Source organism: Vagococcus salmoninarum, assembly GCF_003987495.1.
Lineage (GTDB): Bacteria > Bacillota > Bacilli > Lactobacillales > Vagococcaceae > Vagococcus_D > Vagococcus_D salmoninarum.
Genome location: NZ_NGJU01000023.1, coordinates 1 through 46,689 on the forward strand (window position 1 = coordinate 1; position 46,689 = coordinate 46,689).

The 46,689-nt window shown below is 37.6% G+C and carries 45 protein-coding genes and 2 other annotated features; of the genes, 9 read left to right on the forward strand and 36 right to left on the reverse strand.

All coding sequences use genetic code 11. The annotated features are described in order from the left end of the window. Nucleotides 1–307 precede the first annotated feature (307 nt). From CBF35_RS12825 to CBF35_RS12920, 20 genes are all read right to left on the reverse strand, one after another. The gene (locus tag CBF35_RS12825; RefSeq protein WP_126781846.1) at nucleotides 308–1,807 is read right to left on the reverse strand and encodes a HAMP domain-containing sensor histidine kinase; all 1,500 of its coding nucleotides are present in this window, start codon (nucleotides 1,805–1,807) and stop codon (nucleotides 308–310) included. 2 nt (nucleotides 1,808–1,809) lie between these two features. Continuing rightward, nucleotides 1,810–2,496 carry a response regulator transcription factor gene (locus CBF35_RS12830; protein ID WP_126781849.1) on the reverse strand — a complete coding sequence of 229 codons (687 nt, stop codon included), beginning with the start codon at nucleotides 2,494–2,496 and terminating at the stop codon, nucleotides 1,810–1,812. Between the two features lie 154 nt (nucleotides 2,497–2,650). Beyond that, nucleotides 2,651–4,069, reverse strand: a complete 1,419-nt coding sequence (gene gndA, locus CBF35_RS12835) for an NADP-dependent phosphogluconate dehydrogenase (protein WP_126781851.1) — start codon at nucleotides 4,067–4,069, stop codon at nucleotides 2,651–2,653. Between the two features lie 133 nt (nucleotides 4,070–4,202). Continuing rightward, nucleotides 4,203–4,667 carry a GyrI-like domain-containing protein gene (locus CBF35_RS12840; RefSeq protein WP_126781853.1) on the reverse strand — a complete coding sequence of 155 codons (465 nt, stop codon included), beginning with the start codon at nucleotides 4,665–4,667 and terminating at the stop codon, nucleotides 4,203–4,205. A 130-nt stretch (nucleotides 4,668–4,797) separates the two neighbouring features. After that, the gene (gene rpmF, locus CBF35_RS12845; RefSeq protein WP_126781855.1) at nucleotides 4,798–4,980 is read right to left on the reverse strand and encodes a 50S ribosomal protein L32; all 183 of its coding nucleotides are present in this window, start codon (nucleotides 4,978–4,980) and stop codon (nucleotides 4,798–4,800) included. A 67-nt stretch (nucleotides 4,981–5,047) separates the two neighbouring features. Continuing rightward, nucleotides 5,048–5,617 (reverse strand): YceD family protein, encoded by a 570-nt coding sequence (locus tag CBF35_RS12850; protein ID WP_126781857.1) that lies wholly within the window; start codon nucleotides 5,615–5,617, stop codon nucleotides 5,048–5,050. 152 nt (nucleotides 5,618–5,769) lie between these two features. Next, nucleotides 5,770–6,546: an ABC transporter permease gene (locus tag CBF35_RS12855; RefSeq protein ID WP_126781859.1), complete on the reverse strand. Its 777-nt coding sequence runs from the start codon at nucleotides 6,544–6,546 to the stop codon at nucleotides 5,770–5,772. A 2-nt stretch (nucleotides 6,547–6,548) separates the two neighbouring features. After that, nucleotides 6,549–7,352: an ABC transporter permease gene (locus CBF35_RS12860; RefSeq protein ID WP_126781862.1), complete on the reverse strand. Its 804-nt coding sequence runs from the start codon at nucleotides 7,350–7,352 to the stop codon at nucleotides 6,549–6,551. Next, complete coding sequence (locus CBF35_RS12865) at nucleotides 7,349–8,149, reverse strand: ABC transporter ATP-binding protein (RefSeq protein ID WP_126781864.1); 801 nt, start codon at nucleotides 8,147–8,149, stop codon at nucleotides 7,349–7,351. The genes CBF35_RS12860 and CBF35_RS12865 overlap by 4 nt, the downstream gene beginning before the upstream one ends. 117 nt (nucleotides 8,150–8,266) lie before the next feature. Further along, on the reverse strand, nucleotides 8,267–8,533 hold the full coding sequence (locus tag CBF35_RS12870; RefSeq protein ID WP_126781866.1) for a hypothetical protein: 267 nt from the start codon (nucleotides 8,531–8,533) through the stop codon (nucleotides 8,267–8,269). A gap of 115 nt (nucleotides 8,534–8,648) precedes the next feature. After that, a complete protein-coding gene (gene dnaI, locus CBF35_RS12875; RefSeq protein ID WP_126781868.1) occupies nucleotides 8,649–9,578 on the reverse strand; it encodes a primosomal protein DnaI in 930 nt (309 codons plus the stop codon). Next, the gene (locus tag CBF35_RS12880) at nucleotides 9,578–10,990 is read right to left on the reverse strand and encodes a replication initiation and membrane attachment family protein (protein WP_126781870.1); all 1,413 of its coding nucleotides are present in this window, start codon (nucleotides 10,988–10,990) and stop codon (nucleotides 9,578–9,580) included. Before CBF35_RS12880 ends, dnaI begins: the two co-directional genes overlap by 1 nt. 23 nt (nucleotides 10,991–11,013) lie before the next feature. Then, nucleotides 11,014–11,478, reverse strand: coding sequence for a transcriptional regulator NrdR (nrdR, locus tag CBF35_RS12885; protein WP_126781872.1), 465 nt, complete (start codon nucleotides 11,476–11,478; stop codon nucleotides 11,014–11,016). A gap of 133 nt (nucleotides 11,479–11,611) precedes the next feature. Further along, nucleotides 11,612–12,223, reverse strand: coding sequence for a dephospho-CoA kinase (coaE, locus tag CBF35_RS12890; protein WP_126781874.1), 612 nt, complete (start codon nucleotides 12,221–12,223; stop codon nucleotides 11,612–11,614). An 11-nt stretch (nucleotides 12,224–12,234) separates the two neighbouring features. Continuing rightward, entirely contained in the window at nucleotides 12,235–13,074 is an 840-nt protein-coding gene (gene mutM / locus CBF35_RS12895; protein WP_126781876.1) for a DNA-formamidopyrimidine glycosylase, read from the reverse strand. 73 nt (nucleotides 13,075–13,147) lie between these two features. Next, the gene (polA, locus tag CBF35_RS12900; protein WP_126781878.1) at nucleotides 13,148–15,796 is read right to left on the reverse strand and encodes a DNA polymerase I; all 2,649 of its coding nucleotides are present in this window, start codon (nucleotides 15,794–15,796) and stop codon (nucleotides 13,148–13,150) included. Nucleotides 15,797–15,917: 121 nt separating this feature from the next. After that, nucleotides 15,918–16,619, reverse strand: coding sequence for a Bax inhibitor-1/YccA family protein (locus CBF35_RS12905; RefSeq protein ID WP_126781880.1), 702 nt, complete (start codon nucleotides 16,617–16,619; stop codon nucleotides 15,918–15,920). Beyond that, on the reverse strand, nucleotides 16,600–17,088 hold the full coding sequence (locus CBF35_RS12910; protein WP_126781882.1) for a MaoC/PaaZ C-terminal domain-containing protein: 489 nt from the start codon (nucleotides 17,086–17,088) through the stop codon (nucleotides 16,600–16,602). Before CBF35_RS12910 ends, CBF35_RS12905 begins: the two co-directional genes overlap by 20 nt. A 113-nt stretch (nucleotides 17,089–17,201) precedes the next feature. Beyond that, nucleotides 17,202–18,539 carry a UDP-N-acetylmuramate--L-alanine ligase gene (gene murC, locus CBF35_RS12915; RefSeq protein WP_126781884.1) on the reverse strand — a complete coding sequence of 446 codons (1,338 nt, stop codon included), beginning with the start codon at nucleotides 18,537–18,539 and terminating at the stop codon, nucleotides 17,202–17,204. Nucleotides 18,540–18,707: 168 nt separating this feature from the next. Continuing rightward, entirely contained in the window at nucleotides 18,708–19,520 is an 813-nt protein-coding gene (locus CBF35_RS12920) for a hypothetical protein (protein WP_126781886.1), read from the reverse strand. 145 nt (nucleotides 19,521–19,665) lie between these two features. Here CBF35_RS12920 and CBF35_RS12925 point away from each other — a divergent pair, with 145 nt between their 5' ends. Continuing rightward, on the forward strand, nucleotides 19,666–20,490 hold the full coding sequence (locus CBF35_RS12925; RefSeq protein WP_126781888.1) for a Cof-type HAD-IIB family hydrolase: 825 nt from the start codon (nucleotides 19,666–19,668) through the stop codon (nucleotides 20,488–20,490). 46 nt (nucleotides 20,491–20,536) lie between these two features. On the opposite strand, the gene CBF35_RS12930 is transcribed toward CBF35_RS12925, so the two are convergent. From CBF35_RS12930 to CBF35_RS12945, 4 genes are all read right to left on the reverse strand, one after another. Beyond that, nucleotides 20,537–21,046: a GNAT family N-acetyltransferase gene (locus CBF35_RS12930; protein ID WP_126781890.1), complete on the reverse strand. Its 510-nt coding sequence runs from the start codon at nucleotides 21,044–21,046 to the stop codon at nucleotides 20,537–20,539. A gap of 105 nt (nucleotides 21,047–21,151) precedes the next feature. Beyond that, nucleotides 21,152–23,791, reverse strand: coding sequence for an alanine--tRNA ligase (gene alaS, locus CBF35_RS12935; RefSeq protein ID WP_126781892.1), 2,640 nt, complete (start codon nucleotides 23,789–23,791; stop codon nucleotides 21,152–21,154). Nucleotides 23,792–24,096: 305 nt separating this feature from the next. Next, entirely contained in the window at nucleotides 24,097–25,218 is a 1,122-nt protein-coding gene (locus tag CBF35_RS12940) for a DUF7278 family profilin-like fold-containing protein (protein WP_126781895.1), read from the reverse strand. A gap of 12 nt (nucleotides 25,219–25,230) precedes the next feature. Next, nucleotides 25,231–26,163, reverse strand: coding sequence for an alpha/beta hydrolase (locus CBF35_RS12945; RefSeq protein ID WP_126781897.1), 933 nt, complete (start codon nucleotides 26,161–26,163; stop codon nucleotides 25,231–25,233). Nucleotides 26,164–26,227: 64 nt separating this feature from the next. On the opposite strand from CBF35_RS12945, the gene CBF35_RS12950 reads away from it, so the two are divergent. Continuing rightward, on the forward strand, nucleotides 26,228–26,674 hold the full coding sequence (locus CBF35_RS12950) for a GNAT family N-acetyltransferase (protein WP_126781899.1): 447 nt from the start codon (nucleotides 26,228–26,230) through the stop codon (nucleotides 26,672–26,674). A 14-nt stretch (nucleotides 26,675–26,688) separates the two neighbouring features. On the opposite strand, the gene CBF35_RS12955 is transcribed toward CBF35_RS12950, so the two are convergent. Then, nucleotides 26,689–28,035, reverse strand: a complete 1,347-nt coding sequence (locus CBF35_RS12955) for a DEAD/DEAH box helicase (protein ID WP_126781934.1) — start codon at nucleotides 28,033–28,035, stop codon at nucleotides 26,689–26,691. Nucleotides 28,036–28,110: 75 nt separating this feature from the next. After that, entirely contained in the window at nucleotides 28,111–29,052 is a 942-nt protein-coding gene (locus CBF35_RS12960; RefSeq protein ID WP_126781901.1) for an AEC family transporter, read from the reverse strand. A gap of 143 nt (nucleotides 29,053–29,195) precedes the next feature. On the opposite strand from CBF35_RS12960, the gene CBF35_RS12965 reads away from it, so the two are divergent. The 4 genes from CBF35_RS12965 (at nucleotide 29,196) to CBF35_RS12980 (ending at nucleotide 31,995) form a co-directional block, all read left to right on the forward strand. After that, nucleotides 29,196–29,711 carry a hypothetical protein gene (locus CBF35_RS12965; RefSeq protein WP_126781903.1) on the forward strand — a complete coding sequence of 172 codons (516 nt, stop codon included), beginning with the start codon at nucleotides 29,196–29,198 and terminating at the stop codon, nucleotides 29,709–29,711. Nucleotides 29,712–29,724: 13 nt separating this feature from the next. After that, nucleotides 29,725–30,480, forward strand: coding sequence for a nucleotidyltransferase domain-containing protein (locus CBF35_RS12970; RefSeq protein ID WP_126781905.1), 756 nt, complete (start codon nucleotides 29,725–29,727; stop codon nucleotides 30,478–30,480). A gap of 141 nt (nucleotides 30,481–30,621) precedes the next feature. Then, nucleotides 30,622–31,299: a hypothetical protein gene (locus CBF35_RS12975; RefSeq protein ID WP_126781907.1), complete on the forward strand. Its 678-nt coding sequence runs from the start codon at nucleotides 30,622–30,624 to the stop codon at nucleotides 31,297–31,299. A 36-nt stretch (nucleotides 31,300–31,335) separates the two neighbouring features. Then, the gene (locus CBF35_RS12980; protein ID WP_126781909.1) at nucleotides 31,336–31,995 is read left to right on the forward strand and encodes a hypothetical protein; all 660 of its coding nucleotides are present in this window, start codon (nucleotides 31,336–31,338) and stop codon (nucleotides 31,993–31,995) included. Nucleotides 31,996–32,045: 50 nt separating this feature from the next. On the opposite strand, the gene CBF35_RS12985 is transcribed toward CBF35_RS12980, so the two are convergent. Together CBF35_RS12985 and CBF35_RS12990 are read right to left on the reverse strand one after the other, a co-directional pair. Continuing rightward, the gene (locus CBF35_RS12985) at nucleotides 32,046–33,203 is read right to left on the reverse strand and encodes an NAD(P)-dependent malic enzyme (protein WP_126781911.1); all 1,158 of its coding nucleotides are present in this window, start codon (nucleotides 33,201–33,203) and stop codon (nucleotides 32,046–32,048) included. Between the two features lie 14 nt (nucleotides 33,204–33,217). Continuing rightward, complete coding sequence (locus tag CBF35_RS12990; protein WP_126781913.1) at nucleotides 33,218–34,528, reverse strand: 2-hydroxycarboxylate transporter family protein; 1,311 nt, start codon at nucleotides 34,526–34,528, stop codon at nucleotides 33,218–33,220. Nucleotides 34,529–34,724: 196 nt separating this feature from the next. Between CBF35_RS12990 and CBF35_RS12995 the strand changes: the two genes are divergently transcribed. Both CBF35_RS12995 and CBF35_RS13000 read left to right on the forward strand, forming a co-directional pair. Beyond that, entirely contained in the window at nucleotides 34,725–36,293 is a 1,569-nt protein-coding gene (locus tag CBF35_RS12995) for a Spo0B domain-containing protein (protein WP_126781915.1), read from the forward strand. Further along, nucleotides 36,268–36,948: a response regulator gene (locus CBF35_RS13000; RefSeq protein WP_126781917.1), complete on the forward strand. Its 681-nt coding sequence runs from the start codon at nucleotides 36,268–36,270 to the stop codon at nucleotides 36,946–36,948. The genes CBF35_RS12995 and CBF35_RS13000 overlap by 26 nt, the downstream gene beginning before the upstream one ends. Before the next feature lie 114 nt (nucleotides 36,949–37,062). Here the strand turns inward: CBF35_RS13000 and CBF35_RS13005 are convergent, their stop codons facing one another. From CBF35_RS13005 to CBF35_RS13030, 6 genes are all read right to left on the reverse strand, one after another. After that, nucleotides 37,063–38,178, reverse strand: coding sequence for a hypothetical protein (locus CBF35_RS13005; protein ID WP_126781919.1), 1,116 nt, complete (start codon nucleotides 38,176–38,178; stop codon nucleotides 37,063–37,065). Further along, nucleotides 38,179–38,868 (reverse strand): ATP-binding cassette domain-containing protein, encoded by a 690-nt coding sequence (locus tag CBF35_RS13010; RefSeq protein WP_126781921.1) that lies wholly within the window; start codon nucleotides 38,866–38,868, stop codon nucleotides 38,179–38,181. 198 nt (nucleotides 38,869–39,066) lie between these two features. Further along, on the reverse strand, nucleotides 39,067–40,254 hold the full coding sequence (locus CBF35_RS13015; RefSeq protein WP_126781923.1) for an amidohydrolase: 1,188 nt from the start codon (nucleotides 40,252–40,254) through the stop codon (nucleotides 39,067–39,069). Nucleotides 40,255–40,279: 25 nt separating this feature from the next. Next, entirely contained in the window at nucleotides 40,280–41,098 is an 819-nt protein-coding gene (locus CBF35_RS13020; RefSeq protein ID WP_126781925.1) for a MetQ/NlpA family ABC transporter substrate-binding protein, read from the reverse strand. Between the two features lie 42 nt (nucleotides 41,099–41,140). Further along, on the reverse strand, nucleotides 41,141–41,824 hold the full coding sequence (locus CBF35_RS13025; RefSeq protein ID WP_126781927.1) for a methionine ABC transporter permease: 684 nt from the start codon (nucleotides 41,822–41,824) through the stop codon (nucleotides 41,141–41,143). Nucleotides 41,825–41,845: 21 nt separating this feature from the next. Further along, nucleotides 41,846–42,919, reverse strand: a complete 1,074-nt coding sequence (locus CBF35_RS13030) for a methionine ABC transporter ATP-binding protein (RefSeq protein ID WP_126781930.1) — start codon at nucleotides 42,917–42,919, stop codon at nucleotides 41,846–41,848. Nucleotides 42,920–42,978: 59 nt separating this feature from the next. Next, nucleotides 42,979–43,232: a binding site (T-box leader), on the reverse strand. 51 nt (nucleotides 43,233–43,283) lie between these two features. Then, nucleotides 43,284–43,544: a binding site (T-box leader), on the reverse strand. Nucleotides 43,545–43,769: 225 nt separating this feature from the next. On the opposite strand from CBF35_RS13030, the gene CBF35_RS13035 reads away from it, so the two are divergent. Beyond that, on the forward strand, nucleotides 43,770–44,525 hold the full coding sequence (locus tag CBF35_RS13035; RefSeq protein ID WP_126781932.1) for an alpha/beta fold hydrolase: 756 nt from the start codon (nucleotides 43,770–43,772) through the stop codon (nucleotides 44,523–44,525). Nucleotides 44,526–45,069: 544 nt separating this feature from the next. On the opposite strand, the gene CBF35_RS13040 is transcribed toward CBF35_RS13035, so the two are convergent. Further along, the gene (locus CBF35_RS13040) at nucleotides 45,070–45,174 is read right to left on the reverse strand and encodes a putative holin-like toxin (RefSeq protein ID WP_126778344.1); all 105 of its coding nucleotides are present in this window, start codon (nucleotides 45,172–45,174) and stop codon (nucleotides 45,070–45,072) included. 792 nt (nucleotides 45,175–45,966) lie between these two features. Next, on the reverse strand, nucleotides 45,967–46,029 hold the full coding sequence (locus CBF35_RS15140) for a putative holin-like toxin (RefSeq protein ID WP_425330188.1): 63 nt from the start codon (nucleotides 46,027–46,029) through the stop codon (nucleotides 45,967–45,969). Nucleotides 46,030–46,689: the final 660 nt, after the last annotated feature.

Sequence of the window (46,689 nt, forward strand, 5' to 3'; positions counted from 1 at the left end):
GGCATATAGGTTAACGAAGCTTTTATGATTAATGAATTATTACCTCGGATATTTTTTTCTATAACATTAGAAACTAAAATATTTTCATCTGTAATTCTGAGCATTTTTTTGATATGATTAGACATAATGTGTCGTCCCTCTCTGAATTTTTTTTGTGTGGTGCTTAAATCATAACAGATGGACGACATGTTTTTTATTTTAACAAACTAAAAAAGGGCTGATGAATAATTTTATTCATCAGTCCTTTAAATTATAGAGCCCAAAAAAGTGTCATTCCGTAGTAGTTCTCAGAATGACACTTTGACTATTAACTTTCTTTTTCAACGACAATTGGTAAAAAGATTCTAAAAATCGTACCTACTCCTACGGCGCTCTCAACTAAGAGCCGGCCACCGTAACTGTCAACTAGTTCTTTGGCAATTGATAAGCCTAAGCCGTTGCCACCTTTATGACGACTACGTGCTTTGTCGACTCGGTAAAAACGATTGAAAATTTGTTCTAAGTCTTCTTCAGAAATCCCTTCACCATAATCTTGAATAGCTATTTCTAATTCCCTTTGATTGGAAGAAACTGACATGTGAATTTCTTGACGATCTTGAGAGTATTTAACCCCATTATCGAGAATAATAATCAGCAACTGTTCAAAGTGATTACGATAAATCTTAACGACTAATTCTTTTGTTAGATCATCATCTAAAATAAAAGTAAAGTTAGGATAAAGAATTTGAAAATTATTAAATGTTTGATGAGTGACCTCTTTCGCTAATGAGGTATCATTTTTATGTTGAAATTCAACTTGCTCAACACGAGATAGATCAAGCATCTCTTGGACTAAACTCTTCATCCGCGTAATCTCTTGTAAGGAAGCGTCTAAAGACTCTGCAAGAATCTCTGGGTCATCTTTCCCCCAACGAGTTAGAAGCTTCAGGTGCCCCTCTATAATCGCTACAGGCGTTCGTAATTCATGAGAGACATCTTCAACAAAGAGTTGTTGTTGTTCAATGAACTTTTGCATCCGATCCATCATATCGTTAAAAACTTCTGTTAAGTCAGAAAACTCATCTTTTGTTTGGAGAGCAGGCAAACGAATATCCGATTGGGGTTCCCCTTTAATTTTGTTAATCGTACTAGTAATTTGTTTTAAAGGCCGTAAGAAATAAGATGATAAAATAAATCCTAGAACTAAGCTGACCCCAACACCGATTAAAATTAATAAAGTCATCGTCCCTAACAGTTTATTCCGAATGCTATAGACTGAACTTAAATCGTAAAATAGTTGGACATAACCAATCAAATGGCCTTGATTCGCTGAGTACACAGGCTGAGTCGCTAAAAACCCTGTTTGATCTCCGACTTTGCCTTCCCGAGTCTCAATTTTTTTTGAGCCTCGGTAAGTCATGCCTAGCTTTTTAGTTTCAAAGACAAGCTTTTCTTCCGCATTAAAAATCGAAACACTTAATGCTGGCTGAGAAAGTTCTGAAATAAAACTATTAAGTTTAATTAAATTCGATTCAATCGTTTCACTACTTGGATCACCTGGTAATTCTCGTTTCGAGCCTTTTAAATAAAAAGCAGTGTTGCGAATCGTCAAATCATTGTCTGACTGTTCTAAACGCGTCGTAATTTGGCTCAAAGTCTGTTTGAGATTTAACTTTTCTTCTCGGACCATTAAGGCCGTACTAGCTTGATACGTAATTAAAGAAAAAATAGTAAATAAAATAAAGATAAAGGTAGATGTAAGAAATGCCCACTTCACAGTGAGCACTAAGTTGGAACTAAGCCGTTCTTTTAAATCTTTAAAAATCATAATTAGGATCTCATAACATAACCAGTGCCACGAACTGTTTGAATATAACTTTCGTCACCAGCAACATCAATCTTATTTCTTAAATAACGAATATAGACATCGACCACATTTGTTTCTACTTCAGTTTCATAACCCCAAACTTTATTTAATAACACATCTCGTGCTAAAACAACATTGACATTTTCCATTAAAGTTAACAATAATTCGTATTCACGTTTCGTCAATTCAATGACTTCATTTTCACGACGAACAATCCGATTTTCTTTTTCAATTGTTAAGTTACGATAAGAAATTGTCGTTTGTTTTGTGATGTTTTTATCGCCTTCGATATCAATGCGGCGAAGTAAGGCACGTAAGCGAGCCAATAGTTCCTCGATAGCAAATGGTTTGACAATATAGTCATCCGCACCGTGATCTAAACCTGATACTCGGTCAATCACTGAATCTCTAGCTGTCATCATAATAATCGGGGTGTTTTTAGTTTGACGAATCCGACGACAAACTTCAAGACCGTTTAATTCAGGAAGCATCAGATCTAGTAGAATCGCATCCCATTCCCCACTTAAAGCAGCTTCTAACCCCGTTCGGCCGTTGTAGTGGACCTCGGCATTATATCCCTCGTGTTTTAGTTCTAGTTCAACAAAGCGAGCTAAGTTTTTCTCGTCTTCAATGATTAGTATATTACTCATTATGGCAATTTCCTTTCTTATTGGAAAAATTCCTTGTTATCATCCTATTATAACGATTTTTAGTCAAAAAAGCCATGTTATCTTTTTTAGAATTTTTTGACTAAAAATACAAGGAGAGACTGAGAACTTTTTGTCCCAGTCTCGTCTTTGCTTATTAAACTTCTGTATACCAATCGTAGTGATAAACACCTGGTTTATCTTTACGCTCATAAGTATGAGCCCCAAAGTAATCACGTTGCGCTTGAATGATATTCGCCGGTAAATCAGCACTGCGGTATGAATCGTAGTAAGCAATCGCTGATGAAAAGGTCGGTACAGGTACTCCTGCTTGAATGGCAATCGCCACAACATCACGAACAGACTGTTGATATTTTTGCGTAATTTCGTTAAAGTACTCATCTAACAATAAGTTCTTTAAGTCAGCTTGACGGTCATAAGCATCTGTTATTTTTTGTAAAAACTTCGCTCGGATGATACAGCCTTCTCGGAAAATTTTAGCAATTTCACCGTACTGTAAATCCCAATCGTGCTCTTCACTAGCAATTCGCAGTTGAGCAAATCCTTGGGCATAACTCATAATTTTACTAAAGTATAAAGCTTCGCGAACTTTTTCAACAAATTCTGTTTTGTCTTCAGTAAAAGGTTTGACTGCAGGTGCTGGAATGATTTTACTAGCAGCTACCCGTTCATCTTTCATTGCTGAAATATAACGTGCAAAGACTGACTCAGTAATTAATGGCAATGGCACACCTAAATCTAAGGCGCTTTGGCTTGTCCATTTACCAGTTCCTTTATTCCCTGCCGCATCTAAAATAACATCGACAATTGGTTTACCTGTCTCTTCATCTTTACGAGTTAAAATATCAGAAGTAATTTCGATTAAGTAACTATCTAATTCCCCTTTATTCCACTCTGTGAAGATCTCAGCACACTCTTCCACTGACAAGCCTAATAATTTCGTTAAGATATCGTAGGACTCAGCAATTAATTGCATGTCGCCATATTCAATCCCGTTGTGAGCCATCTTAACGTAATGACCTGCGCCATTAGCGCCAATGTAAGTCACACACGGTTCCCCATCTTCGGCTACAGCTGCAATTTTTTCAAAAATCGGCGCCACTAAATCATAGGCTTCTTTTTGTCCCCCTGGCATAATTGAAGGCCCTTTAAGCGCCCCTTCTTCACCACCAGAAACACCAGTCCCAATAAAGTTAATCCCTGAGTTAGCTAATTCTTCGTTACGACGAATTGTGTCTTCAAAGAAAGTATTTCCCCCATCAATTAAGACATCGCCTTGATCTAAAAATGGCAATAATCCTTGAATTGTTTTATCTGTTGCGATGCCAGCTTTAACCATTAACATAATCCGGCGAGGTTTTTCTAAAGAATTCACAAATTCTTCCATTGTATACGTTGGTACTAATTTTTTATCTGGGTGTTCAGTAATTACTTCCTCTGTTTTAGAACCAGTCCGGTTAAAAATAGAGACTGAATAGCCACGACTTTCAATATTTAGGGCTAAATTTTTCCCCATTACGGCCATTCCTACGACACCAATCTGTTGTTTAGTCATGAAATTCCTCCTAGTATCTTGTTTAATTGTTTAAGGACCTCATCTTAAAGCTCCACTTTACATTATATCTTATTTGTTTAAGGATTGACACTATTTTGAAGTATTAAATACCTAAAAAGGATTTAAGGCTTTTTTAAACTAATGGAACATAAATTTCAATGACTTTTCCTTGACTGACATGCCGTTCAAAATCATACGGATGATTCAGTTGATGGCCTTTATTAGTTAGCCATTCATTAATTCCTACGTACGTCTCGTCAATCGCCGCCGCCACACCTTCATGTTTAAAACGGAAATACCGGCTAGCCGGCAGCTGTTTAACTTCGGCATCTGCTAATTTCATTTTTAAATCACTGGCAGACACACCGATAAACGTCGAAAATTTAACTTCCTCAGTGAATTCTCCTTCTGGATACGTTTGAACTAAATAAAGATCAGAATTTTTGTGAAGCAAACTGTCTTGAATACTAGCTAACACGTGCTTTTTATGATTTTCGACAATCTGACTCACTTGATCTTCCGCTAAACTAGTAGTAATTTCATAACCAATTAACTTTTTGGCTGGCACACATATTTGAATAATTCCTTTTCCTAACATTATTGCTTCACTCCTAACTTTGGCATTAGTTTAACATACTCACTCCCTGATTAGTACCTTTTTGATACATAAAAAAAACCCCGTAGACTCCATGGTTGTCTACGGGGTTTTAAACATTTCGAAAAATGTCTTATGCTTCAGTTGTTGCTGTTACGTCTTTACCGTCGTAATGACCACATGATGGACATACATGGTGACTACGTTTCATTTCACCACAGTTTGAACAAGTGCTCATGCCGGGTACTGATAGTTTGTAATGTGTACGACGCTTAGCTTTTTTAGCTTTTGAAGTTCTTCTAGCAGGTACTGCCATATTAACTACACCTCCTTAAATCATTTAGCATTCAACGGTAAACCGTCTCATACTATCTATTCCAATCTCACTCTTCGTCAGATTCTTTACTATTATCTAATAAAGCTGACAATTTTGCAAGACGAGGATCAATATTATTTTCTTCTTGTTGCACTTTTTTCTCCATGTAAGCGTCTTCGGACATTAATTCCCACGCATTACCCTTCGTTGTCTCATGAGATTTTTTTTCATCCTCAGTTAAGACTTGAAGTGGAATCGAAAGCAATAAGTGATCTTCCACCGCTTCAGTTAAATCAATCACGTCTTTATCTAAGACCATGACCGTGTCTTCTTCAACAATAAATTCTTGTTGTGCTTCGTATTGAGTCGGTGTCATATAGACTTCCGTCACATCAAAAGCAAAAGGACATTCAACTGGAGTTAAAGATCGAGTAGATGGCAATGTTAAAACAGTTTCTAAAGTAAACTGCATGACATACTCCGTCTTATTGACACTGAGTACACCACTAACTTTGACTGGTGCCACTGCGAGAATTTCTTTATCTCTTGCAAGTAAAGAAGCTTCGACATCTAATAATTCATTAAATTGTAACGCATCGTCTTTGTATTTATTAAGTTCCAATAAAGACCATTTCATTTTCATCACCTCTAAGCAACAAAGGTTATTATACTAGGCTTAGAAACCTTTGTCAATCAATTTTTCTTTACAGCTTCCAAGTCATTTTTTTCAGTTATTAATCAATGACAAGTCCCCCTTCAAAGAAGAGTTTATCACTAGGTGGTTGCTCTTTAAGAACCCGTTGACTTGTAATGATGCAAACCGAAACGCCACAATAAGTAGCTCGGCACAGCAAAGAGACAAGCGACTACTGGTAATAAAGTTACTAGGGGATTACTAGTTTGATCAATTAAATAGAGAAAGGGATAATATTGAATCAACGCAAAGGGAACAATAAACGTCGCAATTTTCAAAACAACTTTACCATAAATATCGACTGGGTATTTACCATATTCTCTTGCCCCATCTGTTAAGACATTCATGAATTCTAACCCTTCTAAAGTAAAAAAACACAAGGCTGCGTAAATTAAATAAATACTAGCAAAGACAACGACACCGCCGATTAACATCAACCCAACAGTGAATAGTTTCAAGCTCGTCCACTGAATCGGACTCGTCTTTACAGCATAAACAAACATCGTTAAGCCTTGAAGCATCCGCCCCACTCGACTAAATTCAATCTTGCTACCTAAGACTTGTAAAATTGGACTACGAGGACGTAAAAGCACCCGGTCAAATTCACCATTGCCAATCATTGTTGAAAATTGGTCAAAGCCTCGAAAAAAACATTCCGCTAAGGCAAAAGATAACAGCAAAATACTAAAGCAGAGCAACACTTCCTGATAAGAATAGCCTTTGACTGAAGAAAAACGCACAAACATAAAATAAACACCTAAAAAGACATTAAAAGAAACGAAAAATTGGCCTAGTGTCGTTAGTATGAAAGACGTTTTATATACCATTAAACTTTGCAAATGCAACACTAAATAATGATTGTATAATTTCATTGTTACCCTCCTTGAATTACGACATGGTTGATGACTCTTTTTTCTAAGAGTTTGCCACAAAGGATTAAACTTATTACCCAAAAAACTTGTAAACTCAAGCTAGTGATGAGCTTATCCCCAGTTAAATCGCCACTGTAAATTCTAAATGGCACATTTTGAATGGCCGCAAAAGGTAGCAGGCTGGCTACTGCGCCTATCGTTGGGGGGAAAAAAGGCAAAGGAATGACAGAGCCTGATAATAAATCTCCTAGGGATTGAAAGACCATCCGCATCCCAAAGGAATTGATCGTAAAAAAAGATAAAAAATAAATAATCATATTTAAGGCAATAATGACAAATAAAGCTAATACCATAGTAATAAGAAACAACATAAAATGGCTAAAACTACTCGGTAAACTTAAATTAAAGGGCTTAGGTAAAAAAAATGCCACAACTAAAATCGGTAAGGCTCTTAAGACGGTTTTACTAATCCGAGTAGCGATACTGCGAGCAAACCACATATTATAAACACTGATTGGCCGTACTAACTCATACGCCACATTGCCTGTTTGAATGCTTTCAAAAATATCATTTTCCCAAAACCAAATCATATACAACGCTAGTAGTGCTTGCTGGAGCCAGATATAAGAAGCGAGACTCGTAAAGTCCATGGGAAAAGCAGTTGGATTGACTTCATAAAAAGCTTTAAACATTAAAATTTCTAAAAAGCCCCAAGTAAACTGGGTTAAAATTCCAGCCCAAGCTGCCGCTCGGTATTGTAAGCCACTAATAAATTTTATTTTAAACAACGACTGGTATTTGATCATAGCTGATACTCCTTATAAAGAGTTATTAGCAACTCATCTAAGGTTTCTTCAGAATTCCCCTTCAGAGCTTTAAACTCTTCTAAGGAGCCATCTAAGAGGACTTTCCCTTGGCCGATTAAGATGATTCGACTAGCCAGTTTTTCAATGTCTTGCATGTCGTGAGTCGTTAAAATAACTGTAGTTTTGAACTCTTGGTTAACTTTTTGGATAAACTCCCGAACAGCCACTTTTGAAAGGGCATCTAAACCAATCGTCGGCTCATCAAGAAACAAAATCTTCGGTTGGTGGAGTAAACTAGCGGCTATTTCACAACGCATGCGTTGCCCTAAAGATAACTGCCTCGTCGGCGTCTTCAATAACTCTTCTAAGTTCAGCATCTGGCTTAACTCCTGTAAAGTCTTTTGAAAGGGCTTATCTTCAATTTGATAAATGTCTTTCAACAAATTAAAAGAATCCATAACGGGAATGTCCCACCATAATTGCGAACGTTGACCAAAAACAACGCCAATCTCTTTGACATGAGCAATCCGCTCTTGCCAAGGGACTCTGCCATTAATCTCACACATCCCTGAATCGGGCGTCAAAATGCCACTTAGAATTTTAATCGTACTACTTTTCCCAGCGCCATTTGGTCCTAAATAACCAACAATCTCCCCTTCATTAATAGTAAACGAGACATTATCTAAGGCTTTAATCTCTTTCGTTTTACGGCTAAAAAACGAACTAAAAGCCTCCTTCAAACCAGCTTCCCGTTGATTCACCTTAAAGGTTTTTGTTAAATTTTTCACAATTATCACGGTTATTCCCTCCAATACACTTTTTTTAGACGAAAGAATATTATATAAAAAATAGAAACCGCTGTCAATCTTTATTTTGACAAGGATTTCAGAACTAGCTAATAAGCGATAATCACCTTACTTAATCTTGATCCTCGGCTTTAACAAGCAAGTTAGTAAATAGACTGTCGTTAAAATTAAGGAAACTAAACCGCCATAAAATAGAATAACTCCTAAAGGATAATTAATTGCGAACTCTTTTTGGAGTTCCAATAGGTCAGCCTGTGACATGAGATTAAAATCTTGAACTGGGAATAAAACAGTTTGTAAGAAAAAGCCAATTAGGGTAACGACTAAGCTTCCTCTAAATAACCATTTTGCTACTTTATACTTGTTTTTAATCATTTTGAACGCTCCTATCAGGGATAATTTCAAATTCAGTCAATTCCTTCTACTTTATCTTGTCTCCCATTAATGAGAAAAAAACTGACAGCTAACTAGCTATCAGTTCATTCTTATCTTAACTTAATCGACGGTTCTTACCAATCATATTGACTTCTTTTGACAAGTAACGAATCCGTTCCATAATCCGTTTCGCCTTCAAAGGTTCTTCTTCCCCACGTTGACTGACACTTAAATGCTCACGTTCTAATTGGGCCATACTGAAGTTTGAACTAAAGAAAGTTGGTAACTGTTCTTGCATGCGGTATTGTAAAATAACACCTAACACATCATCGCGAATCCAACTACTCATGGAATCTGCCCCAATGTCATCTAACATCAAGATCGGTGCTTTCTTAACAGCCTCTAGCTTCTCACCAGTAGTGTTTTGACCAATAGACTGTTTCATCTCAACAGCAAAGGTCGGGAAGTGCATTAAAGTCGTTCTAAAGCCATCTTCGGCTAATTCTTGAGCTAAGGCCCCTAGTAAATAAGTTTTCCCCACACCAAATGATCCTTGGAAATACAGACCTTGATGGAAATGCTTAGGATCCGCCTTATAATTTTTAACGAAATTAAAGGCTTCTTGTAAGGCTTCTTTCCGTTCAGCGGTGATTTGAAAACTATCCATACTAGCTTCTCGAATGTCTTTCGGCATATCCATCGCTTTAACGCGACTGCGAATTTCATCTTCTTGTTGTTTTTTAATTAAAGCTTCTGTCGGAACATAAGTCACATCGATGTAGTGAAAGTTCATAAACAACTGTGGCTCATAACCAGGAGCAATCATTGTCGGATCATTCAGTTTAAATTTTCGTTTTTCTTGGACAAATTCATATAGTTTAGAATAACTTTTATCAATGTCCTCTTGAGTTAATTCTTCCCGATGTTCTTGAATAAAGGCAATAACATCTGGGTCTTTCATGACAACTTGGACTAGTTCATTAAAACGCTCTGACCAATTTTTTTCTTTGATGACTTTTTCCATCTCTTTACCGACATCTTCCATTATGAGTCACCTTCTTTCCCTGGGTTTCTTAATTGACGTAACTGCTCTTTAAAGAATGCTTCTTCTTCAGCGGAGACCGAAGTTTCAGCTTTTTCTTGCCCTACCCACTCTGGTAAAGATTCCTTACGAGTAGAACTGTATTTACGGTTACCTTTATTGTTGCTGTAATTAGGTTTTGAACTAGCCTTTGGCGCCGCTAGTTCTTTAACTTTAGTAATCGCTTCTTCTGGCGAATAAATCTGAGACTGAGCCCAATCATTCGCAATCGGGTTAACAAATTTTTGATTTAAACTAGGGTTGCCTTTAACGACTAAGACATAATGAATCAGCACATTAATCACAGCATCAGGTAAACCTGATTGTTTGACTAAATTTTCGATGACCCACCGTTCTTCATTAGCGACAAACCCGCCTTTTTGATTTTTAATCGCACTGAAAAAAATCATCGGGCTGATAGTTTCTGCTGAATGGATGACTTGAATGTCCCCTTCAGTATACCCTTGAAGTTTTAACGTATTGTGACGACGGGTCGCTTGATCTGATAATGATAAATCTTTGGCTTCCTCGTCTTTTTTGGCTGGTTCTTGTTTTTTCTGGCTGTGGTATTTTAAGACAATGGTTTTACGAAGTTGATTAATCGCCACTTTGTTCGTCGTAAAATCGACTTCCGCCTCAACTAAGCCCTTCATTTCCAGTTCATTTAAGCCATAGAGTTGGTGTAACGTATAAATAGTTTCTTTTAGTTCACCTTCAACTTGCTCTTTATCAATGTACAAGCCTTCTAAGAGACTAGTGAAATAAGGCCAGTCAAAAGTCGGGCTGACACTTGATAAAGGACTACTTTCCGTCGGTTTAAACTGAGCCTTTGTTTGACTTAAAAGTTCTTGACGGCCAGCTAAGGATTCTTGATTAAACTGATAAACATCTAAGAATTTTTTAGTCACTGTGGTGTAATTTTCTAGATTAATTGGTGTTGGGGCAAACTGTTTAACTAAATTTCCAAAACGTCGTTCGCCAACTTTATCTAGCAACAATAAACTTAAGACATCATCTTTAAAAAAGGCTTCCGCCCCTAAAGGTGGACATAGCTCATAAATAAATTCTCGCCGTTGGTTAATTTCTCGGACATGAACTTGTAACAAGCCAATCCCTTCTAAGCGCAGACGGCCATTAAATAACCGTGGCAAATCAATACTAAGTTGGTTAAACAAATCAGAATGTAAGGTTTCCTGACTATCCATGGCCCATTTATCAACGGCCGTTAATAAAGCATGAAAAATACTAAAGGCATCTATGCCAATAATTGGTTGGTATAAGTAACTTAACAAACGCTCATCTAGTTCCGTCATCGGAGTGGCTAACTTCACACTAAAACTATCTTGCGGATGGAGTTGTTTCCAAGGACTATTCAAAAGTTAGACCCTCCTTCAGACATTTAATCAGTTTCATCACGCTTTAAGATTTCTTGCATCTCTTGTAAAAAGACACCCATATCTTTAAACTGACGATAAACACTGGCGAAACGAATGTAAGCTATTTCGTCTAAATCAACTAAAGCTTCCATCACATACTCACCAATTAACGTGGTTGAGACTTCATTTTCCCCTAAACTACGGACTTTATTTTCTACTTGATCGACAATTTGCTCCATTTGTTCCATTGAAACTGGGCGTTTTTCAGCTGAACGAATCAAGCCTCGTAAAATTTTATCGCGATTAAACTCTTCACGACCGCCATTTTTTTTAATAACTAATAAGGGTGTTGCTTCAATTCTTTCAAATGTTGTGAAGCGGAAACTACAATCTTCACACTCTCTCCGTCTGCGAATCGCACGACCATCATCAGCAGGTCGACTATCTACGACACGAGATCCGTTATAATGACATTTTGGACACTGCATTTTTTTCACCTCGTGATTAATCTATTTTAATTGACAATTATCTCTATTATATGGCTATTATAGCATGAAAACTAGGGAATGGTATAGTCCTTAACCTTGAACACTTGCGAACAAAAAAACTTCTTGAAAAAGATCAAGAAGTTGTTGGATAAAGATTGGTTTTTTCCAGCCATGCTTGAATGGCTCTTTCGGTCTCACTAATTGGTCCACTATTATCAATAACAATATCCCCTCGTTGCCGTTTTTCAGCAATTGGCATCTGACTAGCGATGCGCTTCTGAGCCTCAGCTAAGGATAAGTTATCTCGAGTCATTAAGCGTTCCTCTTGGACTCCTTCTGGGACGTAGACAACCATGACTGCTGTCATCTTAGTTTCATAGCCTGCTTCGTATAATAAAGGCACATCGACAACAACTAACGGGACATCTTTTGCGACCCACTCAGCAATTTGCTGTGAAATTGCTTGATTTAATTCCTCGAATAAAATAGTATCTAAGGCTTTACGCTGGTCTGAATCAGAAAAGACGATGCTGCCTAAGACTTGTCGATTAAGTTCGCCAGTTGCCTTTAAGACACTTTCGCCAAAATACTCACTAATTTTAGCTAAACCGATTGTCCCTGGTTCAACGACTTCCCTAGCAATGACGTCAGAATCAACGACGGGAATATTCAGTGATGAAAAATAACGACTAGCCGTTGATTTGCCAGTAGCAATGCCACCTGTTAAGCCTAGTATAAACGTCATAGTCTTGCCTCCTATTTTTTTCGAAATTTTAAAGTCTGACATTTCGGACAAAAATGTGTGCCTCGTTGTGCCACTTTCGTTTTAACAATTGGTGTGCCACAGTTATCACAAGGAATGCCTGTCTGACCGTAAACTTTTAAGGAAATTTGAAACTTACCAGCCTCTCCCAAGGCATTTTTATAAGTCCTAATAGTTGTTCCACCAGCCTCAACTGCTCGACCTAAAACCCCAATAATATCACCGTGGAGCTGTTTGACTTCTGCAGGCTTCAAACTATCCGCCGGTTGCTCTGGATGTAGTTGAGCAGCATGTAAGGCTTCATCAACATAGATATTACCTAAACCAGTTACTAATTTTTGTTCTAAGAGCAACGGTTTAATCGCTTTTGAGGATTTCTTTAACCCTGCAGCGAAAGGTTTCAACAAAAAATCCTCAGCCTTTGGTTCTGGACCAAGTTTTAAGATGCCTTTATATTCTGAAGCTAAGCCCTTCGGTAACAAAGTCATCCGGCCGAATTTCCGGACATCTAAGTAACGTAACTGGCTGCCATCAGTAAAATCAAATAAGACATGACTATGTTTCATGACCTCATCATCTTGTTGATGAAACTCATACTTCCCTTCCATTCGTAAATGGGAAACCATGTCATAATGAGTAAACTTGAAAATTAAAAATTTCCCCCGTCTTTCAAAGCCTTCAATTTTTTCGCCAACTAACTGTTGTTGGAAAGTTTCGACTTCTGGTGACTCGATAATTCGCGGCCACATCACATGGACAGCAGCTATTTCTTTTCCTAAAACTAGTTGCTCTAAGCCGGTACGAACCGCTTCAACTTCTGGTAATTCTGGCATTACATTTCCTCCTATAAAAAAGGAGAGAAAAGCTAAGTGCCTTTTCTCTCACCTAATTTCAACTAAAGTAAAACTATTTTGCATCATACCAAGAATCGCCATAACTACTATCAGCTTTTAACGGTACACTTAATTTTACAGCATTTTCCATAACTTCTCTAACAACTTGCTCTAGTTTCGGAATTTCACTCTTCGGCGCTTCAAAAACAAGCTCATCATGAACTTGTAAGAGCATCGTCGCTTCCATCTCTTCTTCTTTAAGGCGCTTCGACATGTTAATCATAGCAATCTTCAAGATGTCAGCTGCACTGCCTTGAATCGGCGTATTAATGGCTGTCCGCTCAGCAAAAGAACGAATGTTAAAGTTCCGGGCGTTAATGTCTGGTAAATAACGGCGACGGTGCCATAACGTTTCTACATAACCTTTATCTTTCGCTTCACGGACGATTTCTTCCATGTACGTTTTGATATCAGGGTACTTATCAAAATATTTATCGATAAACTCTTGGGCTTCTTTTCTAGTAATCCCTAAGTTTTGCGATAAGCCGTAGTCACTAATCCCGTAAACAATCCCAAAGTTAACAGCCTTCGCTTGGCGACGAATGTTACTAGTAACTTCCTCTTCACTAGCTACCCCAAAGACCCGCATGGCGGTACTAGCATGGATGTCTTGCCCTTCAATAAAGGCTTCTCGCATATGTTGGTCATTGGCAATATCCGCTAACACTCGTAGCTCAATTTGTGAGTAATCGGAAGCAAAGATCTGCCATTCTTTTTCTCTTGGAACAAAGGCTTGGCGAATTTTGCGACCTTCTTCTAAACGGACAGGAATATTTTGTAAGTTAGGATCAACTGAACTTAAACGACCGGTTTGGGTTAACGTTTGGACATAACGAGTATGAATTTTACCATCTGGTTGAATCACTTTTAACAAGCCTTCAACATAAGTTGATTGAATCTTAGCAATCGTCCGATACTCTAGAATATCTTCGATAATCGGCGCTTGGGATTTCAGTTGTTCTAAGACATCCACGGCAGTTGAATAACCGGTCTTCGTTTTCTTAATGACTGGCAAGCCCATTTTTTCAAATAAAATCACCCCAAGTTGTTTCGGTGAATTAATGTTAAACTCTTCGCCAGCTTGTTCATAAATCCGCTCTTCAATCCCTTGTAATTGGACAGCAAACTCTTGTTTCATCTCTTGTAACCGTTGGGCATTGACAGTAATCCCTTCGATTTCCATCTCACCTAAAACAAATGACAACGGCAATTCCATCTCATAAAATAAGTCTTTTTGTTCTTTCTCAACTAAAGCTGCATCTAATAAAGGTTGAAGACTTAATAAGGCTTTGGCTTTCCGGGCTAAATGTTTTGTAAAGACTTCTTCCTCTTCTGGTAAGCCTTTTTTAGCTCCTTTGCCGTAAATACTTTCATCTGTGTCAATTTCATAATAATCGTGATTAAAAGCCACTTCTGCTAAATCTTCACTATTGTCATTAGTATCTAAGACATAAGCCGCCAGCAAAACATCAAAACTAACATTAGTTAAAAGAATGTCGTAGCGATTTAAAGTCACTAAATTACTTTTAGCATCGTAAACAATTTTTTCTTGTTGGTCGTTCATCAGCCAGGCTTTAAACAGGGGTTGATGTAACACTTCATCACTCGCTGAAACATAGATCTTTTCTTCCGTTCCCCATGCCACTCCTTGGACATCAGCCGTGTGATAGTTTTTTTCTAGTAATTCAATATATAAACTCATTTTCGGGCCAAACATCTCTGGTGTGACTTCAGTAACAACTTCATAAGCAACTTCGGCTAAAGGTGCTCCATTGTCTTCCATCTCAGAAACATCTAATTTGTTTAACTGTTGTCTAAATTCCATTTCCCGATAAAAAGGCACTAATTTATCTAAATCTTTACCTGAGTAAGCTAATTCTTCAACCGTAATCGTAATTGGCGAGGCCACATCGATGGTTGCCAAACGTTTACTCATCAAAGCTTGCTCTTTATCGTTGATTAAGTTTTCTTTCATTTTACTTGGTTTCAGCTCATCAATATGTTCATAGACCCCTTCAACTGAGCCGTATTCTGTTAAAAGTTTAATTGCGGTTTTTTCGCCAACTCTAGTAACCCCTGGAATGTTGTCCGAATTATCTCCAGCTAAGCCTTTCATATCAATAATTTGCAAAGGTTCTAAACCATACTTTTCTTTAATGAAGGCCGGTGTGTAGGTAATTAACTCACTGACCCCTTTCGCAGTCACTTCTACCCGAATATTGTCTGTTGCTAATTGCGTTAAATCTTTATCTCCTGAAACAACGACAACTTCAAATTCTTCCGGATCAGCTAGGCGCGTCATCGTGCCGATAATATCATCTGCTTCATAGTCAGCAAGTTCATAGTGCTTAATCCCAAAAGCTTCAATTAATTCACGAATATAAGGCATTTGTTCTTTAAATTCCCCTGGTGTTTTAGAACGGCCAGCTTTGTAATCATCGAAAAAAGCATGACGAAAAGTTGTTTTACCTGCATCAAAGGCAATTAAAACATGACTTGGCTTTTCTTTTTCCATTAAATTATCTAACATATTATTAAAAAATAAAATCGCATTCGTATGTAAACCACTTTTAGTTTTAAAGGCTTCAAAGTTTTGAATTGCGTAAAAGGCTCTAAAAGCCACACTGTTTCCGTCAATTAGTAATAATTTATTTTTAGGCATACTAGGTCTCCATTCTTGAATCTCATCTCTATTTTAACAAATTTTCCTCACCTTTGCGAAGTTATCTGTTTATCAAAAAAAGGGGGCCCTTGACTAACGTCAAGGCCCCTTCGTTGTTTAATTAATCTCTGCCAAAAATTCTTAAGAAAGCTAATAATAAGTTGATAAAATCTAAGTACAATTGTAAGGCGAAGAAAATTGCTAAGCCTTTTAATTGAGGCCCGTCGCCAACTTGGGCGTAGGCGGTTTTAATTTTTTGGTGGTCATAAGCGGTTAAACCAGCAAAAACCACAACAGTTATTAAAGAAATAAAAATCTCAACTGGTGAGCTTTTTAATATAAACGTATTTAACAACATCACAATGATGATCCCGATTAAGCCACCCCGTAAGGCTTGCCCCATACCTGTTAAATCTTTTTTCGTGCGAGTTCCTACAACTGCCATGGCACCGTAAGTTACAGCGGCAGCGATAAAGGCTTTGTAGACGGAAGCTTCCGCATACATGGCTAAAGTTAAGCCGAGAGTGACCCCCATTAACATTGAATAAACGACGAAGCTAGCAAAAGCCATCGTTGGGTTTTTAACTGCTTTAGCACTTAGAAAAAGAGCTAAGCCGATTTGAAGGATCCACATTAACATAAAGCCAAAAGGGATACTAGTGATAAATGTTATAACTTGGAAAAAAAACACTTCCATTACTAAGTATGACGTCACTGCACTAATGGCAATCCCCACACCTAAGTAGGCATAAATTCTTGAAAAAAACTGAGCTAAGCCTGTGTTTGAGACTTGGCTAACTGGTCTATATTGTTGTTGTTCCATCTTCATTCTCCTTATTTTCCGTAGTTATTTCTGAAACATGTGGCGGTTTAACCATCACGACTGCGTCTAAGACTCGGGTTTTATCCATATTGTTAGCTTTGACTGAAATCGTAACAACGTCTTTCATCCTATCGACTTTAATGACTTCAAAAGCAAAGGTTAAAGTTTCGTAATGATAGACTGGTTCGATAAAGTTAATAGAAAAATTAACAATATGGGAACCTGGTCCTGGTAAATGTTTGGAAATCGTACTTGTCACAATTCCCATCAACATCACTGAAGGTACAATTGGTTTTTGGTATTCCGTTGTACTGGCATAATCATGTTGAACAAATAACGGGTTGGCATCATTCGTTATCCCTAAATATAATAAGAGTTGACTGTCTTCGATTGATTCCGTCACACTTAATGATTGACCTTCAAGGATTTCATTAATGTTTTGGCCGATTTTTCTAGGTTTTCCAATCATTTTGCTGGCACCTCCACTTATTCTCTTTATAATTGTAACAAATAACTCTTGATTCGCATACTAATAGCTATGTTAAAAACCTTTCACTAAAAAGGAAAGGTTTAAAAGGTGTCTTACATTTTATTTTTGCGAGTGATACCTAATAAGCGCTCGTATGCTTGTTGGAACTTCTGAACGTCGCCAGCACCCATAAAAATAATCACTGCATCATGGAAATTAAGTAACGGCGAAACATTCTCTTCCGTAATAACTGCCCCACCTTTAGAAATTTTATTACCTAAATCTTCAATTTTTACGTCACCTTGTTCTTCTCGAGCAGATCCGAAGATGTCACATAAATAAACGTTGTCTGCCAAGTCTAAAGCTTCAGCAAACTCATCTAACATCGCTACTGTCCGGGTGAACGTATGAGGTTGGAAAACGGCAATAATTTCTTTTTCTGGGTATTTTTGACGAGCCCCATCAATCGTTGCTTTGATTTCCGCTGGATGGTGGGCGTAATCATCGACAATCACCATATCACTGACTTGTTTCTCACTGAAACGACGCTTCACGCCGCCAAATGACAACATTTCCTTAGCAACTAGGCTTAAGTCTAATTTTTCTAAATAAGTAATCGCAATCACACCTAAAGCGTTATAAACATTATGCATGCCGTAAGCTGGCACATCAAAGACACCAATCTCTTGGCCTTTAAATAATACAGTGAACTTCGAACCAGTTGTCGTCCGTTCAATATTAATCGCTTGGAAATCATCATTTTCATTAATACCATAGTAATAAACCGGTGCTTTAACATCTAATTTCCGTAAATATTCATCATCACCAAAGGCAACAATCCCTTTCGTTACTTGACTAGCAAAGGTTTGGAATGCATCAAAAACATCATCAATGCTCGTATAGTAATCAGGATGATCAAAATCCACATTCGTAATAATCGCATATTCTGGTGAATACGCTAAGAAATGACGACGGTATTCGCAGGCTTCAAAACTAAAGAAACGGGCACCTGAAACACCATGACCGGTACCATCACCGATTAAGTAGCTGGTTGGTTCGATTCCACTTAAAACATGGGATAAAAGACCTGTCGTACTCGTTTTACCATGTGACCCTGTCACTGCAATACTTGTGAACTTATTAATAAATTCACCGATAAAACGATGGTAGCGAATTACTTGTAAGCCTTTCTTTAAAGCTTCTTGAATTTCCCGATGAGTATCAGGAAACGCATTACCAGCAATGATAATCATGTCATTTTTAATATTATTTTCATCAAAAGATAAGATTGGCACCTTAGCTTTTTCTAGTTCTCGTTGGGTAAAGCAATATTGTTCAATGTCTGACCCTTGAACACGGTAGCCTTTTTCATGAAGGATTAACGCTAAGGCGCTCATACCTGCACCTTTGATTCCTACAAAATGATACAATGGGTTGTTATGACTATCCATGAAAATCCTCTTTTCTAAATGTTTACTTTTATCTAATTATTTTTTTATGTGAGTTAATAGTTATTTTATCGGTCAAATGTTCAATATACCGAATCTTATTATCGTACAAATCTTAGAATAATTCAACCAAAAAAACTTGCACCTTTTAAAAAGGTACAAGAATCCTTATTAATCGAAGTATTTATTGGATTTTGACTGGGTCGTTTCATCGTTCATAATTCCACTTAATGATTTTTCTAAGCGAGAATTTTTATTCGCGTTTTTTTCAGTTTGTTGTTTTTTAGTAAAAGCTGGCGTGTTATTGTCTTCCTTAACACCGACTTGCTCTTTTTTAAGTTTTTTAAATTCTCTTCGAGTAAAAGGAATGTCATTTTTTTCTTCTTTCACTTCGAAAGACGAAATCTCTTTTTTCTCAATCTCGTCATATTGGAACGCTCGATCTGTTTCTTCTTCCATTACAATATAACTTGATTTTGGTTTTTTCATCCGGTCAAGTAATTCTTGACGGCTGTATGACGGCGAAACTTCTACAGGTATAATTGAAGAAGGGATATGTTTCGGCACAAAATAAGAACGGCCTTTATATTTACCAGGTTGGGCATTACTCGTTGAACGCTCGTCAACCTTTTTTTCTTCTTGTAATTTTTTTTCTAAACTCGCCCGATGATCACTATAAAAAACCGGTTTTTTAACTTCTACCACACTTTCTTTAATCGGTGGTCCTTGGTATGAAAAATCGGCTTCCTTAGTTACTACTTGAGCAACCCGTTCTGGCTCATGGGTAAAATAACGTTCCTCATAAGTCGGCTCAACTGGAACACTAGTTTTGATTGGTTCTGGATTTGAGATACTATCACTAAAAACCGTTTTAAATTCATCACCAAACAACACCCGGCCAGAAGTTTTTGGCAACTTAACGCCACCATCGTCATCAAAAGCTGGAAATCTATAATTTTTACGTTTATCTATAAAGTCAACCATTAGTCATCATTCCTTTAATTATCTGTCTAACATAGTGTATCATAATTTCCAGGGATTCTAAACAATTCTCGTATTTTTCCTGAAAGATTTATGTTAACCTTAGAGTATTGTTATAATAATTACAACTAAAAGGACGGGTTACTTAATGTATAAATTAATCGTTAGTGATTTAGATGAAACTTTAATCGATAGTAATGGTCATGTGTCTCAAGAAAATCTGGCGGCAATTAGCAAAGCCCAAGAATTAGGGATTCGTTTTGTTCCTGCCACCGGTCGCAGTTTTAACGACTTTCAACATATTTTAAAAATGACTAATGTGGCGCAACAGACTGACCAATATTCAATTTCTTATAATGGTGGAGTCATTACCGAAAACAAAGACAACCGCTTATTAACTACTACGGCGATTCCCTTTCCCTTAGCTAAAAAATTATTTGCGATTGGCCTGAACCATGATGTTTTAATCCACGTTTTCACTTTAGATAATATTCACACCTTACGAATGAACGACAATGAAAAAGCCTATTTAGACGGCCATGTTGAGTTAACTTTCTTAACGTCTGAATCCATTGATCACTTGCTAGAAACTCCTATTATTAAAATCAGTTTCCAACATTTAGACAATGACTATTTACGGCAAATTGAAACAACTTTAACTCCCGAACTTGCCGCTCGCTTTGACGTTAATTATTCATCTCATCGTTACATTGAGTTCAACCCTAAGGGCATTAATAAAGGCAATGCCTTGATCGAGTTAATGGCCATGTTAAATGTTAAGCCAGAAGAAGTGTTAGCCATTGGCGATAACATGAACGACCGAACGTTGATTCAAACTGCCGGGACTGGTATTTCCGTTGCAAATGGCGTCCCTGAACTAAAAGAGCTTGCTGATTACATCTGTACGAGTACGAACGACCAGAGCGCCGTGGCAGAAGCTCTGGAAACCTTTATTTTTAACCCTAAGAAATAATTCAAAAAAGACCTTGAGGATTTTAAACTATCCTCAAGGTCTTCTTTTAATCAATTAATTTATCATAGCCTAAACGGGGACTGCCGTCAGCTAAAGTTAACTGACCAGTGTAGCGAAAGCCTTGTTTCGTCAAAATATAACGCATGCCATCATTCGCTTCATGAGTATCGGTCCGAATGCCAGCAAACCCTTTCGCCTTCGTAAGTGCTTCGGCTTTATTTATTAACTTAACAGAGACGCCTTTACCTGGATAGTTCCGATTAACAGCTAAGCGGTGAATGACTGTATAAGAATCATCTGGACTATTCCAATGTCCGTCTGACAACTCATCGTAACTCGCTTCTTTAGCGGTACTTAAAACAATCACCCCTAGAATAAGGCGGCTGTTCCTGCCGATATAACACTGACCAGCGGCAATATCAGCTAAAACCGTACTTATATTAGGATAATCCCCTTGCCATTGATCGATGCCTTGTTCTTTAAAAAACTCTGCTGTTTGTTTAAAAATAGTCAAGATTTCTAAAACATCTCCTTGGGTAGCTAAATCTATTTTCATTACCCACACCCCCAAATTTCTTACTTTCTTTGTTATTATATCTTATTTTTCAAAAAAAGGAAAAAACTCTGCCGAAAAAGAACTTTTCAGCAGAGTCTTGTTATTTTATTGCTCTAACCACGTGCCAACTTCTGTCAGCGCATTAGGTATTCCAGCTGGATTTTTACCACCAGCTTGAGCCATGTCTGGACGACCACCACCACCGCCGCCAACTTTAGGCGCGATCGCTTTAATTAAGTCTCCTGACTTCAAGCCTTTTCCGTTAGCTTCAGGTGTCATTGCGACTAAAAGATTCGCCTTCTCTCCTTGAGCTGTTCCAAGCACTAAGACATCAGATAATTCTTGTTGTTTCCATTGATCAGCTAATTGACGTAATTGATTCATGTCTTTCACATTGACTTGAGCTGCAATATACGTCGTGCCATTTACTTCCTTAACATCTTTGAAAACATCACCAGCTTGTTCGTTAGCTAGTTTCGCATTTAAGCTATCGTTTTCACGTTGTAACTCTTTTAATTGCTTTTGTAATTGTTCGACTTTAGTCGTGACTTCTTTTAATTGTGGTGCTTTAACTAATTGGGCAACTGTTTTTAAATCTTCTTCTTCTTGACGGTATACTTCATAAGCTTCTTGACTCGTCACAGCTTCAATCCGACGGACGCCTGCCCCGATACCTGATTCAGAAAGAATTTTAAAGGTCCCGATGTCTGAAGTGTTCGTGACGTGATTACCACCACATAATTCTACTGAGTAATCGCCAACTTTGACAACACGGACTTCTTGACCATATTTTTCACCAAATAAGGCCATTGCCCCCATTTCTTTCGCCGTTGCAATATCTGTTTCGACTGTTTCGACAGGAATGTTTGCCCAAATCTTTTCATTAACGATTTGTTCCATTTTTTGTAGTTCTTCAGCAGTGACTTGCCCGAAATGAGTAAAGTCAAAACGTAAGTGGGTCGGAGTCACTAATGAACCAGCTTGGTTAGCATGATCGCCTAAAATATCTTTTAGCGCTCGGTGTAATAAGTGAGTCGCAGTATGATTTTTAACGATTTTATTGCGACGGGTAGTTGAGACTTTTAAGACATAGGCTGTCCCAGTCTTTAACTCACCTAACACTTCAACTTTATGTAACGGTTGACCATTTGGGGCTTTTTGGACATCAACAATCTTACCGACTAATTGGCCATCTTGACTTTCAAGAGTTCCTTGGTCATACGTTTGACCACCCATCTCAGCGTAAAATGGTGTTTCAGCAAAGATTAATTGCGCTTCCCCAGTGGCGATACTATCAACCAGAGTTTCATCACTAATGATCACTTCTAAGGGGCTTGTCCCTGATAAGTTGCCATAACCAACAAAAGTACTTGGTGTCTTCAGATCCATTAATAAAGCTGATTGAACGTTCATCGATTGATCGTTTTTCCGTGCTGAACGGGCCCGGTCTCTTTGAGCTTCCATTTCAACTTCAAAGCCTGCATGATCAACGGTCATGTTTTCATCTTCAGCAATTTCTTCAGTCAATTCAACTGGAAAGCCAAAAGTATCATACAGTTTGAAAATATCTTTGCCAGCTAATTCCGTTTTGCCAGCTGCTTTTTCTTTTTTAATCAATTCAGTTAAAATTTGTAAGCCTTCATTAATTGTTTCGTGGAAACGTTCTTCCTCAGTTTTAATAACTTTTTGAATAAAGTCTAATTGTTCTAAAACTTCTGGGTAGTAACCTTTCATAATGTCCCCAACTACTGGCACTAATAAATACATAAAAGGTTTGTGGATGCCTAATTTTTTACCATGCATGACTGAACGGCGTAATAAACGGCGTAACACGTAGCCACGGCCTTCATTTGAAGGATTCGCCCCATCACCAATCGCAAAAGCAACTGCTCGGGTATGGTCAGCAATTACTTTAAATGAGGTATCAAGTTGCGGTGTCTCACCGTAAGTTTGACCCTCACTTAGTTTCGCTGTCGCTTCAATAATTGGGACAAATAGATCCGTCTCAAAGTTTGTTGGTGCATCTTGGATAATGGACATTAGACGTTCTAGCCCCATCCCTGTATCGATGTTTTTATTAGGCAACGGCTCATAAGTGTCTTCTAATGTATGGTTAAATTCAGAAAAGACTAAGTTCCAAATTTCTAAGTAACGTTCATTTTCCCCACCTGGGTAATTTTCCGGATCATCAGGAGCAACATCGTTAAATTCTTCTCCTCGATCATAAAAAATTTCTGAGTTTGGTCCACAGGGGCCAGCACCAATATCCCAAAAGTTATCGGCAATATCAATCACACGATCAGAAGTTAAGCCAATTTCTTCTTCCCAAATTCGACGAGCTTCTAAATCTTCAGGATAAACTGTGACGTATAATTTCTCAACAGGAAAGTTGATCCATTTATCGGCTGTTAAAAACTCCCATGCCCAGTGAATCGCTTCTTTCTTTTGGTAATCGCCAATTGAGAAGTTCCCAAGCATTTCAAACATTGTATGGTGACGAGCTGTCCGTCCAACATTTTCAATATCATTCGTTCTAATACTCTTTTGAGCATTAACAATCCGGGGATTATCTGGCACAACGGAACCATCAAAATACTTTTTAAGGGTGGCTACGCCTGAGTTAATCCATAATAAACTTGGGTCATTTACTGGTACTAATGAGGCACTTGGCTCAATTGTATGGCCTTTTTCTTTAAAGAAATCTAAAAACATCTGTCTTACTTGACTACTACTTAACTGTTTCAATCTAATCTTCCTCTCATATTTACACTAGTTGCTTTTTGACAACAAAAAAACACCATGCAACACAAGGACGACGCTGCGCGGTACCACCTTGATTGCAATGATGTTTCGATCATTACCTCTTAAGCTCTTTAACGAAGAGTACCGTGATAATTTCTTATCAAATAAGTTAAAGGGAGCATTTATTGGCAGTCTTTTTCTTTCAGCTAATGAAAAAGTCTCTGATGTTTTACCTTTTAAATATGGCCTTTACTACTCACATATTATAATCAAACTATTGAAAAAAGTCAATGACTGACTGACTTTAACTAATTTGGATCAATGATAATCCCTTTACGATAGGAATAATGATGAGGATTCAACTTACCAACTAACTGGCTCATCCTTGGTGAACGATAATATGAGCTGAGAGGCAAGATTTTTTCGATTTTATGACTGTCTGCTACTAGTTGGAAAGAACTAAGTTTTTGAATGTTTACATCATCGGTTAATTCAAAGGAATCTTGATTAGCAGGAATTTTCAAGCCAAACATATTCTCAGCCTTAACTCGTTCTTGACAGCCAGTAAAAGGATGACTGCTCTCTAAGTCTATTTCATTGCCCCAGCGAAACAAACGCCGAGTGCCACCACCGACAGCGTATTCCCAACAATCTTCTGACAAAAGTTGAAAACCACTTCGATGAAGAGTTAACCATAGCTCACCGTAGTCTAATAGTTCATGACCATACAACCAGTAATTATCTGGATTATCCTCTTGCTGCTGGATGTAATAATGGTTATTTTTCAAACTGCTCTCAGGAAATGACCACGTTAGACTTTCCGCTAGGCTTAGTTGCGGTTGAAAAAGAGTTTCTAATTCCCCTTGGTATTTCGCTAAAAATTCTTGGTTCCCTTTAAAAACCCCTGTGACACTTTCGTAGGCGCCAAGGAGGAAGGTTCCCACTGGTTGCGCTTTTTTAGCTACTAACATCGCCGGAATATCAACTTTCCGTAAAGGTGTTGTCAAATCATTGATATAGCGATCAATCTCGCTCAAGTCCGTTAAATCATAGTCATTGTCACTGAAGCTTGATTCAGACATGGCTGAGTCAAGCTCCTGAGTCGAAAGCTTGCTTTGATAGCGGAGCTGATCTAAATACAAATCCAAGCTAGCTTCTAACAAGTCAGAAGTTTGCAAGCCTTTCGAGCCAAAGTCCCAACCTAACACCGTGTCTTTTTGACCTGGGATTAAGACAAATGATTCCCCATTTATTTCCAATTCAAAACTACGACACTTCATGCCGCGCATCTCAAAAGTAACTAAGCGACTATTTTGAACAACAGTTCCAGGTTTCAAGTAGAAACGTAACACTCCCGCAAAAACCTCCTGCTTTTGTTCATCACTTAAGGTTTTCCATTGATTCAATTGTAAATAATTATAGAAATCCATCTGCCTCACTCCTTAATTATGATATTTGGCGATAAAATCTGAAACTACTTTTTGATAAGCCCCTTTATCTGTACTGAAAGCGTGAGCGTGAGCAGCCCCTTTAACAATATAAAGTTCTTTTGGCCCTTTTGTTGCTTCATAGTTTTGATAAACCATTTCCGTCGGCACAAATTTATCTGCATCACCGTGAATAAATAACGTTGGTAAGTCATTTTTAGCTAACTGAGCCACTGAACTAGCTTCGTTAAAATTATAACCTGCTTTGATGCCTGAATACATTGAAGTTAAGGGGATCAATGGAAACGCCGGCAAGTTAAACATCTCTTTTAATTGATAAGTCAATTCTGCTGTGACTGTGTCATAACCACAATCTTCAATGATTAATTTGACTTGTGGCGGCAGTTTTTCGCCAGCCGTCATCATCACTGTCGCCGCTCCCATACTGACTCCGTATAAAATAATCTCAACCTCACCATTGTAGTCTTTGATCATCTCGTCAATCCACTGGACGTAATCTAACCGATCTGGCCAACCAAAGCCCATATATTCACCTTCACTAGCACCATGGGCGCGGGCATCTGGTACAAGTAAGTCATAACCCATGTCATAAAACATTTCACCAAACTCCTGCATGCCGTCGCCTTGGCTCGTGTAGCCATGAGCGATAATTGCCAGTTTAGCCTTACTCTTTTGTTTTTGTTTGATGTGCTTAGCTTGTAAGTTTAAGCCATCCTGACTTTTTTGCGTTAAAGTGATTAGTGGCTGTTCCGCAAAATCCCAAGCCACTGGATTTTCTTCAGTACTTCCCGAAGCTTCTCCGCCACCAATAAAATCTTTTTCACCACGAACGACAGCATAGTTAAAGAGATAGTTAACGCCCCAGCCTAAACCACCTACTACACCGATTACTAATACAATTAAGATACTAATTAAAAACTTTTTCACACATTGGTCCCCATTTCCGCTACAATTAAGTTAACATCTCTCATTATAAAGGAGTCTAATCGAAATGAACATCTATTTTTCTAATAAAACCTGGGTCCAAGCAGCAGCGTATTATTTACGAATGAGGGTCTTCGTCCAAGAACAAGGGATTCCTCTCACCTTAGAATTTGACCACCTTGATACTGATCAACGGGAGTATGTCTTGATCATGAATGATTCCCAGCCAGTCGGCACGGTTCGCTACCAACTAGCTAATCCAACAACTTTACAACCAGACCGCCTCTGTGTCGCTTTAGCTTATCGTCACCAAGGGATCGGTCAACAACTACTAGCAATTATTGAAGAACGAGCTTGTCGTGAAGGTTGCCTTTTATCAGAGTTAAGTGCCGAAATCACTGCAACTGACTTTTACTTAAAGTTAGGCTATCATGTTAGCTCACAACCTTTTCTAGAAGATGGGATTCCTTGCCTTAAAATGACAAAAAAACTACTGAGAAATGACTCTCAGTAGTTTTTTGCTTAATCTTAACGTTTTGTTTTTTTAGCTTTTTTGATTGTCCGAGCTTGAGAACGACGTTCAATTCGACGTTGCATTTGGTCTTTATCAGCAATGGCTCGTTCAATTTTTTTCTTGTAACCTGGTTTAATGTTTTTCTTTTTCTTCTTCACTAAACCAATTATTTCAGTATCTAATTCTTTTGTCGATTTATTTCGTTGAGTACGACGGTTACGGTCATAAGTATCAACGATTTCATCGCCTTTAAACTCTTTTGGTTTAAAAATGATTCCTAGTTTTTCTAATTCATTAATTGACGTCTCATCACTTGGTGTATACAAAGTGATTGCCGTACCAGCCATGCCGTTACGACCTGTTCGGCCAACTCGGTGAATAAAGAAATCAAGTTCATGGGGAACTTCTGCATTAATAATATGAGAAACCCCTTCAATATCAATGCCACGAGCCGCTAAATCTGTGGCAACGACGTATTGATACTCTAAGTTTTGAACTTGTTTCATGACACGTTTACGTTCACGAGGTAAAATATCCCCATGAATTTTAGCAACTTTTAAGCCTTGAGATTTTAAATAATTAGTAATTTCATCTACTCGTTGTTTCGTATTAGCAAAAACAATTGCTAAATACGGTTGGCCTGTTGTTAATAATTTATAAATCGTTTGGTTGTTATCTTTCCCTTTAGTCGAAACTAACCAGTTATCAATCGTTTCTGAAATGATTGTTTTTGGTTGAATGTGTTCAATGACTGGGTTTTCCATGTATTTCTTTAAAAATGGTTTTAGATTCGTTGGAATCGTTGCCGAAAAGACTAACATTTGTAAGTTAGCTGGTAAACTTGCCGCAATTTTATCCACTTCTTCTAAGAATCCCATATCTAAAGTCATATCAGCTTCATCGACAACAAAACTGAAAGCTGTGTGAGCCCCTAAAGCTTGCTCGTTCACTAAATCTAACACCCGACCTGGTGTCCCAACAACAACATGAGGTTGTTGATTTTTCAACTTGTTGATTTGACGTTGTTTATCGGTTCCCCCAACAAAACGTGAGACGCGAATTTCAGTTTCACTATGTTCTGCTAGTTCGAAAGCCTCCTGATAAATTTGATTAGCTAATTCACGACTTGGCGCCGTAATCAAAATTTGGACTTCATCTTTACTTGGGTCAATTTTATCCATTAATGGCAGTAAAAACGTATGTGTTTTTCCTGATCCTGTTTGGGATTGTCCAACAACACTTTTTCCTTTTTTAATTACGGGAATAAGTTTCGCTTGAACTTCTGTTGGTTCTACAAAGCCTTTCTTTTCTAACGCAGCTTCTAAGTAAGGTTGTAAATTAAATTGTTTAAAAGAACTCAACATCTTCACCTCTTCCTTCTCTTCTTAATTTAAGCACTTTTGCATTATAGCACAATTAGCCCCTCATAACTAAATTTAATTCACTAAATAGATTAAAATCGGAATTATAAATAAGTACAAGATAAACGAGTATGCTTGAGTCGTTGTCGTAAATTCCACATCGGATTTATATTGTTTCGCTAAAACCGGCATTGAATTTTGGGCGGGCATGGCTGATTGAATCAAATAAACTTTTAACATCATTTCAGGAACTTCTATAATGAAGGAAAGTAAAATGACTATTAAGGGCGAAATCAAATAGCGTCCTAAAAGCACCCCAAAAGTATCTTTATTCATCCGTAAATTCTTAATCCCCGTTTGATAAATAATCATACCGATGACAAACATTGATAAAGGAGTTGTTAAACTACTCAGATGACCGGCGAATTTTGTTAAGACCGGAATTGCTGGCAATTGAATTAACATCCAGAGTAAACCAACGATAAAGCCTAACATGGCTGGTGACAATAGTAACTTCATCACACCAAAGACATCCATTTTAACTTTATCGATCGTCGGGTCTTGACTATCAGAAGAGATTAAATAAATCCCAATCGTCCAAAAAAAGGTTGTATTACAAATATAGTATAACAAGACATAAGGAACGGATACTTCACCAAAAATCGCTAAGTTAATTGGTAGCCCCATAAAAATCGTGTTCGAGGCCGTAAACATCGTCTGAAAGACGCCTCGCCGACCGAGGGGGACTTTTGTGAGCTTGCTATAAATGATACTAATTCCGAAAGTCACTAAAATCGAAACTGCCGGTAACAACATCCCAGTAAAAAGCTGCAAGAATTCTTGCCGGTTAAACCGTTCCGTCATATTTAAAAACATATTAAATGGTAAGGCGATATTTAAAACTAGTTTGGAAAATAAATCGATGGTTTGGTTAGAAAACCATTGCTTAGCTGATAAGACGTAACCGACTAGTACTAAGGCGAAAACAACCATAATATTTAAATAAGAATCTAACATTTGCTCTCCTTTTCACTTTTCACTCCTTTACTTATTGTAGCATTAAGTTTCCTTGAATAACATGAAAAGGCCGGTTTTGCTAAAATAATTGCCCGCAGCTTTTTCCCTTATGGTATAATTTCAACAATTAAATAGGAGGTATTATGAAAAAGAACTTACTACTGTTGATCAGTTTCCTACTTCTCATCACTTTATCTGGGTGTTCTCACACTAAGGAGCCTAAAACTCAAGCTAAAACGACTACTACTAGTAGCCAATTAGAACGACCAACTAAACCTGAGATTACTTATCTTGGTGGAAACGAGTTTCGCATTGTTAATCAAAGCGAGACTAATTACGATATTGAATTAGTGTCTTATGAAGTCAAAGAAGCAGATACTTGGCTTTTTATGGAGGAGACTAATTTTTCTTATTTGGAATCAATGGCAGAACGGCAAGCTGCGGAAAAAGAGCCTACTGACGGTCCTCAAACGAAGTCATTACTTGCCTGGGAAACCCATATTGATGCTAGTTGCGATGATATTTACATGAATCATTTTACGATTGACCCCCAAAAAGATTACCGCATCTCGACTTATTTTGTCCCCTTGCTACCAAATTCAAGTGGTAATAACTTACCTTTAGAAAAAGTCGTCACTGAAATTAAGGCAGAAAACTAACGGAGGTACTGACATGGATCAAAAAATTCTCAATGAGATCAAAATAATCGAAATCACGGAAAATGTTAAGATTCTTTACGCTGTCGAATCTGGCAGTCGTGCTTGGGGCTTTCCTTCCCCTGATAGTGACTATGACGTTCGCTTTATTTACGTACGTCCTCAGGCTTGGTATTTAAGTATTCAACCTGGTCGCGATGTGATTGAATACCCGATTTCCGACTTACTAGACATTAGTGGCTGGGACTTAAAGAAAAGCTTGCAACTGTTACGAAAAAGTAACCCCTCCTTACTGGAATGGCTCCATTCACCGATTGTCTATTACAGTGATGGCAAACTAGTTGAAGACTTAAAAGACTTAGTCACTCAGTCTTTTTCCCAAAAGGCCTTACTTTACCACTATTTAAATATGGCAAAAAGTAATTTCCGTAGTCATTTACAAGGTGACGACGTCAAAATCAAAAAATATTTTTACGTCTTAAGACCCTTGTTAGCCTGTCTCTGGTTACGAGACAAACAAGAAATTCCCCCGATTCTTTTTGATGACTTGTTGACCTTAGAGGAAATCCCTGATGAGGTTTTCCAAGAAATCCAAGTCTTACTAGCTAAGAAAGAGATCAGTCACGAGTTAGCTCTCGAACCACAGATTCCTTGTTTAAACTCTTTCATCGAAGATCAACTTACAGAAATCAAGAATTATATCGCCACATTACCAGCTGACAGCCCCCTAAGTTATCCTGTATTAAATGAGATTTTTAATAACTATTTGTAACTCAACTACGATCCGACTTTGGAACAAAGGAAGGTTTTCCTGACTTTGTTCTTTTTTGACGTTCAGCGTAGCATTGCCGTCACAATCATGCTAAACTATTGGCAAATCCACCTGTCACTATTAGTCTTCTAAGGAGGTAATATGTTAATTCTCACATTACTTACTACTCTGTTCCTATTAACTTCTTGCCAAAGCCCCCTACAGACAGATGATGAGTCAGCCCTTCCCCCTCCTCCAACACGTACTACTTTTGAAGAGCATCATTCAGAACGTGACGTCATTCCCCATGTTTATTACGACCAAGTCACTGGCACTCTCCTTGATTTAGCTTTTTGGCTTCAGCACAAAGACTTGCCATCACTAACTTTAGCAATTAATTCTACTGATACTTGGGAAGAGTTAGAAATTAGCTTTCATTCAATGACCCTTTTACCGATTACTAGCCTTTTATTTCAAGAAGTTCATGAACATACCGGGTTGCATCAAGGGCTTATCATCCTTGAAACAAGGATTCAAAATTCAAGCCCCTTTGCCTTTGACGTTGATTATGATAATTTCTATTTGCTAACTACTGACAACTTGAATTTAACAAGTTCTAAATTTTTCATTGAGACTATTCAGCATCTCCCCATTGCAGAGACAAACAAGGATTCTCAACTGACTAGTGGTTATTTTATTTTTCTGCTTGATGACTTTGCCTCCTTAACAACCTTAAAAGAGTGGCGAATTCATCTCCCCTTAGTGCCTTCAGAAACTGAACTTGACTCCCCGATTTCATTAACATACGAAGCTAGCTTTTCTACTATCGGTACTGACTAACAAGCTAACCAAGTGCCCTTTACCAAAGGAGGTTCTATGAACTATTTACTACTATTATTAGTTGCCTTGTTCTTAACGGCTTGCCAAACTGCTGCACCTGAAAAAGCCGATAAGCAAAAGACTGCTCCTTCAATTTCTCAACTCAGTCAGCGAGATGACTTGCCAACTGCCTACTTCGCCCAACCTTACGCCCACTTAATTGACTTACAAGCCTTGATTAAAAGAAAAAGCCAACCATCCTTAACTTCACCTGTCAATCATCTGGAAAGATGGCAAGACTTAGACATTCATTTCCATGCCTTCACAATTATCCCGATAACTAGTCAGTTGCTCCCTGATTTTCAAGAACTGACTGGGGATAGTCAAGCTGTTTTAGTCTTACATCTCTCTATTGAAAATGACACAGCTTATCATTTTGAGGTTGATTTCGATAATTTCTACTTGGAATCACCTGAAGGGACAACTTTTCCAGCAACGGCTGAGTTCATCAATAGTATTGCCAAAATCCCGCCCTATTCACCGAAAGATGATCGCAAGTTAACCCAAGGCTACTTTACTTTTCAAGGAAGTGAGTTAACGAATCTTCATTTTATGGAAACAGTAAAGATTCACTTACCTTTACAAGTATTTGAAGGGGAAGAACTCCTTGAAATTGCCACTTACCAACAAGAGTTACGGATTGATCTTTACGGATAACTAAAAAAGCCAAAGCTCTCTACTTAAAGAGGAGACTTTGGCTTTTAACTTTATTTAGTTACCGCTTGACGGACACTATTAGCAACCGTTTCTGCAACACCGGGTTTGAAAGCTTCAGGCATTATGTATTCGGGACTTAACTCCTCATCACTAATCATGGCTGCAATCCCTTCGGCCGCCGCAATTTGCATTTCAGTCGTAATTTCCGTGGCACGAGCGTCTAAGGCACCTCGAAAAATCCCTGGAAATGCTAAGACGTTATTAATTTGATTCGGGAAGTCACTTCGACCAGTCCCGACAATATAAGCCCCTGCCCCTTTGGCTTCATCTGGAAAAATTTCCGGTACTGGATTAGCCATAGCAAAGATAGTTGCTTTTTCATTCATTAGACTGATCCAAGCTGGTTTTAAGACTCCTGGGGCTGAGACGCCTACAAAGACATCCGCTCCTACTAAGGCATCCTCAAGACTACCAGACTGATGAGTTAAGTTAGTGACTTTAGCAATGGCTTGGTGATGTGGTGGTAAATCTTGGTTCGTTTCAGAAATAATCCCGATTTTATCGACAACTTTAAGATGTTTTACCCCAGCTTTTAAGAATAAACGAGAGATTGCTAGACCTGCTGCTCCGCCACCATTGATGACGACTTGAATCTCATTAATTTTTTTATTAGTTAAACGTAAACTATTGAATAAACCTGCTAAGACAATAATCGCTGTTCCATGTTGATCGTCATGAAAAACGGGAATATCTAACATTTCTTTTAAACGTTTTTCAATTTCAAAGCAACGAGGGGCACCAATATCTTCTAAATTAATACCACCAAAGGAAGGGGCTAAAGCAGCTACAATTGTTATGATTTCTTCTGTGTCTTGAGTATCTAAAGACAGAGGAATCGCATCGACATTGGCGAAACGTTTAAACAAGGCAGCCTTGCCTTCCATTACTGGAATCGCTGCTTCTGGTCCAATATTGCCTAAGCCTAAAACTGCCGAGCCATCAGTAATAACAGCTACTAAATTTTTCTTAGTTGTATACTCATAAACTTTTTCTTTGTCTTCGGCGATTGCTAAACAAACCGCTCCAACACCTGGGGTATAAGCAATTGCTAAATCTTCCATTGACTCAATTGGTACTTTTGGGACAACCTCAAGTTTGCCACCTTTTTCTTTACTCATTGCTAAAGCTAGTTCTTTTACATCTGTCATAGTTGCCACTCCTTCTAAAAGAATATTTTAAATAAAAAAGTCATTGTTAAAACTGTAATTGCTCCACCAAGACGAGTTGCTACTTGGGCAAAAGGCATTAAATTCATGCGATTAGCCGTTGATAAAATTGCGACGTCGCCAGTTCCACCCATCCCACTTTGACAAGCGGTAATGATGGCAGCTTCGATTGGGTACATATTCATTAAACCACCTACAAAGTAACCAGTTAAAACCACTGTTAAGACTACTGAAATAACGACAACAAAATATTGCCAAGATAACATGCCCACCACATCTTTTAAAGGAATGTAAAGCATGCCTAAACCGACCATTAAAGGAAAGGTGAAATTCGCAGAAATAAACTTATAAAGTTGTTTTGATCCCCGCTCCATTTCAATTGGTAACAAACTTAAATATTTAATTAAGGCCGCTACTAAAATCATTAACACCGGCCCAGGGAAACCAGTTAAGTGCTGTAATAATCCACCAGTAATAAATAAGGTTGAAGCAATTAACACCCCTGCTCCCATTAACTTGACGTCAATTGGCGTGTCATCTTCTTTCATGGCATCAGACATATCATCGCCAGTAACTTTGACTAACTGACCATTGCCACACTTGTCTTTCTTCTTACCTGCTCCTAAACGACTAAGAACGGCAGCACTCATAATTGCGAAGAAGTTCCCGATAATCGTTGCCGGAATTAGTTGACCGACTAACTGCTCACTAGGAATACCAGTAATGGCACTGTACCCTAAAGATAAAGGTAAAATTCCTTCGCCAATCCCACCTGCTAAAACCGGTGTGACAATAAAGAACAACGTATGTTTAAAACCTAGACCTAATAAACTGCCAATTGTCGTTCCAATAATCATTGCTAAAATCATGCCACATAACATGGGAATAATCATTCGCATCAAGCCTTGAACTAAAATTTTACGGTGCATACCTAAAATACTGCCACAGACGAGACAAGCAATATAGAAATATAAAAAATTCGCTTGCTTCATTAACATGTCAGTTGCTGCTAACGTATTTTCATTAAAAAGATTGAAAAAGACCATAATTGAAGGAATCAACAAGGACATGATTGCCGGTCCTCCGAAATGTTTTAAGCCAGGAATATTAGCTCCGATAGTGCCTAATAACCAACCTAAAGACAAAATGACCGCAAACCCACCAATCATCGAAACCGGCAATTGCCCTAAGTATGCCGTCAATAAGATAATACTAGTTAAAACGAGATAAACTGGTAAGGGCACTGGCCCAACTTTAATTTGTGAAAAATTAATTCCTTTCTCCTCTGATTTTCCTTTACTTTCCATTAACTACCTCCTGTGATAACGTTTTCTTGTGGTTCGAACTTAGTATACAAGAATAAAATAGTTAATTGGCATTCTTTAAGTTGTTTAAGTGTTGATTAAGTAATTAAAGCTAGAACTTCACAAGATAGCCATTTTGTTACCTTTTAGACTATGTTAAACTATGGTTAAATAACTAAACTGATAAAAGAGGGTTGCTATGAAAAAAAGTCGTTTTTCATTATGGATGCGCTTAACTTTATTAATCTTATTAGGCATTATCATCACAGTGAGCTTCCTATTCTACCGAATCAATCAACAAATCATAGAAACAAACCAATTACGTCAAGAGAAAACACTTTTAGAGTTAGGTCATTTTCTTGCTCGTGATCAGCAAGTCATCGCTGCTTTAAAAAGTGAAACTAGTACACCTGAAATTCAACAACTTACTCAGGCAGCCGAAAAAGATTTCGACTTAGATTTTGTTGTTGTTATGACAATGGCGAAAATCCGCTTAACACATCCTAATCCTGAAAAAATTTACCAACCTTTTGAAGGGGGCGATGAAGAACAGGCTGTTACAAAGGGGGTTGAAACTGTCTCAACTGCGACTGGTACTTTAGGTCAATCTTTACGCGGATTTGTTCCGGTATTCGATCGAAACAAGGAAGAAATTGGAGTTATTTCAATTGGTATGACTACTACTCGCCTTAGTGAAACCTTAACCCAGGCTCGGAAAAACTTGTCTTTAAGCTTATGTTTAAGCTTATTTATTAGTTTGATGATTGCTGTCTTTACAGCCTTTACTTTAAAGCGACAAATGCACGACCTTGAGCCAAAAGAAATCGGGATTTTATTGGAAGAACGTAATGCCATGTTCCAAAACTTACATGACGGGGTTATAGTGACTAATCAACGAAATGAGGTCACCTTAGTTAATCAAGCTGGAATAGTTATTATTGAAAAGTTAGCACATACAAGTAAGCCTTTTGGTAAGCAGATTGCTAGTCTCATTCCTATGATTACAGAGTTTCAATCTCGAACAAAAACAATTACCGATGAAATTTATCAACAAAATGGGGTTGATTATTTAATTTCAGTGGCACCAATTGTTGTTAGAAAACAACAAGTTGGCCAAATTTTAATGATTCGTGACATGACCGATTTAACATCACTTCATGAACAATTAATTAATACGACCGCCTATGCAAGTTCCCTACAATCACAGTCTCATGACTTTTTAAATAAACTTCATGTCATTTACGGTTTGTCTGACATTGGCGATGCTGAGGCGTTACAGATTTATTTGCAAAAGATTCTAGAGCCGGAACAAGAATTTTCCAGCCGCATGGTTTATTTAATTCATAACCCAATTATTGCCGGCTTTTTAATTGGTGAACGGAGTCGTTTTCTAGAAAAACAGTTGCCTTTTATGGTGGAAATCTATCCTGACATTCCACCATCCTCTAATCAACAAAAAGTCCAACTGTGGATGAATATGGTTCGAGTGATTCATGATTTTTTATTAAGTCAAACACTCAAGCAATTTGCTATGCGCCTTGGTTATCAAAACAAACAGCTTGAACTAGTTTATACTTTACCAAATGACGATTTTTTAATTCCAGCGCTTAGGAGCCTTTTACATACGAAATATTTCGATAACTTACTTAAAACTACTAATGGTCGTTTCACTTTAGAAAATCAAGGTCAAGCCTACAAACTGATTTTAACCTTGCCTTACATTAGTACTAAGGAGGAAGAAAATGACATACCAAACATTAATTATTGAAGATGATCCCATGGTCTTGTATATCAATCAACATTATTTAGAAAAAGTTCCTGGCTTTAGTTTCGCTGGCAGCGCCACTACTTTTGATGATGGCCTCCATTTATTGACGAATCAAAGCTTTGATTTAGTTTTAGTCGATGTCCATTTAATTAGTGGCAATGGTTTTGACCTAGTCAAAAGCATTCGACAGCAAGGGCTCGATGTGGACATTATTATGATTACTGCTGCTAATGAAAGTCAAGACATTCAAGAGATGCTCCGTTACGGGGTTGTTGATTATATCTTAAAACCTTTTAAGTTTGAACGCTTTCAAGAGAGTCTTCTGCAATTTGCTGAACGGAATCAGCGACTGACAGAACAATCACACTTATCTCAAAAGACTTTTGATGAACTGTATAATAATCTAGCAACTGTTTCCCCACTTCCGATTGAATTAGAAAAAGGCTTAACTCATCAAACTTTAGAGATGATTTTAGACGCCTTAGAAAAATTACCACCTTCTTTTACAATCAATGATCTGAGTCAATCCGTTGAACTTTCTCATGTTTCTATTCGTAAATATATTAAGTATTTAGAAGAACAAAAAATTATTAGTTCTTCCATTGAATATGGCACGATTGGGAGACCAAATACCTTTTATAGGAAAGTAACTTAAATTGGATTGGTAAGTAAATAGCAGAAAAAAGACCAGAGATGACGCATGCTAATTCATCTCTGGCTATTTTTTATTGCTTAGTAGTTTATTCCTTGATAGGCGGACTAAGAGAACTTACAAACGTTTTCGATACTTAACAACGGCCACACTGATTAATAAGACACACAGACTATATCCGAGCAAAACACTTACGCCGCGAGTAACAGTCAAATTACCTAATGGTAGAGGAACAATTTCTGTACCGCCTATGATGACATTGGAAAAATCAACGTAGAAGAAAGGCGTATTTGCTTGGAATCCTTGAGGAATTAAGCCCCTTAACCACGTGTATTGATTACTAGTTAAAATAACGATACTACCAACTAAATTTAACATAAAGTTACTACTAACTAAGGATAACAAAAAGCTCAAGGAACCTAATAATAGTAACCAACAACAGACAAATAATAAGTTTTGCATCACAAAGGAACTGACACTTATTACTGAAACTTCATCGCCTCCCCGTAAGATGGCAACAGGGTAGTTAACAGCTCCTAAGCCATTTAAACTAACTGCAATTAGGGTAGCTAGACTAATAACTACAAACCAACTGGCAAAAATAAAACTAAAATTGGCAAACAGACTTGCTACTAAACTTTTCCATAAGGGCACGGGACTAATGTGTGTCAGCTCATGGTCATGATGACGCTTATCACTTGTAAATAAATTACTAAAGAGCAAAGCGTTAATCATTAAAAAAGTCAACACTTGCTGAGAACTCAAGAATAGTTCCCCCCAGTAATTACTAGCTGGCGGATACGGTTGACTTGGATGAACTCTTTCGATGCCCTCATCAACTAAATAACTTAAGTAGGCAATATTTTTTTCAAGCTCACTAACTGTCAATCCTATGAACCTACCAGCTAAGGTTTCTTCTAAATATGTTTTTTCTAAATTTAATTCCGCGATTAATTCGCCTTCCTGATCCCCACGATTCATGGCAGTTAATACTTCCCTCAAGTACTTCAAGGAAGTCTCATGATAATGAACTTCACTCTCTTCTTCTAATGAGTGAACGACCTCTTCTTTCATTCGTAAATTTTCTTCAAAAAAGTAACGCCGAAACATCGGATCATAATGATTATAAAAGAAAAGTGGAAACAACAGACTGACAAACAACAGACCAATCAGAATGCCATTGGCTTTATCTTTAATAATTTTTAAATAGTAATTACTAATTAAGGTTCCCATTCACTCACCCTCCTTAATCATATATAATTCTCGATATATCTCTGAAATTATTTGAAGGTTCGTTGTACTGTGGCTAATTTTTTTATCTTTCATAAAAATTACCCGTTGACAGACCTTTTGTAAATGGTGAAGATTGTGGGAAGTTATCATCACGGTCTTCCCTTGCTGATGTAAGCGTTGAAATAAGCTGTTGACTAATTCGACACTACCTAAGTCGAGACCGTTTAAAGGTTCATCAAACAACAAGACTGGCGCATCACTAATTAAATACATGCCAATTAATAAATGTTGCTTCATGCCTAAAGATAAATGCTTAACTGGTTTTTTTCGGTATTTCTCCATCCCTAAACGATTGATGACATCTCTGACTTCCAAGGGGCTTTGCCACATCTTTTTAACGTAAGCTAAATTAGTTTCAGGGGTTAAATTAGTCATCAGACTTTCGTTATTTTCCAAAAAAAACAATTGCTGGAAATATTTTTCTCGTTCCTTAGACTGATAGCCGTTAATTTCAATCGTCCCTTCTTGGCAACCAATCAAATTAGCAATTGCTCGAAACAGTGTCGTTTTGCCAGTACCATTAGGGGCCATTAAACCTAAAATTTCACCTTGTGGGACTTCCAAACGCAATTGATTAAGAATCAACTGCTTACCTAAACGGACTTGCACATCTTTAAGTTCTAGGTTCATCACACTCACTCCTTTACTAAAGGACTCTTTCTTCTCAATAATTCGTAGTTAAAGTAACTTTTCAGAAAATTCGCAACTAGTGAGTGACTTAGGACTTTAATTGCTTAAAAGTATACTGGACAATGTACTTCTAAGCAATTGTTAACACAAAAAAAGAAGAGATTTCTCCCTTCTTCAACTTTTTTTAGTTTCGCTGTTTTAAATAAGCTGTAAGTAACTTAAAGCATAGCGTAAATGATATTGACTAGCTAGCAACAAAGCGCCCTCATCAATATCAAAATTTTCATGATGGTGAGCAAAGTGAGTCTCTGGATTTTCAGGATTGCGGGCGCCAACGCGACCGTAAACCCCTTGAGCCACTGCTAAGAAATCGGCAAAATCATCCGCTCCTAGACTTTGGGGGTTATCAGTAATCACATTCTCTGCGCCAACTAATTCACCGGCGACTTTTTCGGCTAATTTAGTTGCTTCAAGGTCATTGATTAACGGAGCAGCCGCATCATAGACCTCAAATTCAATCGTTGTCCGGTGAGCTTCTGCCACACTTCTAGCGACTCGCTCAACAGCACTTAGCACATAAGCCCGGGTTTCGTGACTAAAGGTTCTCACAGTCCCTTCTAAGTTTGCTTGATTGGCAACAATATTGTAGCGGGTTCCGGCATTCAAGACCCCAACTGCTACGACGGCACTGTCTAAAGGATTAACTTCCCGAGCGACAATTTTTTGTAATTCAACGATAATACTAGCTGCTGCTAACAGAGCATCTCTGCCTAAATCAGGGCGAGCAGCATGACCACTTTTGCCATGAACTTTAATTTTAAAAATATCACAAGAAGCGTTAGTTGGTCCTGGTGTTGCCACTAGTTTGCCAACAGGGGTACTTGAATCTAAGTGAATCCCAAAGACTTGATCCACTCCTTCAACAAAACCGCCCTCGACAAATTGCCGAGCACCAGCCCCAATTTCTTCCCCTTGTTGGAAAGCTAACAGAATCGTGCCAGTTAATTCAGCTTGATGTTTAATTAATACTTTGGCTACCCCTAATAATGAAGCTGTGTGACCGTCATGTCCACAGGCGTGATTTAAGCCGGCATTTTTAGAAGTATAGCCTTTATTTGTTGCGTCAGCTAGTTCTAAAGCGTCAATGTCTGCCCGTAATAAAATTGTCTTCCCTTCATTGCCACCTTTGATTGTCCCTAAAGTTCCCGTTTCGCCGACACTGACAAAGTCAATGCCGAACTCTTTAAGTTTTCCTTGAATGTATTTTTGAGTCTCATATTCTTTTAAGCTGGCTTCTGGGTATTGATGCAAATGACGACGCCAATGAATAATCTCCCCTTCGATTTCCTTTAATTCTTGATTAATGTTCTCCCAATTGATTGTCATAGTTAAGCCCTCTTTTCTTTATTTTTTACCAAGCTGGCACTGAGCTGCCTTTTGATGTCTCATCGATAACTTTTTTCGTTGCTTCTGTTTGATATTCTTTAACAATTTTTTTGAAAACTTCCTTGTCTTTATTTTCAGTTGTTGACACGATGATATTAACGTATGGTTTTGACGTAGCATCGATTGGCTCTAAGAAAATCCCATCTTCTGAAGGCACAAAACCGGCATCGACTGCTAAGCCACTATTAATTAAAGCAATGTCCACATCTTGTAATGAACGGGCAACTTGGGTCGCATCTAACTCACTAATTTTTAAGTTTAAGTTATTTTCAGTTACGTCTTTTGGTGTTGGTGTCGTTTTAGCTGCTGGATCGACTTTAATTAAACCGGCTGTTTGTAATAGTAATAACGCTCGACCACCGTTTGTAACATCATTGGGAATTGAGACTTTGTCACCCTCTTTTAATTCTTTAATGTCTTTAATTTTATCTGAGTAAATTGCTAAGGGGGCGGTAACGGTATCGCCAATTGCTACGAGATCGGTTTTATGTTCTGTATTGTAGTTATCTAAGAAAATTTGGTGTTGGAATGAATTTAAATCAATTGAACCATCAGCTAAGGCCGCATTTGGTTGATTGTAATCAGTGAATTTCACGATTTCAACTTCAATTCCTTGGTCTTTTAAACGGTCTTGGACATCTTCCCAGACTTCTGTGTTTTCACCAACAACGCCGAGTTTTACTTTTTCGACACCTTTATCTGCTGCTTCTTTTTTGCCACAACCAACTGCTAAAACGCTCAATGCTACTAATCCGATTAATCCAATAAGTGCTTTCTTTTTCATAATATATTTCCCCTTTAAGTTGTTTTATTTTTTTATCTACTGTTATGCGTGATCGGTTTTTTTAATTAAATAATTACCTAATGCTTGACTCATAAAGACTAAAACTAAAATAATTAAGGTTGCGACTAAAGTCACGTCGTTTTGAAAACGATTGAAGCCCCGAGCTACAGCTAAGTTTCCTAAGCCGCCGCCCCCAACCGCTCCAGCCATGGCTGTTAAGCCGATTAAATTGATAATCGTTAAGGCACTTGCTCTAACGATGGCTGGCAATCCTTCCCGTAAATATACCCGAAAGATAATTTCTAAAGTACTAGAGCCCATTGACTGAGCAGCTTCAATCACCCCGTGATCCACTTCTAGTAAAGCGTTTTGAATTTGCCTTGAAAAGAAAGGCACCGTTCCAATAACTAAAGGGACAATCGAAGCCGTCGTTCCGATCATCGTCCCTACTAACAATCTAGTTAGAGGCGCTACGGCTACTAACATAATAATAAATGGAATTGAGCGGCAGACGTTTATTAATTTATCTAAGGTTCCATAGATAAGTTTATGGGGTTTAATCCCATTCCAATCGGTGACTACTAAAATAACACCTAAAATAATACCGATACTACCGGCAATGACTGCCGTAACTAAGGTCATATAAATCGTTTCTAATGTACTACTGACAAATTCATCTGACAGTTCAACCACATTAGGAATGTACTTCACTAATAATTCTGACATTGTGCTCCTCCTTGTAAAAGTCTAACTGACTTGTTTCTGATTATTCTTTTGATTAGCTGGCTGAGGTAACTTAATCTCAGTTACTTTGACTTGATGTTCTTTTAAATAAGCAATTCCTGCTGTAATTTGTTGACTATCTCCAGCTAGAATCACAATCAAGTTCCCGATTGGCGTTTGATTGATAACGTCAATGTCACCATATAAAATATTCGCTTCGACTTGATAAGTACTATACAATCTAGCAATTAACGGTTGGCTTGTCTGACTACCAACGTAAGACAAGTGGACTAGTTTATCTGTTGGTTGCAGTTGGACAATGGCTGGGTGATCGCCAATTGTTTCAATGGCTTTGTTTAAATGATTGGCAGTTTGGATAAAGTCCCGCGTTAAAGCTTGCTCTGGTTCGCTAAAGATTGAGACAATTTCCCCAGCTTCAATTACCCGGCCATCTTCCATCACAGCAACTTTGTGACAAATTTCTCTGACAACTTGCATCTCGTGAGTAATTAAGACGATTGTTAAGTTCAACCGTTGATTAAGTTCTTTCAACAAATCTAAGATCGCCACAGTTGTTTTCGGATCTAAGGCACTGGTCGCTTCGTCACATAAGAGCACTTCCGGGTCATTAGCTAAAGCTCTAGCAATCGCCACCCGTTGCTTCTGTCCCCCTGACAACTGACTAGGATATTGTTGCGCCTTATCAGAAATCCCTACAAGCTCTAGCAGACTAGTAACTTTTGCGGTTTTCTCACTTTTACTTAACGCTGAACCACGGAGAGGATAACTAACATTATCAAAAACTGTCCGAGCTTCCATCAAATTAAAATGTTGAAAAATCATACCGATTTTTTTGCGAGCAGCTCGTAACCCTTTGCTATTTAATGCACCTAAGTCTTGATTGTTAATAATGACACTACCTTTCGTTGGCACTTGCAAGTAGTTCATAACTCTTACTAGGGTGCTCTTACCAGCCCCACTATAACCGACGATTCCGTATACTTCCCCTTGTTTAATTTCTAATGACACATCTTGAACTGCTTGAATTGTTTTAGCTTTGTTTTTAAATGTGACATCAATATTTTTTAATGTAATCAACGCCTTACCTCCTTAAATTTGTATAAAAAAAATCGCCCTCTTAACTAAGCTAACCTAGTTAAAAGGACGATTGTTTAATCGTGTTACCACCTTCATTTATTAGTGACTCACATCACTAACCTCTTCAAGTACGGAAGTTACCTTCGATACTCTAGCACTATAATGGGTGCACCCATCGTAGCCTAATGATTTCTCACTCGGTACGCCGCTCCAAGACCATTTTCACTTAGTTAGTGACTTCATCTGCTCTCACCTAATTGCCAGATTCTCTGTAAAAGTATAAATAAGTTACTTTTCTTATCATTGCTTTAAACTATCTAATTAAAATAAAAAACTTCCGTCCTGCAACACAAAAATTCTGTGTTGCAAGGACGAAAGTTAACATTTCGTGTTACCACCTTGATTTGTTTCTCTATTACTAAAGAAACCTTAGCCAGTTCATAAAGTGGTCGATCCAACTTTGTAAACTGCGACACGTTAACGGGTGTCATCACCGTTATTGGCTAACTATTCGCCAATGACTCATCCAAGACCATCTTCAACTTATTAATCATTACCCTTTCTCACCTTACAGGGCTCTCTTTACAATGACGCTTAAATTTACTTTTCTTTTCATTTGAGAAGTTATTTTATTTGTTGATTCAAACTATACACAAATCATTTCCTGATGTCAACACTTTAATTTTTGATTCTTAATTAACCTGGGTATTTCCCCACTCAACTCTTTACTAAAAGACTAAGGTAAAGGGTTTTTAATACATTTTTAATAAATAAGTTTATATTTTGCTTTTAAGTCTAAAGAGCTATACACTAATATATAGTAAGTAACATTAGAAAGGTCGTCAATTACATGAAGCTAACAAATAGAGAAAGAACCATTCATTCGATCCCAACTTTAGAAATTATTCAAGAAGAACTATCAAATCAACCATTGCCCCTAGTGATTTTTTATCACGGCTGGCGAAATAACAAAGAATTAATGTTAACTCAAGGTCGTCGCTTAGCCAACCAAGGTTTTAGAGTTATCTTACCTGATTCTATGAACCATGGCGAACGACGCTTCACTGAAATCTCGACGATTCCTGGCGTGACTTTTTTATCAAGTATCCAATATAACATTATCGAATTCAATTTATTAATTAACTACTTTCAAGAAAGGAATTGGATTCTCGATGAACGAATTGGCGTTGGTGGCTATTCCATGGGTGGCATGACTACAGCCGCTTTATTAGCTCAACATCCAGAGATTAAAGTCGCAGCTAGTATTATGGGAACACCTAAGCCATCTGATTACATTCAACTAATTCAAGAAAAATCACGAGCTATGGGTCGTTACGTTCCCACAGATTTACGGCGAATTTTAAGTTGGGTGCCACTCTTTGATTTATCATTACAACCGGAAAAATTGGCTGGACGACCTGTGCTCATTTGGCATGGAACACTGGACGAAAAGATTCCATACGAAGATGCTTTTAGTTTTTATCAAGCTAATAAAGAGCAAGACTATGCTAAGGAGACGGTTTTCTTAACTGGCGAAGGCGAAGGTCATCTAGTGACGATTCAATTAATGGACCAGATTACAGACTTTTTTGTTGAACATTTGTAACAAGATTTCTGCAAAAAAAAGCGAAAAAATCAGTCCTTCATACTTGTGTCACCCTGCTAATTTTGTTAAACTGTAAGTGAAAAATAGCCGTTAACTTGTCACTACGTAAAACCGTAAAAGACGGTGGCTTATTAACAGAAAAAAATTAACCGCTAACTAGCCAAAGTTATTCTGCGGTTAATTTTTTTCGTCATTTTTTTGCAATTTAACCATTAAAGTAATCAAAGCAATGGTAAATATACACAGCCTAGTATTACTTTAATTGTCTCATATGCAGACAAAAAGGCATTTCCTTTCTAAAGAGTACAGCACTTACTTTCATAAGCACCACCATCATAAGTTTTGCGTTTTAACGTACCAGACTCGAAAGTTTTTACCTTGAATTTACCATCCTTTAAAACTTGTCTTACCACCATTTTCTTGCTATACTACAAGTGAAAAGAGAGCCTAGCTTTCGCCAGATTCCCTTTAGGTAGAACCGTATAAAACGGCAGCGCTTTCGATTAAAAAAAATAACCGTTAACTGTCCAAAGTTAATGTGCGGTTATTTTTTTTCGTCATTTTTTAGCAATTTAACCATCAAAGTAATCAAAGCAATGGTGAACATACCAAAGCCTAGTATTACTTTAATTGTCTCATATGCGGACAAAAAAGCTTTTCCTTTCTAAAGAGTACAGTACTTACTTTCATAAGCACCACCTCCTTTCAGAAAACGCCACCGTCATAACTTTTCTACGTTTTTAACATACCATATTCGCAAAGTTTTTCCTAGAATTTACTATCCTTTAAAACTTGTCTTACCACCATTTTCTTGCTATACTACAAGTGAAAAGAGAGCCTAGCTTTCGCCAGACTCCCTTTATGTAGAACCGTGTAAGACGGTGACTTTTTTAGATTAAAAAAATAACCGCTAACTGGGTAAAGTTAATGCGCGGTTATTTTTTTTCGTCATTTTTTTAGCAATTTAACCATTAAAGTAATTAAAGCAATGGTAAACATACACAGCCTAGTATCACTTTAATTGTCTCATATGCAGACAAAAAGGCTTTTCCTTTCTGAAGAGTACAGCACTTACTTTCATAAACACCACCTCCCTTCCAAGATACCTTCAACTCTTTGAGCTTTAGCTCTTAGAAGTTGATGAGATCGAAGACCTTCAACTCTTTGAGCTTTTAGCTCTTAGAAGTTGATGAGAGCGTATCTCAAAGAATCAAAGGAGCGCCACCGTCATAACTTTTCTACGTTTTTAACATACCATATTTAAAAGGTTTTTCCTATAATTTACTATCCTTTAAAACTTGTCTTACCACCATTTTCTTGCTATACTACAAGTGAAAAGAGAGCCTAGCTTTCGCCAGACTCCCTTTGTGTAGAACCGTGTAAGACGGTGACTTTTTTAGATTTAAAAAATAACCGCTAACTCGGGAAAGTTAATGTGCGGTTATTTTTTTTCGTCATTTTTTAGCAATTTAACCATTAAAGTAATTAAAGCAATGGTAAACATACACAGCCTAGTATTACTTTAATTGTCTCATATGCAGACAAAAAGGCATTTCCTTTCTGAAGAGTACAGTACTTACTTTCATAAGCACCACCTCCCTTCCAAGATACCTTCAACTCTTTGAGCTTTAGCTCTTAGAAGTTGATGAGATCGAAGACCTTCAACTCTTTGAGCTTTTAGCTCTTAGAAGTTGATGAGAGCGTATCTCAAAGAATCAAAGGAGCGCCACCGTCATAACTTTTCTACGTTTTTAACATACCATATTTGAAAGGGTTTTCCTATAATTTACTATCCTTTCAACCTGTTTATATATTAAATAATAAAAAAAAGCGTAACTATCTACTAATTCCAGATAGTGGCTGTATAATTTTTGGTGTGGATGAAGAGATTCATTCACACCTATTTTTTACGCAAAAAAATAGAAACATATGAACTTTCCAGTTAGAATAAAGTTGCTTACACCAATTCAGGGAGGAGAATTCATATGTTTCATAACGATTATATCCGATTATCACTTAATTTAAAAGACCCCAATATCACATTTGCTGAAAAAGCATGCGTTGAACAAAAAATAAAAGGCGTTACTGCAACCCTTTATTTTGCTACTTTGACTTATACACCCACTCATTGTAAATGTTGTGACCGAGAAAACACTGATTTTCT

Bases quoted from the DNA above. Each gene is read 5' to 3' on its own strand.
- CBF35_RS13025 (WP_126781927.1), bottom strand. From the start codon at position 41,824: ATGTCAGAATTATTAGTGAAGTACATTCCTAATGTGGTTGAACTGTCA.
- CBF35_RS13010 (WP_126781921.1), bottom strand. From the start codon at position 38,868: ATGAACCTAGAACTTAAAGATGTGCAAGTCCGTTTAGGTAAGCAGTTG.
- CBF35_RS13020 (WP_126781925.1), bottom strand. From the start codon at position 41,098: ATGAAAAAGAAAGCACTTATTGGATTAATCGGATTAGTAGCATTGAGC.
- rpmF (WP_126781855.1), bottom strand. From the start codon at position 4,980: ATGGCAGTACCTGCTAGAAGAACTTCAAAAGCTAAAAAAGCTAAGCGT.
- CBF35_RS12995 (WP_126781915.1), top strand. From the start codon at position 34,725: ATGAAAAAAAGTCGTTTTTCATTATGGATGCGCTTAACTTTATTAATC.
- CBF35_RS12905 (WP_126781880.1), bottom strand. From the start codon at position 16,619: ATGGAACAACAACAATATAGACCAGTTAGCCAAGTCTCAAACACAGGC.
- CBF35_RS12960 (WP_126781901.1), bottom strand. From the start codon at position 29,052: ATGTTAGATTCTTATTTAAATATTATGGTTGTTTTCGCCTTAGTACTA.
- CBF35_RS12910 (WP_126781882.1), bottom strand. From the start codon at position 17,088: ATGATTGGAAAACCTAGAAAAATCGGCCAAAACATTAATGAAATCCTT.
- CBF35_RS12990 (WP_126781913.1), bottom strand. From the start codon at position 34,528: ATGGAAAGTAAAGGAAAATCAGAGGAGAAAGGAATTAATTTTTCACAA.
- CBF35_RS13005 (WP_126781919.1), bottom strand. From the start codon at position 38,178: ATGGGAACCTTAATTAGTAATTACTATTTAAAAATTATTAAAGATAAA.
- polA (WP_126781878.1), bottom strand. From the start codon at position 15,796: ATGCCTAAAAATAAATTATTACTAATTGACGGAAACAGTGTGGCTTTT.
- CBF35_RS12920 (WP_126781886.1), bottom strand. From the start codon at position 19,520: ATGGTTGACTTTATAGATAAACGTAAAAATTATAGATTTCCAGCTTTT.
- gndA (WP_126781851.1), bottom strand. From the start codon at position 4,069: ATGACTAAACAACAGATTGGTGTCGTAGGAATGGCCGTAATGGGGAAA.
- CBF35_RS12830 (WP_126781849.1), bottom strand. From the start codon at position 2,496: ATGAGTAATATACTAATCATTGAAGACGAGAAAAACTTAGCTCGCTTT.
- mutM (WP_126781876.1), bottom strand. From the start codon at position 13,074: ATGCCAGAATTACCAGAAGTTGAAGCGGTTCGTACCGGCTTAGAGCAA.
- CBF35_RS12970 (WP_126781905.1), top strand. From the start codon at position 29,725: ATGGATCAAAAAATTCTCAATGAGATCAAAATAATCGAAATCACGGAA.
- CBF35_RS12860 (WP_126781862.1), bottom strand. From the start codon at position 7,352: ATGATCAAATACCAGTCGTTGTTTAAAATAAAATTTATTAGTGGCTTA.
- nrdR (WP_126781872.1), bottom strand. From the start codon at position 11,478: ATGCAGTGTCCAAAATGTCATTATAACGGATCTCGTGTCGTAGATAGT.
- CBF35_RS12975 (WP_126781907.1), top strand. From the start codon at position 30,622: ATGTTAATTCTCACATTACTTACTACTCTGTTCCTATTAACTTCTTGC.
- CBF35_RS12965 (WP_126781903.1), top strand. From the start codon at position 29,196: ATGAAAAAGAACTTACTACTGTTGATCAGTTTCCTACTTCTCATCACT.
- CBF35_RS12930 (WP_126781890.1), bottom strand. From the start codon at position 21,046: ATGAAAATAGATTTAGCTACCCAAGGAGATGTTTTAGAAATCTTGACT.
- CBF35_RS12825 (WP_126781846.1), bottom strand. From the start codon at position 1,807: ATGATTTTTAAAGATTTAAAAGAACGGCTTAGTTCCAACTTAGTGCTC.
- CBF35_RS13000 (WP_126781917.1), top strand. From the start codon at position 36,268: ATGACATACCAAACATTAATTATTGAAGATGATCCCATGGTCTTGTAT.
- CBF35_RS12870 (WP_126781866.1), bottom strand. From the start codon at position 8,533: ATGATTAAAAACAAGTATAAAGTAGCAAAATGGTTATTTAGAGGAAGC.
- CBF35_RS12925 (WP_126781888.1), top strand. From the start codon at position 19,666: ATGTATAAATTAATCGTTAGTGATTTAGATGAAACTTTAATCGATAGT.
- CBF35_RS12980 (WP_126781909.1), top strand. From the start codon at position 31,336: ATGAACTATTTACTACTATTATTAGTTGCCTTGTTCTTAACGGCTTGC.
- CBF35_RS13035 (WP_126781932.1), top strand. From the start codon at position 43,770: ATGAAGCTAACAAATAGAGAAAGAACCATTCATTCGATCCCAACTTTA.
- CBF35_RS12855 (WP_126781859.1), bottom strand. From the start codon at position 6,546: ATGAAATTATACAATCATTATTTAGTGTTGCATTTGCAAAGTTTAATG.
- CBF35_RS12940 (WP_126781895.1), bottom strand. From the start codon at position 25,218: ATGGATTTCTATAATTATTTACAATTGAATCAATGGAAAACCTTAAGT.
- CBF35_RS12850 (WP_126781857.1), bottom strand. From the start codon at position 5,617: ATGAAATGGTCTTTATTGGAACTTAATAAATACAAAGACGATGCGTTA.
- CBF35_RS13015 (WP_126781923.1), bottom strand. From the start codon at position 40,254: ATGACAATCAATTGGGAGAACATTAATCAAGAATTAAAGGAAATCGAA.
- CBF35_RS12950 (WP_126781899.1), top strand. From the start codon at position 26,228: ATGAACATCTATTTTTCTAATAAAACCTGGGTCCAAGCAGCAGCGTAT.
- CBF35_RS12985 (WP_126781911.1), bottom strand. From the start codon at position 33,203: ATGACAGATGTAAAAGAACTAGCTTTAGCAATGAGTAAAGAAAAAGGT.
- dnaI (WP_126781868.1), bottom strand. From the start codon at position 9,578: ATGGAAGATGTCGGTAAAGAGATGGAAAAAGTCATCAAAGAAAAAAAT.
- murC (WP_126781884.1), bottom strand. From the start codon at position 18,539: ATGGATAGTCATAACAACCCATTGTATCATTTTGTAGGAATCAAAGGT.
- CBF35_RS12840 (WP_126781853.1), bottom strand. From the start codon at position 4,667: ATGTTAGGAAAAGGAATTATTCAAATATGTGTGCCAGCCAAAAAGTTA.
- coaE (WP_126781874.1), bottom strand. From the start codon at position 12,223: ATGACGTTTATACTAGGCTTAACAGGTGGCATTGCTACTGGCAAATCA.